Below are 57,671 nucleotides of genomic sequence, written 5' to 3' on the forward strand. Positions count from 1 at the left end.
ACCCCACCAGGAAGACCACCACCAAACCCACTCCCAGCTCCATGGCCTAACCCACCACCACCAGAAACCCACCCTCCAGACCCAGCACCCAGGCCACCGCCATCCCCCGCAACCCCTGTACCGCCATGCCGGTCCGTCAACGACGCCACCTCAAAACCCGACCCGCCGCCACTCCCCAACGACGCCGCTGGTGCCGCCGAATCCCTCGCCTCAGAAATCGCAGGCCACCCCACCCCTGAAACCCGATCCCGATACCCCTCCGATTTCTCCACCAGCTCCTTCACCTTGCCGAGCACCTTCTTCCGGTCCTCGTCGGCCTGCCGCACCTGGCTGTCATACTCCCGGTCCCAATACCACTGCGTCAGCCACGAATGCCTCGTCTTCAACCCCGCATCAGGAACTTTCACCTCCATCGACGCAATCTGATCACGCAACTCACCCATGTCTTTGCCCATCGCGCCCGCAGTATCACCCACTTTTGTCGACCTATCAGCCACATCCGCACCTAAGCGGGCCATATCCACATTCGCATCAAAAGCCGAATCTGAGGCTGTCCCCACCCAACCCCCCAAACGCAACGACCTCATGTCCCGCATAAAATCAATAAACGAATCCACCAATACTGTCTGCGAACCATGAAAGTGATCCATCGCTTTCGCGATCTCCCCGGGATTCACCGACGCCACCATCGCCTTCAGCTTCTGCCCGTCAATCCCGTCGTACTTTGCCATGTCAGCCATCAGTCCCCACGCTTCCTCTGAGCTCTCACACCAGCACACCAAGTCGAACGACCAACTCACAGCATCATGGCACGCCACCCCCGCAACGAACCGCCATTCACCCACACCACCGGCCACGGGCGGCCCCTCCGCATCGACGGCGTGGGCGCGCAGGGGTGCAGCGACCCTGATGAGGGGCCTGTCCCCCGCTGACGTGACGACCTCAGCGAGACATCATGAGGTCGTCACATGCTCAGGTGCTTAGCCCTGCGAAGCAGGCTCAAGTAATACCCTGGCTGCACCCACTAGTGTTGCTCAAATACTAGTAGGTATGCCACGCTAGTGGCGTGACCACCATCGATAAGGTCAGTCCGGTCAGCAAGGCACTCACACCCGTCGCAGCACTATTTCTGCTGATGGACGCCCCGGACTACGGCTACTCCTTAATTCAACGACTCAAACGGGAGGGCTTTAGACACGTACAAGCAGGGGTGCTATATCCCCAGCTGAGAGCGCTGGAAGCTGAGGGGTACCTCGATTCAGAATGGCATGTTGCTAGTCAAGGGCCGCCGCGTAAAATCTATCGATTGACTACTCAGGGGCACGAGTTTGCCCGCCAGCAAAAAAAGCAGATCGTTGACACCATGCAGAGTTTTTACCGCATCTCTGGAGAGGCGAACAGCTGACAGCGTTACCCGTGATCCTTTTATCCTTTAGGCATTATTAACGAGCTCTTACCCCCGGAGTGAGTTGTGCCCCGAATATGCTCATGACCTGCAGGTTTGCAGATTTCTGACAAGGTAATAAATTCCTCGTGAATAACGCCCTTTTGATGCAAATATAAAAATTCATAGGTCACAGACCCATTCGGCATGCAATTTACTGCAGATGCAATCGTTTGCGAAAAACATTCTCAGGCTTGGCACCATTGTGAAACTGTGCGCCACAGCAGTAGGGACATAAAGACATCCCCGCCATAATCACGCAGAGCAGCACCATCAACACCCCGTGGCAAACCTCATGGTGTTGCGGTGCGAAACCTCGCGATCCCTGATATCCGCTACCGACGACGTACCCGAGTGGGCGTGGGACGCTCGCCTTCGTCACGGTGCCGCCACGGAGTGGCCGGTCGGCCCTGCATGAGCAGGTCACCAAGGACGTGTGCGAGTCGACCCGGGGAGAAGACGACAGCTTCAGCAGCTGGGTCGTTGTCGTGGCGACGTTGAGCTTCGGCGATCTCGTCGAGATGCCACCAGCGCACCGCTTCGACGTACCCCTCAAGACGCAACGCGCCCACGTCGAGATCAACCAGATCAGCGTCGACGCCGGTGACTTCGAGCAGATGATAGGTGTCTCGGGTGCCGTCGTACTCCTCGTCGGGTTGCAGCGTCTCGCGCACCCAGACGGGATCACCGACGCCGTCGACGTGCAGCCCGGACGCTTTTTCGATCTCGTCAAGGAGGATCACCCCGGGGTCGTCGTCGATGGATACCTCCGCCCCGGGGCACGCCCACACTCCAGCCGGGAATTCGACATCTTCCGCGGCCCGGAAATGCATGAGCAGGACGCGTCCGTGCTCGTCAGCGATGACAGCTCGTACGGCGTCCCGCAGTCGCGGCAAGTCCACGCCTGCGGCGCGACGGACCCGCTCCACCTCAGGATCGCGGCTACGGACCACCCGGGCGGGGGCTCCCACGATCACCGCGTGTGGTGGGAAGTCTCCCCGAACGACGGAGGCGGCGCCGACGACGCTGCCAGAGCCGATACGGGTGCCGCGGGTGACGGCGACTTTGGTGCCTAGCCAGACGTCGTCACCGATCCGCACTGGGGTTTTGACGATGCCCTGGTCTTTGATGGGGATATCCAGTCGCGTGGTGACATGGTCGAAGTCGCACAGGTAAACATCATCACCAAACAGGCAGGCGTCGCCGATCTCCACGTCAAGCCAGGTGTTGACGGTGCAGCGTCGCCCGAAGACGGTCTTCGCACCGACCCGCAGCGTCCCTTCGTGACAGCGAAGGCTGGTCCCTGCCCCCACATGCACCCACGGTCCGATGATGATCCGTCCGTAGCCGCGTCGCACCTCAATGGTCACGTCCTCGCGGAGAAAACACGGCCCCAGGAAGGTGACATCCGGGTAGCGGGCCTTGATCGCTGCCATCCGGGCGTACGACGCGAGGTGTTCCGGGCGCACCGCACCGCGGGAGATCGCCCACCGCGCCGCGGACCATGTCCGGTGTCGTCCCTCACCGTTGCCTCTCGGTCCGTCGGCACTGCTCGTGCCCACTATTTGCCCTCGAAACGGGCCTTCCCCGGTCCTTCGGTGACGAAGGAGTCCATTCCGGTCCGGGCGTCTTGGGTGGCGAAGATCCCCGCAAACAGCATCGCTTCGATCGCGGCACCGGAGTCAAGGTCCACGTCGAGGCCCCGGTCGATGGCTTCCTTCGCATGTCGGATCGCGACCGCAGGTCCGCCGACATAGCGTGACATCCGTTCCCGCGCGAGCGCATAGACCTCGCCGGGGGCGGTGATGTCGTCGACGAGGCCGATGCGCAGGGCTTCGTCGGCGGTGACATGTCGGCCGGTGAAGATCATGTCTTTGGCGCGGGCTGGGCCGATCAGCCGCGGTAGGCGTTGTGATCCGCCAGCACCGGGGATCAGCCCGAGCATCACTTCGGGTTGGCCGAGCCGTGCGTTGCTGGCGGCGTAACGAAAATCACAGGCTAAGGCGAGTTCGCATCCGGCGCCGAGGGCGTATCCCTCGATGGCTGCCACTGTGGGTTTGCCGATGCGTGCCACTGCGGTGGTGCAACCACCAACATGTTTGGCCCGGGCCACCATGTCGACATATGACATGTGTTGCATCTCTTTGACATCGGCGCCAGCGGCGAAGACTCGCTCCCCGCCGTACACGATCACCGCGGCGATGTCCTCGCGCTCGTCCGCCTGGGCGGCGCAGGCCGCGATCGCATCCTGGACCGCGGCATCCAGAGGATTCATCGTCGGTCTGTCGATGCGGATGGTGCCGATCCCGTCGGCGACCTCCAGGCGGACGAACGCGGTCATGTCAGGCCTGGCCTTCGCCGAACGGGTCGCGGCCGAGCATCAGCTCGTGCCACACCTGCACGGCCTGCAGCACCAGCTGGGTGAGCAGGGTGGAGATCATCTTCGGGTCGCTGTCGGGCATGCAGATCTGCTCAGCGGTGACGAAGAGGGTTTCATTGTTCAGACCGACTTTGACGACGTTCAGTCGCAACGTCAGTTCGTTGCATCGCTGCAGGCGAACCAGTTCGTCCTTGGGCAGCGCTTCGTCGATCTGCCACTGGCCGAAGACGCGCAGCAGGGGCACGTCGCCTTCGAAGCAGTGCACGAACAATTGTTGCCCGTTGACCTTGAAGGCGATGTCGCCGTCGGAGTCGATATCGGGGCGGAAACCTTCATCCTGAAGGGCGTCTAGGACACGGCCGCGGAGGGGGTGCTCGTCGGCGGGCGGAGGGAAATTCGGAAGACTCGTCGGATCACTCATGGGCCCAAGGTAGTCGTGCCGCGGTGGCCGACACCAGCGTGACACTCGTCCATCACCGGTCGTCTCTGGCTGTCTCGCTGTGAACAGGTGATCTCCGAGGTGTGGGATGTCTCGGCGTGTGGAGTGCCATCGAGCGCTGGGAGTGGCGTGCTCTCGCACCGAGTTCGCTGTCGTGCAGATAGGCTGCCCTGGTGCGCCCACACCCGGATCTTCCACCGCTCCTGGGGTCACGCCCCACGACCGACGGCACCGGATTCGCAGTTTTCGCCTCCCAGGCGGAGGCTGTGGAGCTGTGCCTCTTTGATGCCGACGACGTCCATGGGGACTCTGAGCGTCGGATTGAGCTGGCTGATCGGATCCACGGGGTGTGGTTTGGTCATGTGCCTGGGGTGGGCGCTGGGCAACGTTATGGGTATCGCGTGCACGGTGGCTGGCGCCCCGAGCATGGCCAGCGGCACAACCCGCACAAACTCCTTGTCGACCCTTATGCGCGCGCCGTCGCCGGTGATGTTGAAGTCGGTCCGCAAATTTTTGGGCATGTGGTGGGGCCTGATCTGATCGGTGCTGGCGATCTGATGGATGATCGGGATTCCGCGCCGTATGTCCCGCGGAGCGTCGTCGTCGATGACAGTTTCGATTGGGCTGGTGATCCGTCTGCGGCGGAGCGTCGGATCCGGTGGAACGACAGCGTCATTTATGAGGCGCATGTGCGCGGCGCGACGATGACTCATCCGGGGATCCCGGCGGAGTTGCGGGGCACGTACGCCGGGATCGCGCATCCAGCGTTTGTGGAGCATCTGCAGCGGATCGGTGCCACCACGCTTGAGTTGTTGCCGGTGCACGCGTTCACGTCTGAGCCGCGCTTGAGTCAGGTGGGTTCTGGTTTAAGCAATTACTGGGGGTATAACACGCTCGGGTTCTTTGCTCCGCACCTGCCGTACGCCGCGAACCGTGACCCGTTGGGGGCGGTCACGGAGTTCAAGACGATGGTGCGCACCCTCCACGCCCACGGCATCGAGGTGATCCTCGACGTGGTCTACAACCACACCTGTGAGCAGAGTCAACTCGGCCCGACCTTGTCCTGGCGGGGGCTGGACAACGAGACGTATTACCGCATTGATGAACGCGGCCATGACATTGACGTCACAGGGTGCGGCAACACCCTTGACACCCGGCACCCAATGGTGACTCGGATGATCTTGGATTCGTTGCGCTATTGGGCGACGGAGTGTCACGTCGATGGTTTCCGTTTTGATTTAGCTGTCGCATTGGGTCGGGGTCACAGCCACGACTTCACCATCCACCACCCGTTCTTCGTGGCGGCGAAAACCGATCCGGTGCTGTCCCGCAGCAAACTCATCGCCGAACCATGGGATTGCGGTGTCCACGGGTGGCGCACGGGTCAGTTCCATCCGCCCTTTATCGAATGGAATGATCGTTTCCGCGACACCACCCGCACCTTCTGGCTGACGGACATGGCAGCCTCGGAATATCGCGGGCACGGCGTACGAGAACTCGCGACGCGAATGGCCGGCAGCCAAGATTTGTTTTGCCATGACGACCGTGGTCCGCTGGCCAGCGTCAACTATGTCGCTTCCCACGACGGGTTCACCGCTGCGGACATGGTGTCGTACAACTACAAGCACAACGAAGCCAACGGGGAAAACAACCGAGACGGCCACGACGACAACAGGTCCTTCAACCACGGCGTCGAAGGCCCCAGCAGCGATGCGAAAACGCTCAGCGACCGACGTCGCAGCATCCGCAACCTGTTGGCGACGACATTGCTGGCCACTGGGGTGCCGATGATCTGCGCCGGTGATGAGATCGGTCGCACCCAGGGCGGCAACAACAATGCCTACTGTCAGGACAATGAGACCAGTTGGATCGACTGGCAGCTGGAGCAGTGGCAGGAAGACCTCGCCGACACTGTCGGTTTCCTCACGCAGCTACGTAAAGCCCATCGAGTTTTCCGGCAGGGCAGCTTCTTCAGCACGCATCCTCGCCCCGGTGACGGTCGGGTCGACTTGCTGTGGTTTGGCCGGTACGGCGAGCCGATGACCAGTCAGTCCTGGGAGGATCCCCGCTGCCGCGTATTGCAGATGCTCTTGCTGGGCGATGACGACGTCTCTGCGTCGTTCCTGCTGGTCTTCCAGGGCAAACATGACCCGGAGGATGTGACCTTGCCACCGCTCTCGCAGGGGCGTGTCTATGACCTGTTGTGGGATTCGAGTTGGTCTCGTCCCGCTCGGGATGGCGGCTTGATCGACCCCGGACACACTGCACGGGTCGAAGCAGCGACCATGCAGGTCTATCAGGTGGTGTGATCCCCGTGCGGTGGGCTCACCCTGGTGCGGGGCCGTGCGGCGGCCGGGTGGCCTGAGCGGCAGCGAGTAGGTCATTCAGGACGGCGGCCACGACGTCCAGGTCGTGGGGCTGGTAGCGCTGCAACTGTTGCTGCATCGCCTCCGACAGCGGACGGAACTGCGCCCGACTGGTGGCGCGCGCCTGCTCGGTCAGTTGCAGGACAGTTTTACGTCGATCTCCAGGGTGCGGTCGCCGACTGACATGTCCTGCTGATTCGAGTCGGTCGATGAGAGCGGTGGTGGCGGCCAGGGACAGTCCCAACGACTGTGCCAGGTCGGTGGGGGTGACCTGTTTGCTATCGCGTGCTGCTCCCACCAGGACACCCAGCGCGATGACGTCGCTGCGATGATGACCGATGCTGCGCCCGACATCTTCGACGTACCGCTGCGTTTCTTCGGACAGCTCTCGCACCAGTTCGGTCACCGATCGTGGAGTGATGTGGTCAGGATCGGGGACTGAGACGTCGCGGTGAGGGGCCGCTGGGCATTGAGCTGATGCGGTGCACGCAGGGCGTTCTTCCCCGACCGGCGACCCGCCGGTCGATTGGTCTTGCCGTTTCATGAATCCTTCGATGATCGAATCATATGGTGGTGTCACAGCTGACGTCACCCCTCGTCCCGGATGGAGAGGCCCGCAACGATGCTACGAATCTCCCCCACACACGTCTTCGGATCACTGACTTTGGCCTACGGTCTTTACACCCTCGCCCGCCCGTCGTCCCTGATCGATGCCACCCAATTGGATGGTGTCCTGCACCGACGTGGAGCTCAACTCATCGGAGTTCGTGACACCATCTCCGGGCTGGCCCTCATGTTCACCCCCGCAGGGCCACCTCGACGTATCGCTCTCGCGACCCGTATCGGCTGCGATATCACCGATATCATCGGCTTTGGCGTCGTCTGTCCCCCAGCGACCAAGGCCAAAGCCCTCATCGCCGCCGGGGGCTGGGCCGTGGCGGGCCTCACCATTCTGGGCATCGACATGTCCGCCCCAGTCAGGTTCCACAGATGAGCGGGATCGCCTCCACGCCAGAGCAGCCGCATCCCCATGATCGGGCAGGGGGATCTCCCCGACGAGCCGCAGTGATCGGGGCGGGCGTCTCCGGACTGACCGCGGCGTATCTCCTCCACCGCAGCTATGCGGTCACGCTCTACGAAGCCCAACCCCGTCTGGGCGGTCACGCCCACACCCACGACATCACCGACTCAGCGGGGACCCTTCACCACGTCGACACCGGTTTCATCGTTCACAATGACCGCACCTATCCCCACCTGCTGCGCCTCTTCAACGAACTGGACATCGCGACCCGCCCCACCGAGATGAGCATGAGCATCGCCTGCGGCGGGTGCGGACTGGAATACGCCGGGGGCCGAGGCGCGGGCGGCATCCTCGCTCGCCCCACCACTCTCGTGCGGGACCGCCGATTCATGCGCATGCTCACCCAGGTGTTGCGTTTCCACCGCGCCGCGCAGGCCGAGCTCGCCGCAGGCCGCGCCGAAGGAGCAGGACAGGGGGTGCGCGTCGCTGTCGGCGAACCCTTCGGAGTCTGGCTAGAACGTCACCGCTTCACGAGGTACTTCGTCCATCACTATGCGATCCCCCTCGTCGCGTGCGTGTGGAGCACCGGTCATGCCTTGGCCCTGGACTATCCGGCGCGCTACCTGTTCACCTTCCTCGAGCATCACGGGATGTTATCGGTCGGCGGCAGCCCGCAGTGGCGCACCGTCGTCGGCGGGTCTCGCACCTACGTCGACGCCATCGCTGCTCGCCTCCCCGCAGCGCGGCTCAGCGAACCGGTGCGCGGCGTGCGCCAGGGAGACGACGGCGTGCACGTCCGCACCGCGAACGGCATCACGACGTACGACGTGGCGGTCATCGCCACCCACGCTGACGAAGCGTTAGCGCTGCTTGAACACCCCACCGACGTCCAGAACGACGTGCTGGGAGCATTCAGCTACAGCCTCAATGACACCGTGCTGCACACCGACGACACCTGGCTACCGCGAGCGCCGCGGGCTCAGGCGTCGTGGAACTATCGGATGCGTTCGTGTACCGACCTTGACGAGGCGCCGGTGGTGACGTATTGGATGAATCGGTTGATGGGTCACCGCTCGGCCGAGCCGCATCTGGTGACTCTTAACGGTGGGGTCGCTCTGGATGAACGCCGCGTGTTGGCTCGGATGGCGTATACCCATCCGGTGTATACGCCCGTGTCGGTGGCTGCGCAGGCTCGCCTGGGCGAGGTGGGTAATGAGCGGTTGGTGTTTGCGGGGGCCTATCACGGGTGGGGTTTCCACGAGGATGGCGCCGCGTCTGGGGTCGCTGCAGCCGCGCGCCTCGGGGTGAGCTGGTGAACCTTCCTGCGCTGCCGGCCATCGTGCACGGAGATGTGGTGCACTCTCGACGCGAACCGCTTCGGCATCGTTTCCGGCATCGGATGTATCTGTGGCTCATCGATGTTGATGATCCGCCGGATCCGCGGCGGCCGTGGCGGTGGCTGGGTCATGTCAGTGCCGCCGACCATCTGGGTGATCCGGCGTCCTCGATCGGCGCGAATATCCGCGGTTTTTTGGCTGCGCAGGGGTCGCCGGTGCCGCCGGGTGCGCGGGTGGTGTTGCTTGCCCAGGCGCGCGCCTTCGGTCACTGTTTTGACCCGATCAGCGTGTTTTGGGTGATCGACGGCGGCCAGGTCGTCACTGTGGTGGCTGAGGTGCATAACACCTACGGCGATCGGCATGCCTACGTGCTGCACCCTGACGAGCAGGGTCAAGCCCGCACGGACAAGGTGTTGTATGTGTCACCGTTTTATGACACCAGCGGGCATTACGAGTTGAGTTTTACGCTGTGCCCGCAGCGAGTGGCGGTGAGTGTCCGCTTACGCCGCGAGGGCGCTCACCACGATTTCGTGGCTGCTTTCGTGGGTGTCCCTGAGGCGGCAACTCGACGAACTGTCCTACGGGCTGTCGCGCGCCAGCCCGCGGTGACCTGGCAGATCAGCACCTTGATCCGGGTGCACGGCATCGCACTGTGGCTCCGGCGGCTGCCTGTCGTGCCTCGTCCGGCGGCGCGTCCCCAGCCCGGCATCACTGGACCGGACGTCGCCAGAGCCGATGGGACTCGCCAGGCTCCTCGCGTGGTGGCGCGTCGGGCCGCTCAGATCATGGTCGAGTACGCATTGCGGCAAGTCTCTGTCCGGGCGATTTACCCGGATGGTCGCGTCGTCGGTGCTGGTGGCGCCGATGCTCCGACGTTGCTCATCCATCAACCAGAGGCGATCTTTGATCGGCTCGCGCGACATCCCAAACTGGGTCTCGGCGAGGGATATACCGCCGATGAATGGGGCGCTGCCCCTGGCACGGACCTGGCCGACGCGCTCACTCCTTTCGCTGCTCGTCTCGCGGAGGTCATCCCGGCACCCCTGTGGCGATTACGTCGGCTGGTGGACACTGCGCTGCCCGACGCTCACCGCAACACCCGGCATGGCGCCCGGGCCAACATCGCCCACCACTACGACCTGTCCAATGAGCTATTCGCGACGTTCCTCGACGAGACCATGACGTATTCGGCGGCGCTCTTTGGCCCAGAACCGGACACGCAGAGCCTGGCCTCGGCGCAGCGCGCCAAAATGGACGCGATCCTGGACCTCGCCCACGTTGGTCCGGGAACTGACCTGCTGGAGATTGGCAGTGGCTGGGGTGCGCTCGCTATCGCGGCTGGACAGCGTGGTGCTCGGGTGCGGTCGATCACGTTGTCAGCTGAGCAGCACGCCGAGGCGCGACGCCGGGTCGAGGCTGCTGGCCTCGCTGATCGGGTGTCGATCGAGGTGTGTGACTACCGTGATGTCACGGGTCGTTATGACGCCATTGTCAGCGTCGAAATGCTCGAAGCGGTGGGTGAGGAATTCTGGCCGACGTACCTGCGTCTTTTGCGGCACCGGTTGCGTCCCGGGGGTGTCGCTGCGGTGCAGACGATCACGATGAGTCATGAACGTTTTCTCGCTACCCGGCGCAGTCACGGCTGGATCCAAGAACATATTTTTCCCGGCGGGTTGATTCCGTCGGTAGCGGTGATCCGGGATATCGGCGCGCACTATGCCGGTCTGCGGGTCGAGGTGGTGCGCTCCCTCGGGGCCAGTTATGCCGAGACCTTGCGACGATGGCGTCAACATTTTATGGAGCATGAGGACGAGGTGCGACGGGCTGGGTTCGGTGACAGTGACTTTCGTCGTATGTGGGAGTTTTACTTGGCGTATAGCGAAGCCGGTTTCCGGTCGGGATACCTCGACGATGTCCACGTACGGATCACTGCGGAGGAACCATGCAACTGAACGGCACTCGCGTGTGGATTGTCGGGGCGTCCAGCGGGATCGGCGCGGCACTCGCCGACGAACTGCATTCCCGCGGCGCCCAGGTCGCTATTTCTGCTCGCCGGATGGCGCAGCTCACGGAGGTGTCTCGGGGTCGGATGGTCGAGGTGACGGCTGATGTGACGGATCAGGGCGCGGTTGCTAATGCGGCTGCGGCGGTGCGCGCGCAGCTCGGCGAGATTGATGCGGTGGTCGTGGCGTCGGGGTATTGGCAGCGCGCCGATGGCCGCTCGTGGGATTGTGCCGAGTTTGACCGGCATGTTGCTGTGAACGTGACCGGCCTGTCCCATGTCATTGGGGCGGTCATGCCGGACATGGTGCGTCGTGGCCGGGGAACCTTCGCAGCGGTTGCGTCAGTGGCGGGTTATCGCGGAGTGCCTGGGGCGGAATACTACGGCGCCACTAAAGCGGCGCAGATCTGCTTGCTGGAATCGCTGCGGGCATCGGTGGCTGGCTGCGGTGTCCATGTCACCACTATCTGCCCAGGCTTCGTCCGGACCGACATGACCAGTAGCAATACCTTCCCAATGCCTTTCATCATTCCCCCCGAAGCTGCCGCACGAAGCATCGCCGACGGGCTGGCACACGACCGCCACGAAATCGTTTTCCCGGCACCGATGGCCATCCTCATGAAAGCCGCCCGATGGGCACCCGTGGGGATATGGGCACGCGCCGTACGTCGATGAACGCGTGACCGGTCTGGACCAATGATGCTGGACAACAAATCACCCACCGCAACCAGCAGCTCCGATCAGCCGTGATCGCCAGAGCGCAGGTCACCAATTCCCCTGTGTGCCATACTGACCGATGCTCCGGACTGTTGAATGTGATACCGGAGCCCCTCCGTGACAGTGCCCGTAGTCAGACGGACTCGCCTTGCGCCACCTCCGACACGGCAACACTGGCATCACCTGCTCAACGAGGAGTAGCCATGACGGCACGCGGCGTCCGATTCACCCACCCACACCCTGCCACCGGCAGCAACCGCAGCAGAGCTTTCACCGGTCTCGCTGCGGCTGTCGCTCTCCTCCTCGGATGTGGGGTCACCGCACCCACGTCAGCCCACGCTGCCCCAGAGCGCAAAGCGACCAGCTTGGTCTACGTCGAGGTCAACTCCCACGAGATGGCCAATGTCAACAAATACCGACTGGCTGACGGATCCAAAGCATTCGACGTGGCGATCATCTTCGCCGCCAACATCAACTCCGACGACAGTGGCGCTGCCACCCTCCACCTCAACGAACGGGTCAAGTGGACCCTCGACAACGCCGACACCCAAATCAGGCCGTTGCAGCAGCGAGGCACCAAAGTGACCCTCTCCCTGCTCGGCAACCACCAGAAAGCTGGCTTCGCGAATTTCCCGACCAAAGAAGCCGCCCAGAAATACGCCGGGGAAGTCGCTCAGGTCGTCAATCAGTACCAACTCGACGGCGTAGACCTCGACGACGAATGGGTCACCTACGGCACCAATGGCGTCCCCGCAGCCACCAGCCAATCCGCGGTGTGGCTCGTCGAATCACTCCGGGAGAAACTCCCCAGCAACAGCATCCTGTCCCTCTACAACATCGGCGCAACAGCCGATCAGCTGCGCCAAGCCCCGGCCTCCGTGATCTCGAAGCTCAGCTACATTTCCAACCCGCACTACGGCTCCTACCGTGCGCCATCCTTCCCCGTCGATAAGTCCCGGTTGGGCGCAGCAGCGGTCAACTTCACTCAGGAATCCAGCTCCACCATCGCTGACTTCGCCCAGCGCACCGTTCGAGACGGGTACGGCGTCTTCGTGACCTACAACCTCACTGGCGCCGACCATCAGGCATCAGTGTCCGCATTCACCGAGAAGCTCTACGGCCAGAAAGCCACCTCCGGGAGCTGATCCTCTAGCACCCTCATCACGACGGCTCGGCCGGGAACCCTCAGAAGGATTCCCGGCCGAGCCGCGTCGTACCAGCAGGTCAGGCGTTGACCGCCAACCCGAACTCGGCAGGGGTGGTCAGGTGCCGGTGCGTCGGGACGACCCGCACCGTATACCCGAACGATCCAGTCTCAGTGACCTTCATTTCCCCTTCGAACCGGTGCCGTCCACCCTCATAGGACTCCGCGACATGCAGCGAGTACGTCGACGTGTTGGACAGCTGGTCATTGGCGTCAACGTGACCGTAGACCACCTGCACATCGACGTCCTCCGGTCGCAACACCCCCAAAGAGATGAACGCCTTGATGTGGAAGGTGTCGCCGACCTGCGGAGAATCCGCTACCCCAGAGGATTCGACGTGGTCCACGTGCAGCGTTGACCACGCCGAGGTGATCTTGCTGCGATACGCAGCCAGTTCCTTGGCAGCGTCGAAGCCCCGATCCGCCATCGTGTGGTTGGCCCGGGCCGCAGGGACATACAGGTCACGGGTGTAGTCCTGCACCTGTCGGGTCGCCAACACCTTCGGCCCCAGCGTGGCCAGGGTGTGCCGCATCATCGCGACCCACCGGCGAGGCACCCCGTGCTCGTCAACGTCGTAGAACCGTGGCGCAACCCGGTTTTCGATGAGGTCGTACAGCGCTGCCGCTTCGATGTCGTCTCGACGGTCCGGGTCGGCGATGCCGTCAGCAGTGGGGATATCCCAGCCGTTCTCGCCGTCGTACCACTCGTCCCACCAGCCGTCGAGGATCGACAGGTTGAGTCCGCCGTTCAGGGCAGCTTTCATCCCGGACGTGCCACACGCTTCCAGCGGACGCAGCGGGTTGTTCAACCACACATCGCAGCCCGGGTAGAGGTGGCGGGCCATCCCGATGTCGTAGTTCGGCAAGAACACGATGCGGTGGCGGATCTCCGGGTCGTCCGCAAACTGCACCATCTTCTGGATGAGCCGTTTGCCGTTGTCATCCGCCGGGTGCGACTTCCCCGCGATGACCAACTGCATCGGACGCTCCGGGTGCAGCAGCAAGCGCTTAAGCCGTTCCGGGTCGCGCAGCATCAACGTCAACCGCTTGTACGTCGGAACTCGCCGGGCGAACCCGATGGTCAGCACGTCCGGGTCGAGGATGGAATCGGTCCAGCCCAGCTCAGGGCGAGCTGCACCCCGCTTGGCCCAGGAATCCCGCATCCGAGTGCGAGCCATCTCCACCAGGGTCTGCCGCAGTTCGCGTTTCAACCCCCAGATCTGCTCATCCGTGGCGCGCTCGGCAAACTGGGCGATCTTGGCGCTCGAAGACTCCAACGGTCCGTAACTATCCGAGAGGTCGAAGATCCGCTGATCGACCCAGGTCGGGGCGTGCACACCGTTCGTGATCGAGGTGATCGGCACCTCGGAGTCATCGAATCCGGGCCACAACCCGTGGAACATGTCTCGGCTGACGATGCCATGCAGTTTGCTGACGCCATTGGAATGTTTCGCCATCCGCAAACCCATGACCGCCATGTTGAAGACCCCGGCTTCGCCGCCTTCGTAGGTCTCCGCACCCAAGGCGAGTAGCCGGTCCACCGGTACCCCATCCAGGGCGTTGTCGCCGCCGAAATAGTGGCGGATCTGGTCCACGCCAAAACGGTCAATCCCCGCCGGCACCGGGGTGTGCGTGGTGAATACCGTTGCTGCTCGTGTCGCCTCGACAGCTTCATCGAAGGTGAGGTTGTGTTGGGTGACCAGCTCATGGATGCGTTCGACACCGAGGAACCCAGCGTGGCCCTCGTTGCAGTGGTAGACGTCGGGGTCAGGAGCGCCAGTCAATGCGCTCCACGCACGCAACGCCCGCACTCCACCGATACCCAGCAGCATCTCTTGCAGCAAGCGCTGCTCACCGCCACCGCCGTACAACCGGTTGGTCACGGTCCGCAGATCCGGGTCGTTCTCGTGGACATCAGAATCGAGCAGCAGCAGCGGCACCCGGCCGACCTGCGCCTTCCACACGAACGCCCGCAACGTGCGATGACCCGGAATCGACAATTCCACCAAAACCGGCTTGTCGTCGGCGTCCCGGAGCAAAGACAGCGGCAGCCCGTCAGGGTCCAGGACCGGGTAGGTCTCCTGCTGCCACCCGTCCCGGTTCAACGACTGGGCAAAATAACCAGTCTGGTAGAACAGGCCCACACCAACTACGGGCACACCAAGGTCGGAGGCTGATTTCAAGTGGTCACCGGCGAGGATTCCCAACCCGCCGGAGTACTGCGGCAGGACCTCGGTGATCCCAAATTCAGCAGAGAAGTACGCGATAGAACTCGGCACCGTGCCGTCAACCTCGTCAGCCCACTGCTGATACCAGCGAGGCTGAGTCAGATACGACTGCATGTCGGTGTAGGCCGCCTTAACCCTGGCGACGTAATCGGGGTCGGCTGCGAGACGGGACAGCTCGTCTGCCGACAGGCTGGACAACAGGGCGACTGGGTCATGCCCGACCTGTTCCCACCGAATCGGAGCGGTCTCCTCGAATAGCGTGCGGGTCGCGGTATGCCACGACCAGCGCAAGTTAATCGCGAGCTCCCCCAACTCACTGATCGACTCCGGTAGGACTGAGCGGACGTTGAAGCGTCGAATTGCCTTCACCTGCACGATAGTACGTGACAAAGGTGACACTATGACAGCGGGTGGTGTCGACAAAGCCCCAGGTCAGTCGTCTGGTCCAGGTCAACAGCGTCACCGGAAGCCCCAGGAAAAGGCGACAACACCTCGGCGACACCACCCGACCCTCCACCGCCGTGCCCGGACCCGCGGGTGCACTGCGACCAGCACAACAGATAGCGTCAGCAACGTGACTGTGACACCGCCACCGCCCGCCGTGCCCCGTCCCACTCAGCTTCCTGCTGCGGCGCCACGCCTGCCGCAGCGGCAGATCGGACGTATTCCTGTCGTCGATGTCCAACCCACCCTTGAAGCCGGCGCCTGGCCGGTGATCTCCGTTGTCGCCGAGGAATTTCCCGTCACTGCGACTGTTTTCCGGGAAGGCCACGACGCCGTCAACGCCGACGTCGTCCTGACTGACCCGCATGGCACCGAATATGTCCTCCCCATGACATGCACCAACCCTGGCCTCATGACCTGGGAAGCCACCATTTATGCCGACCGAGTCGGAGCCTGGTCTTTCCGTGTCGAAGGCTGGAGTGACCCCTACGCCACCTGGGTGCACGACGCGACTATCAAGGTCCGCGCCGACGTTGACGTCGAGGTGATGTTTGAAGAAGGCGCCCGTCTGATGGAACGCGCCCGCGACGAGGTGACCCGCTCCGACTACGCCCGCGACCTACTGACCTCAGCTGCGCGGACGCTGCGCGACACCACCGCCGGGATCGAAGAACGACTCGCCGGAGGCACGGCCGACGCTGTTCGCGCTGAACTCACCACCACCCCGCTACGAGACATGGTCTCCCCCTCCCCCGACTACCCCTGGAAGGTCGAACGCGAACGGGCGCTGTACGGCGCCTGGTATGAGTTCTTCCCCCGCAGCGAAGGATGCCGGTACGACGAGGCCACCGGGACCTGGACGACCGGCACATTGCGCACCGCCGCAGAACGCCTCCCGGCCGTCGCTGCCATGGGATTCGACGTCATCTACCTGACGCCAATCCACCCGATCGGTGAAGTCAACCGCAAAGGCCCCAACAACACCCTGAACGCCGGCCCGCACGACCCCGGATCGCCGTACGCGATCGGATCCGTGCACGGCGGACATGACGCCATCGAACCCTCCCTGGGCACTTTCGACGACTTCGACCACTTCGTCGCCCAAGCCCGGAGCAACGGCCTAGAAGTAGCCCTGGACCTCGCCCTGCAATGCGCACCCGACCACCCGTGGGTCAGCGAACACCCCGAATGGTTCACCACTCGCGCCGACGGCACCATCGCCTACGCAGAAAACCCACCCAAGAAATACCAAGACATCTACCCGCTGAACTTCGACAACGACCCCGCTGGCATCTACGCCGAAGTACGCCGGGTCGTCCAGGTGTGGATCGACCACGGCGTCAAAATCTTCCGGGTGGACAACCCCCACACCAAACCGGTGGAATTCTGGCAGTGGATCATCGCCGACGTCGCCGCATCCCACCCCGACGTCATCTGGCTCGCCGAGGCCTTCACCAAACCCCCCATGATGAAAACCCTCGCCAAAGTCGGATTCCAGCAGAGCTACACCTACTACGCCTGGCGCAACGAACGGTGGGAGATCGAGGAATACTGCCGCGAACTCGCCGAAGAATCCGCGGCCTTCATGCGGCCCAGTTTCTGGCCAACCACTCACGATATCCTCACCCCATACCTTCAGTACGGCGGACCGACCGCATGGAAAGTGCGGGCAGCGCTCGCTGCGACGCTGGTCCCGACGTACGGCATCTACGCCGGATATGAACTCCTCGAATCGGTGCCACGTCCTGGCGTGGAAGAGCAGATCGATAACGAGAAATACCAGTTCAAGGACCGGGCTTGGCGTGACTTCGCACCAGGTGGCTCCCGCGAAGGTGAGCTGTGGATGGCCGATTACCTGCGCGAACTCAACCAGATACGCCGCGACCACTCAGCATTGCATTGGCTTCGCAACCTGCATTTCCACGCTGCTGAAGACGACAATGTCATCGCCTACAGCAAGCGACGGGTGAAAGTCGGTGGCGAAGACACCATCCTGGTTGTCGCCAACCTGGATCCCCACACCACCCGGGAGACCGTGGTGCACCTCGACCTGGACGCGTTAGGCCTCCCTGAGGGAACGACTTTCGTCGCGAAAGACCTGATTACTGGGCAGTCCTGGCAGTGGGATGACACCCCCTTCGTGCGCCTCGGCAAGGACACCGAACCGGTCCACATCATCAGCGTCCGGAGGTTCTGACATGCAGGGCCTCAACCTGTCCCAACCAGGCCTGCGGCACGACCCTGACTGGTTCAAAACCGCCGTGTTTTACGAGGTACTAGTCCGGGCCTTCGCCGACTCCAAAGGCAGCGGTTCCGGAGATTTCACCGGACTCATCGGCAAGCTCGACTATCTGGCCTGGCTCGGCGTGGACTGCCTGTGGTTGCCGCCGTTCTATGCCAGCCCGCTGCGAGACGGTGGCTACGACATCAGCGACTACACCGCGGTGCTCCCGGAGTTTGGCACGCTGCCAGAGTTCACCGAGTTAGTCAGCCAGGCCCATGCCCGCGGTATTCGGATCGTCACTGACTTTGTGATGAATCACACCTCCGATCAGCATCCGTGGTTCCAGGCCAGCCGTTCCGACCCTGACGGGCCGTACGGCGATTTTTACGTCTGGTCCGATGACGACACGAAATACGCCGATGCCCGCATCATCTTCGTCGATACCGAAGTATCGAACTGGACCTTCGACCCGGTCCGACGGCAGTTCTTCTGGCACCGGTTTTTCTCTCATCAGCCAGACCTGAACTTCGAGAACCTCGCCGTACAGGAAGCGATGTTCGATGTAGTCAGGTTCTGGATGGACTTGGGCATTGATGGCTTTCGCCTGGACGCGGTGCCCTACCTCTTTGAAGAAGACGGACACAACGGGGAGAACCATCCCCGCACGCACGAATTCCTAGCCCGGCTGCGGGCGATGGTGGACCGGGAATACCCCGGCCGGGTGCTCCTTGCCGAAGCCAATCAGATGCCCCACGAGGTCGTCGACTACTTCGGCACCGAACAAGCACCGGAATGCCAGATGTGTTTTCACTTCCCGGTGATGCCTCGGATGTATTACGCGCTCCGCGCGGAAAAAGCTGCACCCATCATTGACGTCCTCAACGACACCCCACCGGTGCCCGCTGGCGGGCAGTGGGGCACCTTCCTGCGCAACCACGACGAGTTGACCTTAGAGATGGTCAGCCCGGAAGAACGCACCGCCATGTACGGCTGGTATGCCCCGGATCCGCGGATGCGGGCAAATGTGGGTATCCGTCGACGGCTGTCCCCGTTGTTAGACAACTCCCGTGCCGAAGTTGAACTGATTCACGCATTGCTGTTGAGCCTGCCAGGCAGCCCGTGTCTCTACTACGGCGACGAGATCGGCATGGGCGACAACATCTGGTTGCACGACCGTGACGCGGTGCGGACCCCGATGCAGTGGACCCCGGACCGCAACGCCGGTTTTTCCAGCGCCGACCCGGGCAAGCTCTACCTCCCGGTGATTCAGTCCCTGGTCTACCACCACAACAATGTCAACGTGGAAGCCCAAATGGCCTCCAGCTCCTCACTGCTGCATTGGGTTCGAGCGATGCTGCAAGTCCGGGCCGCTCACCCAGTGTTTGGGCTAGGGGATTTTGAGCTTCGCGACGTCGACAACGAGTCACTCTTGGCCTTCACCCGCACCCTGGAAGCCGACCCCAGCAAAGGTCGGGAAGAACCGGAACATGTGCTTTGCCTGCACAACCTTTCCAGCCGCCCGCAAGCTGGGACGGTGCACCTCCCAGAACGGTTTGCCGGAGCAAAAGTGCGAGACCTCTTCGGTGGGACCGGGTTCCCACGGGTCACCGACGACGCCACCTATGTCGCCACCGTGGGGTCTCGAGATTTCTTCTGGTTGGGGATGACGGAGCGTGGCCACGATGGCTGAGATCCATGAGGGCGCGAGCGTCACACCCGGCAAGCTGGAACTGCTGGCGGCGTGGATGCCCCAGCAACGGTGGTACACCCGCAAGGGTCACGTACCCAGCCTGCGACGGATCGGCGGATTCCGCTGTGAGGACCCCGCAGGTCGGGTGGGCGCCGAAACGCTGATCGTCGTGGACGAGGCGGCAGCCCCACCGGTGATCTACCAGGTGCCGGTGACATATCGCGACGAACCGCTGCCCGACGGACAGGAAGCTCTGATCGGCACGTGCGAGCACTCCGTCCTCGGCACCCGCTATGTGTACGATGCCTGCCGCGATCCGCGGTACGTCGAGGCCTTGGTGGAGCTGGCCACGGCGGGGGGTACGTCGGATCCGGGCTTCTCGACGAGCGATTGGGTGGATGCGCCGGCGGTGGGGACACCCGCGCTCGGTGTGCCCCGGCTACGGGTGACATCGTCGAGCGTGTTGCGCGGCGAGCAGTCCAACACCTCGATCATCGTCGATGCCCTCGATGAGACGGCCGGTCGCGCCCGCCCGCTGATCGTGAAGGTCTTTCGCGTGCTGCACGAGGGTGACAACCCCGATGTGGTCTTGCAGTCGGCGCTGGCCGCCGCCGGGTCTCACCTGGTTCCGGCCCCGCTGGGCTCGGTCGCGGGCCAGTGGGCCTCCCTCGAAGCCTCCGGGGGCGTCGCGAAGGGCCATCTGGCGTTCGCGCAGGAGTTCCTGCCGGGCACGCAGGACGCGTGGCGAGTCGCTGCTCAAGCCGTCGCGAATGGCACCGACTTCACCGCCCGGGCCCGGGACCTGGGCGCCGCGACCGCGCAGGTGCACCGCGATCTGGCCGTAGCGATGCCAACCGTGCCCGCTGACGCAGCGGCCCGCGGGCGGCAAGTGAGCTCGTGGAGGCAGCGCGCCGAAGCAGCCTTGGACGCCGTACCGGAGCTGTCGCACCTCACGGGTGCGATCGATGCGGTGTTCGCTGCAGCGGCCGCCGCCGCGTGGCCGCCACTGCAGCGGATCCACGGCGACTACCACCTCGGCCAGGTGCTCGACGTGCCCGGACGTGGGTGGGTGCTGCTCGACTTCGAGGGCGAGCCGATGCGACCCCTCGCCGAGCGGAGCCAGCCCGACCTACCGCTGCGCGACGTGGCGGGCATGCTGCGCAGCTTCGACTACGCGGCCGGCTCCCGGGCACAGGCGGAACCGGCCGATGCCGATGCGGCGCGCACCTGGGCGAGAGCCTGCCGTCACGCATTCCTCGACGGCTATGCCCACGCCGCCGACGACCCCCGCACGGACGCCGACGCTGCCGCCCTGCTGCGAGCCCTCGAGCTGGACAAGGCCCTGTACGAGGTCGTCTACGAGGCCCGCAACCGACCCGCCTGGGTGCCCATCCCTGCCTCAGCAATTGAGGCGCTGTGCACCCCCACCACCGACAGAAGCGAGACCTTCATGACCACGCCCACGCCCAGCCCCGCAGCGACACCAGAACCGGTGCCGATGCTGCGGCCGGCTAGCTGGGATGAGCTAGGACTGCTCGTCCACGGCGGGCACGGAAACCCGCATGGCGTCCTCGGGGCCCATCCGTGGAACGGCGGTGTGACGGTGCGGGTACTTCGCCCGCATGCCACGTCGGTGCAGATTGAGCTGCCCGACGGCAGCGTCCACCCAATGGCTCATGACTTCGAGGGGATCTGGCAGGTTCGCTTGGAGATCAGCGAGGTCAGCGACTATCGCGTCCTCGTGGATTATGGCGACGGGTTCATCCACCGCCAGGACGACCCGTACCGGTTTTTGCCGACGCTCGGTGAGATCGATCTGCACCTGATCGGTGAGGGCCGTCATGAGGAGTTGTGGAAGGTCCTCGGCAGTCATCTACGCAGGTACGACGGGCCGATGGGCTCGGTGGCGGGCACCTCGTTTGCGGTGTGGGCACCACATGCCCGCGCGGTACGGGTTGTCGGGGATTTCAACACCTGGGATGGCAGCTGTCATCCGATGCGTGCGCTAGGCAGTTCTGGGGTGTGGGAGCTGTTTGTGCCGGGTATCGGCGAGAACACTCTCTACAAGTACGAGATCCTCGGGGCAGATGGCTACCGTCGGACCAAAGCTGACCCATTGGCCCGCGCCACTGAATGTCCACCAGCGACGGCGTCGGTGGTGACCGCGTCGACATACCAATGGCAAGACGAATCATGGATGGAAGCGCGCGCCTCGCGCTCCGATCCGCAGAAACAGCCGATGAGCATCTACGAGGTGCATCTCGGGTCGTGGCGGCAGGGGCTGACCTATCTGGAGTTGGCCGATCAGCTCGTCGACTATGTGACCGAGATGGGCTTCACCCATGTGGAGTTGCTCCCGGTCATGGAGCATCCCTACGGTCCCAGTTGGGGCTATCAAGTGACGGGATATTTCGCGCCGTCCAGCAGGTTTGGTTCTCCTGATGAATTCCGTCATCTGGTGGACACGCTGCATCAGGCGGGGATCGGCGTGATCCTGGACTGGGTGCCAGCACATTTCCCGAAGGACGGCTTTGCTCTCGGGCGTTTCGATGGTCAGGCGCTCTATGAGCATCCGGACCCACGGCGCGGGGAGCACACCGAGTGGGGCACCTACATTTTCGACTTTGGGCGCCCCCAGGTGCGCAATTTCCTCGTCGCCAACGCGTCGTATTGGTTGGAGGAATTCCACTGCGATGGGCTGCGGGTCGACGCCGTAGCCTCGATGCTCTACTTGGACTACTCCCGCAACGACGGGGAGTGGCTGCCCAATCAGTACGGCGGTCGGGAAAACCTGGAAGCCGTGCAATTCCTTCAGGAAATGAACGCCACTGTCTACCGGCGTTCTCCTGGGGTGGTCACCATCGCTGAGGAGTCGACCAGTTGGAGCGGAGTCACCGCCCCGACGTATACCGGCGGTTTGGGTTTTGGCCTGAAATGGAACATGGGGTGGATGCATGACACCCTCGAATACATCGGTCAGGCCCCGATCTATCGCCAATATCACCATCACGAGATGACATTCGCGATGGTGTATGCCTATAGCGAGAATTTTGTCCTGCCGATCAGCCACGACGAGGTCGTCCACGGCAAAGGCTCCATGATCGGCAAAATGTCAGGCGACGACTGGGAAAAACGAGCTAACCTGCGTGCCTATTTTGCGTGGCAGTGGAGTTTCCCCGGCAAGCAGTTGCTTTTCATGGGCAGCGAGTTCGCGCAGTACGCCGAGTGGGCCGACGGCTCCAGCTTGGATTGGTGGCTGCTGGAGCAAGACCCGCACCGGCAAATCCAGCAGTATGTGCGAGATTTGAATGCGCTATACCGAGACCGCCCGGCGTTATGGTCGTTGGATAGCAGCGCAGACGGCTTCGCGTGGATCGACGCCAACGATAGCGCCGGCAACACGTTCAGTTTCTTGCGGTACGGCGAGGTGGACACTAATGGTGCCCGCCCGATCATCGCCTGCGTGACCAACTTCTCGGGCAGCGAACACCAGTCCTACCGAATCGGTTTGCCGGCGGCTGGCACCTGGCGGGAAATCCTGAATTCCGACGCCACTGAATACGGCGGCGCTGGCACCGGCAATATGGGCCGCATTGAAGCCGAAGCCGTCCCGTGGCATGGTCAGCCATTCTCGGCGGTCGTGACCGTGCAGAAGCTGTCCAGCGTGTGGTTTGAGCCGGAGGCCGGAGGTACGGCGGTCGTCGTGGCTGCCGCTCCAGCTGATGTAGACCATCACGGGGTGGGCATTAGCCGACCTGAGCTGTCCAGTAGTCCGGTCCAGGTCGATGACGAGGTCGACTCCGGTCTAGGTCAGCTTCCCTCGGTGACCGGTCAGGACGAGAACAGCACCCGCTGACCGGATCAGACCATCGCGTCTCCAGCGAGCCCGGTCCTGCGAATTATTCGTAGGGCTGGGCTGGCTGGGAGGTCGGCGTGACCGACAGCACCTTGAGACGGGGCATCGTCGATCCTGCCTCCGCGGAATCCGGAGCAGGCGCTTTGGGGTCAGGCTCCCAGATCCCTTCGACGGTCAGCCACGATCCATCCTTCGGCCGTTCGGGGACACCCAACGGCATGATCTTCACCGGGAACGCATCAGCGGCACAACACATGATGGACATCCGCGTCAAGGCCCATCCGGGGCCGCCCTCGGTTTTGTCTGCCGAAGCAAAACCGACAAGTTTGACCCGCCGACCCTCGAGGCTGCGTTTCGTGTCAAAACTGGCTCGCTCCCAGAACTGACGCACCGTAATCGATACGGGGCCGTCCCCCGCAGCGAATGGGGCATAAGCCCCGTCAGTGCCCAACGCCGCGGAGGCATCTTTGTTGGTGGTACTCCGGGCAGCGGTATAACTGCCGACCGGGGTTGGCGGGACCGATGCCAACACCAGAAACGGAACGATCAATAACCAGCCAATCACCGGAGCGGCCCGTCCAGGCTTGTGGTGATGTCCGTGACCGTCGTCGACATATTCCAGGGTCGGGGCGCCCAATCCTCGAAAAGCTTGCCACCACTCGTAGGCCCCGACCAACAGCATCAATACCGCGGCCACCAGCAGCGGGATCGTGAGTCCCGACTTGACGTAGGCCAAGTGATCGTTACGCAGCACTGATCGACCCACCACGGCCGCACACAGCATCGTCGCCATCGCAGCGACCAAACGGCTCACAACAGCACCTCCCCAACGATCAGAGCTGAGGCCACCGCGACCACGAACGTCATCGGGGCGAACCGCACCGCGAAGGCCCGGCCAAAAGTCCCAGCTTGCATCGCGAACAGCTTCACATCCAACGCTGGACCGACCACCATGAATGCCAGGCGGGCAGGAAGCGGGAAGGCAACCATGCTCGCCGCGATGAACGCATCAGCTTCAGAGCACACCGCCACGATCACTGCGAACACCGCCAGGGTCAACACCGCCACGAAGATATTGCCAGCCAGCGTGTCCAACACGGTGCGCGGCACCAACACGTTGATCGTGGCCGCGATCGCCCCGCCAAGGATCAGATATCCCCCGGCATGCAACAAGTCATGCGTGACTGCGCTGGTGAACTGCTGGAGTTTCGGCCCCTCGGCGCTGTGTCGATGTGGCAGCTTAATCAGGTCATCTCGGCCCCGGGCCAACCACCAATAACCCATCACCACCGATGTGATCAGCGACGCAGTGAACCTCGCCGCCACCACTTTGACATCCCCGCCGAAGGCCACCGCAGTCGACACCAACACCACTGGATTGATCGCCGGGGCCGCCAACAAAAAAGTCAACGCGGCAGAGGCCGGGACACCACGAGCCACCAACGACCCGGCGATGGGCACCGACGCGCACTCACATCCGGGCAACAACGCCCCGGCTAAACCGGCAACTGGCACCGCAGCGACACCCCGCTGAGGCAGGATCCGACGTAACGCCGACGCGGGAATGAGCACCGCCACCACCGCGGACACAGCCACCCCCAAGACCAGGAAGGGGAAAGCTTGCAAGGCAATGGCAACAAACACCGCCACCCAGGTGGCGGCGATCGCATGTTCGGCGAGTAAGGACCCCCAGGTGCTGCGGCCGAGCGTCCCAACCAGAAGCAGGACCGCCATCGCGACCGCGGCGACACCCACCCCCAAGACCGAAGGTCCCTCAGGGGACTCCTGAGCTGCATCTGCCGCAGGGACATGCTGTGTGTCGGGCATCACCTCAGGATAGGCGACGGTGCTGCGACTCGGTCGGTTGTCCACTGCGAAAAACCGGGTCGTCCAACCTGGCTCGTCTGCAGTCAGACCAGCACGGCCACCGACCCAACACGTCGGGGACGGTGACCGTGACAGCCTGTGATCAGTGGTGAGCGAGCACCTTCTCGGTGATCAACGCCGCGATGGGCATCGCCGAGGTCGCCGCCGGTGACGGAGCATTGCAGACATGCAACATCCTGGCGGTGTCATAGAAGAGGAAGTCCTCGATCATCGAGCCATCCTTCTTCACTGCCTGCGCCCGAATGCCGCACTTCTCTGGCAACAGATCAGCTGCCGTCAACGACGGACAATACTTGCGCACCATCTCTAAGTAGCCCCGTTTATAAATCGAGTTCTTTTGCTCGATCAGTCCGGTTTTCAGCTGCTTACGTGCCACTTTCCAGAAACCTGGGAAACGAGCGAAGTCAGCAACATCCCGCACGTTCAACGAGAACTTCGGGTATCCCTCACGAGAGAATCCCATTACGGCGTTTGGGCCGACAGTGACACCACCATCCATCATCACCGTCAGGTGCACCCCAAGGAACGGCAGGTCCGGGTCAGGCACCGGGTAAACCAGCGTGTTGATGATCTGGTTGTGTTTGGGGTCGAGGCGGTAATACTCGCCTCGGAATGGCACCATGTGGAAGTCGACGTCCAACCCGGCCATCCTTGCCAACCGATCGGCCTGGATGCCGCCACAGACCACCAATTGGCGGGTATAAATCCGGTCCCGCTCACCGCGAGCCGCCAATTCACGAGTGTTCAGGTCGATCGACACCTCAGAAAGGGACTCGTGGATCCCGGTGACCTCACACCCCAACCGGATGCTGCCGCCATGCTCCTGAATGACTTCGGCCATTTTTCGGCAGATCTGCGCATAGTCGACGATCCCGGTGCCACGCAGGTAGATCGCACCCAGTCCGGCGATATTGGGCTCGCGGCGCCACAGCTCTGCTGGCCCCAGCAGTTCGACATCCAACTCGTTGGCCAACGCCCGGTCATACAGGGCGTTCATTCGGACCAGCTCCGCGTCATCCGTGGCAACGATCAACTTGCCGGTATCGCGGTAAGGAATCCCGTGAGAATCACAGAAGTATCGGGTCCACTGGGCACCAGCTTTGCAGAGCTTCGCTTTCAAACTGCCCGGGCGGTAGTAGATCCCTGCGTGGATGACACCGCTGTTGTGCCCGGTCTGGTGCATCGCCACGTCGGGTTCCTTCTCCAGAACCACCACATCGGCTCCCGGCTGCTCCATGAGCAGTTTCATCGCCGTAGCCAGCCCGATGATCCCGCCGCCGATGACGACGAAGTCGTGGACGTGCATCCCTGCGTCCATGGGCGGGTAATCCTCGTCGACGTCGACGTAATACGGCTCGTCTGAGCGCGGCACCTGGTCGTCCATCATCGTCATGACACACCTCCAAACCTGGCCACCTGCCTGGCGTGTGCTTCGCACACTGATACCCGCTGGGGACCCCGGCATCCTCCTGAATGATGGCCATAGTCTTCAAGCGATGCCCCTGGCGAGAATACAGCCAGCAGCAAGCCCACCGGACACCTCCCTGATCCACCGCGGCGAGGTCGACCGGCAGCGAGAACCGGTGACACCCCGCACAAGTGCGAGGATGGGGGCATGACGACGTCGCGTGCAGGCACCCCGGCCCAGCCCCAGGATCTCGTCGATGTGCCCCATCTGGTTACGGCGTATTACACCGCGCACCCCGACCCCGCGGACGCCGACCAGCAGGTGGCCTTCGGCACGTCGGGGCATCGCGGATCCAGCATGCGCACCTCATTCACTGAGGACCACATCTTGGCCACGTCGCAAGCGATCGTGGACTACCGCCGTAGGCAGGGCTACGACGGCCCGCTCTTCCTCGGCAGAGACACGCACGCACTCTCAGAACCGGCCTGGGTCAGCGCCATCGAAGTGCTTGCCGCCAACGATGTGACCGTCATGGTCGACGACCATGACGGCTACACCCCCACTCCCGCCGTCAGCCACGCCATCCTGCGGGCCAACAAAGGCCGCATCAGCGGCGTCGACGCTCTTCCGGCCCACGCCGGACTCGCCGATGGCATCGTGGTCACCCCCTCACACAATCCACCCACCGATGGTGGATTCAAATACAACCCTCCGCACGGTGGCCCCGCTGACAGCGACGCCACCGCATGGATTGCCGCCCGCGCCAACGACCTCCTGCGAGCCGGACTCGACGGGGTACGACGTATCCCCTTCGCCCGAGCCCGGGCCGCTACGACGCCGTACGACTTCGTCGGCAGCTATGTCGACGACCTGCCGACCGTCGTCGATATCGACGCGATCCGACACGCCGGGCTACGTATCGGCGCCGACCCCTTGGGCGGCGCCAGCGTGGAGTATTGGGCAGCGATCGCCGAACGTCACCGAATCGACCTGACCGTCATCAACCCGCTGGTCGACCCGACCTGGCGATTCATGACCCTCGACTGGGACGGCAAGATCCGCATGGACTGCTCCTCACCCCACGCGATGGCCTCCCTCATCACCAACAAAGCCGACTACCAGCTCAGCACCGGCAACGATGCCGACGCCGACCGGCACGGCATCGTCACCCCCGACGCTGGCCTGATGAACCCCAACCACTATCTGGCCGTCGCCATCGGCTACCTCTACGGCGGGGCCCGCCCCGAATGGCCCACCGACGGTTTCATCGGTAAGACGTTGGTGTCCTCTTCGATGATCGATCGAGTCGCCGCTGACCTCGGCCGTCGCCTGGTCGAAGTCCCAGTCGGCTTCAAATGGTTTGTCCCCGGGCTGCTCGACGGCTCTGGACCGTTCGGTGGCGAAGAGTCCGCCGGAGCAAGTTTCCTGCGCCGCGACGGCTCCGTGTGGACCACCGACAAAGACGGCATCATCCTGGCGTTGCTGGCCAGTGAAATCCTCGCCCGCACCGACAGAACCCCCAGCGAGTGGTACGCCGACCTGGTCCACCGGCACGGCGCACCGGCCTACGCTCGCGTCGACGCCCCAGCGAGCCGATCAGAAAAAGCTGCACTCGCCGCACTCACCCCACACGCCGTCACCGCAACCGAACTCGCCGGCGAACCGATCACCGCGAAACTCACCACAGCCCCCGGCAACGGCGCATCCATCGGTGGGCTCAAAGTCGTCACCGAAAATGCCTGGTTCGCCGCTCGCCCCTCCGGCACCGAAGACGTCTACAAGATCTACGCCGAGAGCTTCCACGGCCCCGAACACCTCGCACAGGTGCAAGACCAAGCCCGTGACGTCGTCGCGGCAGCGTTGACATCGTGAACGAACCGCACGACAACCCTTCGGCAGCCACCGGCCACCCAGACATCCCCCCACCTGACGGCCGACTCATCGTGATCTCCGGCCCGATGGGCGGAGGCTGTCACCGGTTGGCGTGGGCCATGGCCCGACTGTGCGAGCAGTCCGTCGTCCTCGACGGCCCCATCCTGGCTGGCATGGTCGCTTCCGAACGGGCTTCCGGCGCTGACGAATTAGGCACCATCCGCACATCCCTGCTGCGCTACTGCGGCCACATTGCGCTCGCAGAGACCTATCGCCGCGCGGGCTATGACGTGATCATCGTCGAAGATCTCCCCGAAGCCCGTCTCGATGACTTCCTGGATTTAGCGTGCCCTGACGATGTCCATCTCATCGTGCTTGACGGCAGCCATGCCACCTACCCCCAAGGCCTGCACGTGCTCTTCGAGGATGACTTGGAAAGACAGGCGGTGCGGCTGCTGGAACGTCTCGACGAGGCGCTCCTGCCCTCAGGACGCGACCCTCACCAGGACCCACCTGCCCGCTGAGCCGATCTCACCCCGTCATGCTGGCCCCGATCAATCCGATCAGGGCGATGAACGTTGTCGACAGCGCTCCCAGCAACACCGGACGCCCTCCCACCGCACGCAGTCGTGACACCTTGACGCCCGCCCCTAGAGAAAACATCGCCGCAGACAGCAGCACCGTCTGGGCCCATCTCGATGACATCAGCAACCACTCCGGCAAGGGCAGCATCGATCTCACCAACACGGCCATCAAGAAACCAGCCACAAATAACGGCATGATTGGCGGGCGTTTCCCGCTAGCGGTGGCGCCGCCGCGCCGTAACGACCAGGAGATCCCCATGATCACCGGCGCTAACAGCAGCACCCGAGTCAATTTGACGACCACGGCGACTTTCAACGCAGCTGGCCCGATCACCCCGGCTGCAGCGACCACCTGGGCCACCTCATGGATACTCGCTCCCGCCCACACTCCATTGGCTTGAGCGGTCAATCCCGCAGTGGCCCCGACCAGCGGGACCACTCCAATCATCATCGTGCCGAAGACCACCACGAGAGCGATAGCGGTAGCGACGTCTTCTTCCTGTTCGTCCGGGAGCACCCCGGCGACCGCTGCCACCGCTGCCGCGCCACAGATGGAAAACCCACAGGCGATCAACAACCGCTGCATGGACGGCACCCCGAGCATGCTCCCCACCACAACTGTCCCGATGATCCCCACCACGACCACGGTGACTGCGACTGCGACGACGCCATAGCCCAGCGCTGCGATATCACGCACCGACAACCCCAGACCGAGCAGGACCACTCCGATCCGCAGCAATCGGCGACCGCTGAACGCCAGCCCCGGCTCCAGAGCTGCTGGCACCGGGAAGGTGTTAGCCATCAACGCGCCCAGCAGGATCGCCACCAACAAGGCCGACACCGCGGGAAACACCAGATTCACCCCGGTGGACACCGCCGCTGCGGCCAGCGCCAGGGCAATCCCAGGCAGCAGTGCACGTCGCGTGGTTGGCGGTTTGGCCGTGGCGGCAGGCGTGGGGGATTCGACAGTCACTGCTCCACTCTGGTGGTGGCGGTGACTGATCGCCAGTGCTAATACTGCATGAGGTCATACGCTAATGACATGAGCAAGGATGCGCCGCAGCCGCCACTATCGACGCCACCCTTGCCTCCGTTGCCCGAGCTGCGCGCGCTAGATCTGCTGTGCCGGATCGTGCGATGCGGCAGCGTCGGTGCCGCTGCCCGGGATCTCGGAATGAGCCAACCGCAAGCCAGTCGACTCCTCCACCGGTTGGAGCGGGACCTTGGCGTGGAATTGGTGCGGCGCTCCCCCACTGGGTCGACTCCGACCACGTCCGGTCAGTTGGTGGTGGATTGGGCCAGTCCCATCATGGCGGGCACGGAACGGCTCCTCACCGGTGTCGCCTCGTTGCGGGCCGATGCCGAAAGCGGCCATTCGATTGCGGCGAGTCTGACGATCGGTGAGCATCTGGCGCCGTTGTGGCTGGCGGTCTACACCAGGCGACATCCGGACCGGCAGGTGCGGCTGCGCGTGACAAACTCCGCCACGGTGATCGCTGATCTGCATCGTGGCGCTGTGGATCTGGGATTCATTGAGACCGTACGTCGCCCAGCAGGTTTGCGGACAACAGTGGTGGCCACGGACGATCTGGTCGTGGTCACTGCGCCGACCCACCCGTGGGCGCGTCGGCGGCATCCGCTGACGTTGGCGGAGCTCGCGGACACGGCTTTGGTGGTTCGGGAGCTGGGGTCGGGCACCAGGGACACCTTGGATAGGGCGTTGTCGCCGTACCCTCGTCGTCCGCCTGCGATGGAGTTGTCTAGCAGCGAGGCGATCCGGACCGCTGTGGCTGCGGGGTCGGCGCCAGCGGTATTGAGTCGGGTTGCGGTCGCGGATGCGGTCCGTGCGGGCACGCTCGTGGTCATCTCCGTCGCTGGGCCAGCGTTACGGCGGCAATTGCGGGCAGTATGGCGTCCTCCGGGGCGTCCGGTGGGGTGGGTTGGTGAGTTCGTCCGTATCGCCCGGCAGTCCAGCGCTGCCGACCCAGGGGGCACCACTCCGCTCAAGTCACACGCCGGCCTGCGGGCGGCGCCATGAGCCATCGAGTGAAGGTGGATGATCACCCCTGCAGCAGATGGCGCACCAAAATCGATGCCCCACAAAGGAATTCACATACTGAAGAAGCGGCAAGCATGGCCCCTGAATTCACTCTATGAGTTGACAATCAACTTTTAGCAATGCTAGGTTCCAGGCCATATTATTAGCGCTTATTGATTCAAAAAGGCATCGATGAATAAGGTCATCAATGCGAATTTGATGTGTCACTAACAGGGGGAAGCTTGACGATTCGACTGACATCCATCAGCAAGTCGTTTGAATCGGGACCAGCAAGGCGACAAGTCATTAACAACGTCGATCTCGGCATAAATAATGGCGAACTTATCGCCCTCATGGGACCATCCGGTTCCGGAAAAAGCACCCTGTTGAAGATCTGCGCAGGACTCGAACTTCCCGATCAAGGTGAAGTAGTCGTCAACAGCCAGCGCATGCATGTGCTCTCGTCCCGCCGACGCGCACTAGCCCGACTCCACCACATCGGGGTGATCTTCCAACACGGCAACCTCCTCGAAGAACTCACTGCAGCAGAAAACGTGGCCCTCCCACTACGTGCGCAGGGACGCTCCCGCGCACAGTCCATGGCCCTTGCCTCTGACAGCCTCAACGAGCTCGGACTCGGCGATTTCCTCGATCGCAAACCACAATCCATGTCCGGCGGTGAGCAACAACGCATCGGTATCGCCCGCGCCCTTGCCGGTCACAAACAGATCCTCCTCGCTGACGAGCCAACAGGCGCCCTGGACAAAACCGCGACCGTCGACGTCATCACCACCCTGAGGGACATAGCTGACCGCGGCGCAGCCGTCGTGATCGCTACCCACGATCTCCTCGTTCAAGACTGGGCTGATCGAATCCTGATCATCGATGATGGCAGCCTGTATGAAACGGCGTCCATGAGTCGTCACACATGACCCCCACTCGCCACATCGTCTCCTGGGATCCAAGGGCTGATGATGCCACGTAGCACGGATAGGCTAAAGATCGCTGGCTTAGCAGGGATGGAGTTACGCCGCACCCTTGCTCGGCCGTCCTGGTGGGGCGGGACAATAGTGCTATGGATTGCCGTAGCCGCGCTCGCTTTTCTTCATCACTGGGGAGCTGCCAGCCAATTGACTGCAGCGCAAATGAACGAGAAGATCCTCGGCGATCGACAGCACTCATTCAGTATGTCAACGGGGACATGCCACCCGCTGCGGGACTGCCCTTTCCGCCAGAAAATTCCCGAGATAGTGACCGCCTCAGGAGGGTCGCGTCCCGATATTGTTCTGCTGACCGAGGCCCTGAATGTCAAAGACAGAAAAGACCTTCGCCCCACGATACATGAAGGTCGATGGGGCGACGACGCACATCCTGAGCGGTATCGGCTCAGCCATGGCGCTTGGCCACATCAATCTCAAGATGTGGCTCTCTCCTCTGCGCTGCATCGCGCCCTCGGCGAGCCGCAGCGTCTGGAACTCTACGGCGGGACAACCACCTTTCACATCGTCGGTACCGTCCGTGACGAATTTGACCGATCCGCTCAGGACATTTATGCCGCGCCTGGCGCTATCGCCCGGATCATGGATGCAGTGAGCCGCCATGGTGATCGCTACTCCAAACCGCAGGTGAGTGCACAGGTGAGATTTGACGGGGGCGATCGCGCCACTGTGACTGCGGCAACCGCCAATATCGCCCATCAGCTCACCCGTATCGACGCGGCGAACTACCGCGACGATATAGCGCACTCTTGGACCACCCGCAGGGCCACCGATCGGTCGTGGAGCGACTACTACCAGCGCGCCCCCTACATCGCGGGTTGGATTCCGTTATGGCTTCTTCCTGCAGTCAGCAGCACGGCTCTGATCATCACGGGACAGGCCTATCGACGTCAGGTCCGTGATCAGCTCTGGGCCCTAGGGATCCCGTATAGCACCAGCACTCTCATCCAAGCTGGAACGCTCATCATCGGAGCCTTGATCACCATCAGCACTGCAGTGCTCACCGGTGACGCTGTTGGGCGATTTCTTCGCCCCGCCCTGAATTCTTATGCTAATCAACCCCTCAGCCCTGAGATCTTGCCCATCACCGTGCTGATCGTCAGTGCAATCAGCGCTCTCATCCCGATCTTGATTGCCACAGTGATCGCTCTCAGCCAGCAGCTCCTTGCCTCAGCTTTGAAGCGCATTGCCAACTCCACCATGACTAAAACCATGCGCACATTGATGAGGAGCATCCGACGGGTAGCGTTGATTATCGGCGCTACATGGCTGGCCTACACAGGTTTTGTCAGCAGACCTCACAATGCCTCGGGACTCTCTCTTTGGGTGATGATATGGTGCACAGTGGGCGCTGTCGCCGGTGCGTTCCTGCTCATCTCTTATCAGGACCATCACGGACGGCTTCCCGTCCCGATCCTCTTGGGGATCCGCCGTACCACCCGGTATGCCACCAGCACTCTCTTAACCATGATTGCTGTCATGATCTGCCTGTCGCTGCCACTGGCATCGGCGATCACCACCGCCACCAACGATTTTCACGCCAATGCGCTCCGCGTCGCACATATCGGTCAGAATCAGGTCGCTCTGGGCAGGGAGCAAATTTATTCCGGAGGCGTCAATCAGCGACTGCGGCGTGACTTCGAAGCGGCGACACAGCTCAGCAACCCTATCGCCATGCGATATGTTTTGATCGATCCCACAGATATCATGCAAGGGCTACCATTCGCAATGGACACCGCCCATGACATTGAACGATTGATCGGCCACCCCCTGACGCCTGCGCAAATTCAACATTTTTCCGCCGGAGGAATCCTCGTCTTTGCAGAGAAGGACGGGCTCACTCTCGCAGAAGGATCCGTGGTGGAGTTTAAGGAAGCTCAGAATTCCAATACCCCCGCGAAAGTTCCTGTTTCCATCATTCGCAACACACCGAAAGAGTACGTCGTCCAAGGGATGGGATTTATCTCTGCCGAGCGAGCCCGTCAAGCCGGTTGGCCGATGGATGTCCCTTATTGGGTCTATGACCAGGCCAGCCCTGCTCAGATCACCGCAGCCCTCCGCGCTCCGAAGGAACAGAACTTTGACGATTCCTACATCACCGTCCACAAGGCCCCGGAAAAAATCACCGTCCCACCGACTCTGACCTGGGCTGCCGTCGGCAGTGGCCTTGTCTTTCTCGTTCTGACGTGTGCTGTTGCCATCTTTCACACTCGTAGCCTCCGGGATTACCGCACCAGCCTGGATGCGATCGGCATCAGCCCGGCAGTCCTGGTCGGCACAGTGATCACCGTCATCACCATGACGATTGTTATTCCCGCAGTGATGGGGCTGGGGATCGCCATCCTCGGCAATGAGTTGGCGTGGGGCCTTCTCTTGGACTCAAGTCGCGGCGCGCATATCCCCTACGACTGGGTCCGATCCGCGATGGCGGCTACTGGCGTTGTGATCCTTGTGGGCACCACGAGTGGGCTAGTCCAGTGGCGACGGCGTTAAGCGGCTCCCGCGCAGGACGACGGGGCACACCAGACAGGTGGTCTCAGCCGGTTGTCGCAGCTGAGACCACCTGATCAGCTCAGAACAACGCACTCATCAACGATCGACGAGCTTTAGTGACACAGTTATTGGCTGCAGCCTGGGCAAAACATGAGGTGGATGAACGAGCTGCGAGAGTCAGGCCAGCCTCCGGCCAGCGCGAGTACCCAGGACGCCACCAGCGGTAGTGATGACCAGCAGGGCCAGGAAAGCGAGATGTAGCAGGACTGGGGGGCTGGTGGGAGTGACAGCGTGGTGGGTGGCGACCCGAGCCACTCCGTGGGCCATGCCCCACCAGGTGATCAGGGTGAGCAGATACACCGTCAGGGTGCGAGCCAATGCATCCCAAAACACAGTGAGTAGGTCTCCCGCCGTGGTCGCCCCGAGAGCTGTGGTGACGCGGGTGGTGCGATAGAAGCTGGCGTTGAGCAGGTAAACTGCGGCCGCACTGAACAGCAACGACAAAGTGATCAGGGGTGCGAGCATGGGGGCGATGTCGGCGGCCCCGGATCCCCTGAGCACAGCTTGGGAAGGTCCCTCAGCGGCCCAGGAGCGAGCGCGAATCACCTGCACAGTGGGGTCGGTGATGGTTGCGGGTGTGGTCAGGACGGGCAGAGCACGCCAAGTGCCAGAGATCTCGGGCGCAGCTCCGTCACGCAGCCGTTGCCAGGGGGAACCGGTGAATCCGTTCTCGGGAGAGGTCCATATGACCTGGCCGGAGTGAGTGGCCTCAGCGTCAGCTGTATCAGTGAGCAGCGCTTGGCGGGTGCGACTGTCAGAGTAGGCAGTGCCATGCTGATCGCTGGTATCGGGAGCGATATGGACCAGGCCGATGCAGCTGGGTGCAGTCCGGCAAATCCTGGTAGCGAATTCTCGGGGTAGCAAAGCTCCGTCGTGGCTGGTGACGACCGCGGCAGTGGGGGTGAACAGGTCTGCTAGAGCGGCTCGCTGAACTCGTTCCACGGTGCCGACCATCGATACCAGTGCGGTGAACAGGATCAAGGCCAGGGTGGCGACCGTCACGCTTGAGGAAAGCCCAAAGAGCCGATCACGAGTCAGGGCGACGCGCGCGGACCATCCGACGGGCCAGGCGTGAGCTAGCCCAGGTGCCAGGCACAGCAAGGTGAATAACGCCGGAGCGAGGAGCACAGCGGCCAGCACCCACACCAGAGCGCTTCCGAAGAGTGCTCCAAGGCCGCTGGTACCGGCGTTCATCAGCAGAGCGACAGCGCCGACGACGGCAGCCGCGCCAGCTGCGATACGCGGGGCGTGGGCCATGACGCGACGACTGCCGGTTCGTCGGTCGGTGCGCAGGGGTCGCGCGCGCCATCCTCCGATCAGAGCGAGCACTGCGGTCACTGCGATGCCGATCAGGAACGAGGACACCCAGTCGGGAGAATCGTGGGGCAAGCCATGGAACTTGCCGGTGCGCAGCAACCACAGCAGCACCCCGTAGACAGGGGCAGCGGCAGCCGTGCCTAAGGGCAGAGACAGGCCGAAGGCGCTCAGTGACTGGGTAGCTGTGAACATACGGATACTCACCGGGGAGCAACCCAGCGCGGCCAGAGCGGCCAAGTCGGCCTCGAAACCTGCTCGCACCACATCGATGACACTGCAGGCGATGGCCAGCAGGCCAACCGCGGTGGTGACGAGGAAGATGGTTAAAGCTCCGGTGTTGCCACCGCCAGCGATCGAGGCGGAGACCAGTGCAGTCAGTGCGATCATTCCGGCGGTGGCTAGGGCATACACCAGAATGGGAGCAATGAAGGCGCTGAAGGCCCGGGTCACGCTGGTAGCTGCCGGACGCCACATGGCTCTCATCTCAGCACTCCCTCGTGAGTAGGGGGAGCCTGAGTGGTCATAGAAGGGTCTGTACGTCGGAGGTCCTCGACAACTGATCCGTCGCGGATGACGAGGAGACGATCGGCAAAGGCCTCGGCGCGGACGGTGTCATGGGTGACACACATGACGGCGGCTCCTGCCTGGTGTGCCAGGTCGCGCAAACCGGCGAGGACCAGATCGGAGTTAGCGGCATCCAATGCCGAGGTGGGCTCATCGGCCCATACCAGTGGGGACCGGCGGTACACGGCACTGGCCATGGCCACTCGCTGACGCTGTCCTCCGGACATGTTCGACACACGAGACGCGGCTTGGTCGAGCAGTCCGACTGTCTCTAGCGCGGCTCGAGCCGCAGGTATGTCTCGCCGAATGCCCGCGATCTCTCCAGCGACCACAATGTTTTCCAGCGCGGTGAGATACTCCACTACCGATCCTCGCTGGACCAGGTAGGTGCCCCTGCGTCGCACTACGCGGCGTGCACGTCTCTTTCTCAGGTCGAGGTCGAGGACCTCGACCTTCCCAGACGTCGCCGCGATCATGCCGGCGCACACGTCCAAAAGGGTGGATTTGCCCGTTCCCGACGGGCCGCCCACGGCGACGAACTCCCCGGCATCGATCTGCACCGAGGGGATGGCCATTTGGAAGGACGAACGTGGGTGGCGAACTACGACATCCTGCAGGTCCACGATCATGATCCGCTCCCGTCTGCCTGGCCAAGGGCGCGCCTATGAAAGCCCAGGTCTGAAGTGTTGTCAGCGATACAGGCGGTAACCTGCGTCAGGTGCTGCCCGTATGTGGTGCCCTGGGGTGCATCCTTGCCGGTGTGGTGGATTGCTGCCGGGGTATTGAAGCGGATGTTGATGACTGAGTTACTGCTACCCCCACGAGTGGGCTAGTCCAGTGGCGACGGCGTTAAGCGGCTCCCGCGCAGGATGCCGGGGCACACCAGACAGGTGGTCTCAGCCGGTTGTCGCAGCTGAGACCACCTGATCAGCTCAGAACAACGCACTCATCAGCGCTCGACGAGCTTTAGTCACGCGGTCATCGCTGGCCCCGACCAGCTCGAACAGCTCTAGCAGACGAGCCCGGACTGCGTCCCGGTCGTCCTCGCTCGTACGACGTACCAGATCGATCAGGCGCGCGAAGGCGTCCTCCACGTGCCCCCCAACGAGGTCGAGGTCAGCGACCAGAAGCGCCGCTTCAATCGAGTCCGGGTCGGCGGCAGCGGCCTGCCGGGCCGCCACTAAGTCAGCGCCGTCCACTCGCTGCAGCAGCCGCACCTGCGCCACACCCACCTTGGCGTCAGCATCCGCTGGATTTTCTTTTAATGCTTGCTCGTACGCCGCGACAGCACCGGCGAGATCACCAGCATCGATGGCCTCGACAGCGCGCGCATGCAACGGTGGGATCTGCGGCTGGTCATCACCAATCGGGTCGACCTGAGCGGTCGGCTCGACCCGGCCGGTCACTCCGTTCTGTGCTGCCAGCTGCAACACCTGCTCGCATACCGGTCGTAGCTGCGCTGCTGGCTGCACCCCAGCAAACAGCGGCACCGGTTGCCCAGCAATCACGGCCATCGTCACCGGGACTTGCTGCACTCCCAAGCCCTGCGCCAACCGGGGGGCGAGTCGGACGTCAACGGCACACACCCGCAATCGGCCATCGCAACCGGCGGCAGCCTCGACGGCTGCATCTACTGCACCGCGGGTCTGCGGCGACTCGCCGTCATAGATGACAAAGAGCGCAGCCACGTCCCGCGTGGCCAGGAACGCCTCTTCAAAACTGGCATCAGTGACTTCAGTGACCGCGCCACGTGCCCCTGAGGCACCGGCAGGGGCGCCCGGTGTCACCGGAGGGCGCGGAGTACGGCCGAGCGAGGACAGGTCGACGGCGCCGCGCAGGGCGCCGGAAGGGGATCCGGGCAAGCTCATGGCGCCCATTCTGTCCGACAACGATGCACTGCGGCGAACCAGCGCCCCATCGGTACGTCGCATCGTGTTTCACGACGTACCGACGGGAAGTCTGAGGTCAGAACCCGGAGGCGCCAACGACCTGTTCAGTGGCTGCGACCAGCTTGGCTTTGCCGTCCTTGGGCAGGATAAACACCAGGAACTGCATCACCTGGACCTGGGCTTTCTGGACCAGAATGGCGCGTCCAGGGAGGAACGGGGCGACCAGCCCTGGAGTTTTCATCTGCTTGCCTGGTTTGATCGTGTAGATCTCGGTGCGTTCGATCGCACCCATCACCATGGTGTCGCCGTTGAGTTGCCGCATCGCAACCATCGGGTCAGCCATGACCTGGTTACTACGAGCGACTGTGGTGATGGCCTCGTAGTCCTGATCGAACTCTTTTGCCTTCTTGTGGATTTGCTCGGAGAACGTGTCCGGGTCGTAGGGCGGATTTTCCGGGGCCTTGTCGGACAGCCCATCGGCGTACGCCTTGAGGAGATCGACGGGCTTGACATTCATGTCGCTGCCGTCGGTGACCACCGGGCTGCCTTCATTGGCGGCGTAGAAGGCGTTGATGTGCGCGGTGGGCAGCATCTGGGCGCTCATGGCAATGCGATACGGCGTACGAACGTCGGTGCCCACGATCATGTGCAGCAGCGGCTGCTTGTTGCCTGGTGGAAGCGATGCCCCCAACAAATATCTCGGGTAGTCGGTGCCGCGGGAGGTGGCCAGGACCTTCACATCGCTGGGGGCGCCCTTCGGCAGGGATTTGGCTTTCGATGCGGTGAGAGTCTGGTTGGCTTTGACAGCACGAGCGCCCTCACCGGCGTAGATGGCGTTGAGGTGGGAGATGGCCTCTGGTTTGCCTTCGCGAACGTCGGTGTCAGCGGCCATCACCCGTTCCATGATGCGACTCGACTGGTCTTGGGTGACCGCTGCTCCGGGGCTGTCGAGCAGGCTAGGCGCCCCCGGAAGACCGGGGGCGCCGCATCCGGCTAACGTCACGGTCGCCGCCAGGACCGATGCTGCGGCCATCGTGGCCATGGTGCTCTGACGCCTCACTGGTCGCGCTCCCCTGTTTTCGGGTCGGTGTTGGATGTCTTCGATGGGCCCTGATCCGAGCGTTGGGATTTGCCTGACCGGAACATCTTCTTGAAACGGTCAGCGGCCGCCGACTCCTTGCTCGCAGACCGTCGTCCGGGGGCCGCAGGCGATCCATCAGGCTCGCCGGATCGGTTCCGGGATGCACGAGTCTGGCCCGTCTCGGTGGTAGGACCAGCGGGGTTCACCGACGGCTCCGGGATCTGCGTGAACGGCGCGGTCGCCGCTCCGGTGTCTGACGCGGGCGGAATAGCCGCGATGCCCACGGTCGCTGCCGGAGGCGTCGATGGTGGGGTGGGGACTCCCTGGGGCGAAGGCGACGTGGGTGGCAACGCCAACCAGGACGGAGTCTGGGGGTCGGTCAGGTCCGGAATAGAGGTTGCTGCAGAGCGCGACGGCATGCTCCGTGGGGGCAGACCTGAGCTGATCGGTGCTGATCCCGGTCCGGAGATGGACGCCGCCGACGGGGTGGTCGGCGCCGCGGGCATGGGCGGCGCAGCCGGGCTGCTCGGCAACGGCCCCGTGCTCGTGATCTCGGAGGCCGAGATGGGCGCGGTGCGGGCGTCGTCGTCGCCAGTGCTCGCTGGCTGAGGCCCGGTCGGGGTGTCACTGTTTTTCCGCCGAGCAGCGGCTCGGCCACGACGCCCACCCTCAGCGGTGTCAGACCGATCAGCATCGGCTGCTGCGGCACTGCCTGCCGCAGATCCACCAGTGAGCCGATCAACCATGGGTAGACCCTTGACCCGGTGACGCCACGAGCCAGCAACACCGGCTGCAGCTGCCCCAGCAGCGGCAATGCCAGCTCGACGGGAGGTGGTCTGCTCTGACGTGGGGTCTGCGACCGCAGCAGCCTCGGGGATCTTGGCGGCAGGACCGGTCATCGCTCGACCGCTGCGTCCGCTCCGCGAGCGCAGGTCGCGCCGGCCGCCGGTGATGGAGCCCGTGTCAGCTGCTGGCTCCGAGCCACGGTCGGCGCGGCTGCCTCCCTGGGCCGCTTCTGCTGGGACCTTGCGGAATCGATCCAACAGTCCGAGGCCAGCTGCCCCGAGTCCGAGTAGGGCCACACCGATGAGTGCCACCAGGACTGCTTCGAAGAACCACAGCATGTTTTGCCAGGTCACTTCGACCTCGAGTGCTTCTTCGCGGGGCGAGCCCTCTCCTCCGGGGTACACGATCAGTGCTTGCGGGATCTCGCTGGGCGGCAGCTCGATTGATACGCCATCGCCGCTTTGGGGTTGCGCGAGGAAGGTGTCGACGTTGAACTTTTGCGGTAGGGAGCCCTCGCCGCTCTCCTCGACCGATAGCGAACCTGACAGGAAGGAGACCCCGTTCAACGTGGTGTGACGGGTGGTTTTCAGCGTTTCGAGCGCGTCGACGTCGAGCATCCGGACTGCCGTCACTGATCCGCCTGAGCTGCCGGTCACCCGGATCTTCGCCGGGGACGATGAGGCATGGAGGACATCTTCGCGGATCAGTACGACGCCGGGTGAGGCGACCTTGGCCTGCGCTTGGACTTGGCCGGAGGGACCCAGCATGACGGCCAGAATGAGACCGCCGACCAGTAACAGGGCACCGAGCGCGAACGCGGCAACCGACAGGGGGGTCAGCCTCTGTCGTAGTAATCCTGAGGGTGAAGGCACAAGAGGTCCTTTACTGGCGGCAGTTGGGTCAGCACAATCACACTAGCCAGTGCGAGCGCAAGGTCACAAAACGGCAACGGTTCCGGTGGGTGTGGAACCATGCCGGTCACCGCTGGCAGTCCCCCGACTCCGTGTCTCGCCTATGTTTCAGAGTACGACTGAGTGCCAAGCGGTCTCGACGTGACCGGCCTCTGTGCGGCAGCGTCAGAAACGCGCCGGTTCCCGGTGCCGTCCCCACTCGGCGATCAGTGCCCCACAGATCTCCCCCAAGGTTGCTTCCACCCGCACCGCAGCCACCATCGCCGGGATGATGTTCTCTGCCGTTCGGGCTACTTCCACCATGCGCTGCACTGCCGCGTCAACGGCCACCTGATCTCGATGTGCTCGGCGTTGGGTCAGCACCCGCACCTGCTCCTTCTCGACCTCGTGACCGACTCTGAGGATCTCCAACCGGTGGCTGATGGAATCCGTGTGGCAGTTGACCCCCACCACTTTCTTCGCCCCTTGCTCGACCGCCAGTTGGTGTCGGAAGGCAGCGTCACCGATCTCCGCGGTGAACCATCCGTCCTCGATCCCACGCAGCAGTCCGGAGGTCATCGGTCCTATTGCGTGGTCAATCTGGCCGCCCACACCGGGATATTGATCACGTTCCCCTAGTTCCAGAATTGCTGCGAAAGTGCGCTCGGCCTCGGCTTCGATCGTGTCGGTGAGCGCTTCGACGTACCAGCTGCCGCCGAGCGGGTCGGCGACGTTGACGATCCCGGTCTCCTCCATGAGGACCTGCTGGGTGCGCAGGGCGACTTCGGCAGACTGCTCGGTCGGCAGGGCGAGCGTCTCGTCGAGGGCGTTGGTGTGCAGGGAGTTGGTGCCGCCGAGGACCGCGGAGAGCGCCTCGACCGCCGTACGCACCACGTTGTTGAGGGGTTGCTGCGCGGTCAGACTGACCCCGGCCGTCTGGGTGTGGAATCGCAGTTGCTGCGCCTTCTCGGTCTTCGCGCCGTAGACATCGCGCAGCCAGCGCGCCCAGATGCGCCGCGCCGCACGGAACTTTGCGATCTCCTCGAAGAAGTCGACGTGCGCGTCGAAGAAGAAGCTCAGCCCCGGCGCGAAGCTGTCGATGTCGAGGCCGCGGGAGAGGCCGAGCTCGACGTACCCGAAGCCGTCCGCGAGAGTAAAGGCCAGCTCCTGCGCGGCCGTCGCCCCGGCCTCGCGGATGTGGTACCCGGAGACCGAAAGCGGCTTGTACGCGCGGATATTGCTGTCGCAGTACTCCATCAGGTCGCCGATCAGGCGTAGGTGCGGCTCGGGGGCGAAGAGCCACTCCTTCTGAGCGATGTACTCCTTGAAGATGTCCGTCTGCAGGGTGCCGTTGAGCTTGCTGATGTCACATCCTTGACGCTCTGCTGCGACCAGATACATGCAGAACATCGGGACGGCCGGGCCACTGATGGTCATTGACGTGGTGACCTCGTCGAGTCGGATCCCCCGGAACAACACGTCCATGTCGGCGGCACTGTCGATAGCGACACCGCAGTGACCGACCTCACCGAGGCTCATCGGGTCATCGGAATCGCGGCCCATCAGGGTGGGCATGTCGAAGGCGACCGAGAGTCCACCACCGCCGCGGCCGAGGATCATGTGGTAGCGCTCGTTGGTCTGCTCGGCGTTGCCGAACCCAGCGAATTGTCGGATGGTCCACGTCCGCCCGCGATAACCCGTCGTATGCAGGCCACGCGTGAACGGCCACTCCCCCGGCCAGCCAATCCGAGCGAAATGTCCATCAGCCTCCGCCTGGGCGTCGCTCGGCCCGTAGACCGGTTCAACCTCCACCCCAGACAAGGTGGTGAAGTCCGCGTCACGCACCGCCCCGGCTGCCACTGCACTGCGATACCGCTGCTGCCACCGTTGACGACCGTTGGCCCGAGCTGAGTCGGGCAGGGTGTAGACCGGCAGTGGTCCCGCCGCCGCCGAAGCACCATTCGGGACGGAAAAGCCTACTGATGAGGGCCGCGTCGTCGTCATGTCAGAACGCTACCCAGCTAGGCAGGCTGCTGACCTGAGCGAGGTGGTGCGTACTCCCTGAACTGTGGTGTCTCCGCGACGAAGGGTCCCGCCGCCAGGACGATTGGCGGCCGCAGACCTCGACTACGACCGTTCGTCGAGGGCCTTTTCCAGACGATCCAATTTGCCCTGAAGTTCACCAGTGCGTCCAGGACGAATATCAGCTTTCAGCACCAAGGACACCCGGGCACTGTGCTGCCCCACCGCCTCACAACACCGATGCACCACATCCATACATTCATCCCAGTCACCTTCGATGGTGGTGAACATCGCATCAGTGTGATGAGGCAGGCCACTGGCCCGCACGATGGCAATGGCATCCGCAACGGCAGCGTGGACGGAGCCGGTGTCATCGGCAGCAGTGGCAGGAGCGACAGCGAACGCGACAAGCATGCCGCCCAGGCTAGTCGGCGTCGTCAGCGCACTCAGCAGACGGGGAAGGTGCGCCCCCGCCGCCAGCGACACCAGCAGTGGTGATCGCCGCCACAATACGGTCAGCGACCGTAAAAGCATCCGCACTGCCCGCAGCGACCTGGCTGGCGGCCCAAGGCAAACTGCCCGCGCCGTCCCATCCGGCCATCAGCTGACGCACCTTGTCCATCACCAAGGCGTCGATTTCCTGAGCAGCCCGACGGCGACGCCGACGATCGAGTTCACCGTGAGTCTGGGACCAATCCAGGTGCGCGTTCACCGCCTCGACGACCGCATCAATCCCGGTGGCTTGCACCGCGACCGTGGTCAACACCGGCGGCCGCCACCTCGGGCCGTCTCCGACCAACCCCAAGTCGATCATGTGCCGCAGATCTCGCACTGTCGCCTCAGCGCCCTGACGATCCGCCTTATTCACCACAAACACATCCCCGATTTCCAGGATGCCAGCTTTAGCCGCCTGGATTCCGTCACCCATTCCCGGAGCCAGGAGCACCACTGTGGTGTCAGCCAACCCGGCAATTTCCACCTCTGACTGCCCCACCCCCACCGTCTCAATGAGAATGACCTCGCACCCTGCTGCCTCCAACACCCGCACCGCCTGCGGGGTGGCACACGACACCCCGCCCAAGTGCCCCCGACTGGCCATTGACCGGATAAAGACGTCAGGGTCAGCCGCGTGATCCTGCATCCGGATCCGATCCCCGAGCAGCGCTCCACCAGAAAACGGCGAACTCGGATCGACCGCCAATACTCCCACCCGGCGGCCCTGCTCCCGGAAAGCCCGCACCACAGCGTCAGTGGTGGTGGATTTCCCCACTCCAGGGCTGCCGGTCAGACCCACCACATGGGCCCGTCCAGACGTGGCAGCGACCGCGGCCATCACCTCCGGCAACGCCGACGATCCGTCTTCCACCAGCGAAATCAGTCGGGCCACAGCCCGAGGAACCCCTCGCCTGGCCTGGTCGACCAGGGCAGGGACATCGTCGGTACGTCGTGACATGAAGGCGCCCTTTCCTCGACGGTGATCCTGCTCCTGCGGTCCCCCCTCAGCCAGCCAGATACGTCGCTACCAGCGGGGAACCCGGACGACCATGGCGTCCCCTTGCCCGCCGCCACCACACAGCCCCGCCGCGCCCACTCCTCCACCGCGCGCGGTGAGCGCCCGGGCCAGGGTGAACACGATCCTCGCGCCAGACATCCCTAAGGGATGCCCCAGGGCGATAGCCCCGCCGTGCAGGTTGACTTGCTCCTCGGCCACGTCCAGCTGTCGGATGCTGGCGAGGGCGACGGCGGCGAACGCTTCGTTGATCTCGACCAGGTCCAGATCGCTGGGAGGCAGGCCTTCGCGGCGGCAGGCTTCGGCGATGGCATTCGCCGGTTGGGCCTGCAAGGTGGAGTCCGGCCCGGCGACGGTGGCATAGGGACCGATTTCGGCCAGCCAGGGCAGGCCGCGTCGATCCGCTTCGGAGCGGGCCATCAGCACGACCGCGCAGGCGCCGTCGCTGATTTGGCTGGCCGATCCGGCAGTGATGGTGCCTTCGGCTCGGAAAGCGGGACGCAACCGGGCCAGGGCCTCTGAGGTGGTGTCTGGGCGCACCCCTTCGTCGCGGTCCACGACGCGAGTTTCCCCACGGCGAGTGGGCACCGGCACGGGCACGACTTCGTCAGCGAAGAAACCTTCAGTCCAGGCGTCAGCGGCGCGGTGATGACTGCGTACGGCGAACGCATCTTGGTCGGCGCGGCTGACCTCGCCATGGTTGTGCGACTCGGTGAGATCGCCCATGCCTTGATCGGTGAAGACATCCCACAGCCCGTCGTACTCCATGCTGTCGCGCAGGGTGACCTCGCCGTACCGGTGGCCCTCTCGGGAACCGGTCAGCAGGTGCGGGGCGCGGCTCATCGATTCCATGCCGCCTGCGACGACCACGGTGGCCTCGCCGAGTCGAATCAGGTGATCGGCCTGGGCGATTGCCGCGAGACCGGAGAGACATACTTTGTTGATGGTGGTTGCCGGGACGTTCATGGGGATTCCCCCAGCGACTGCGGCCTGACGGGCCGTGATTTGGCCGCAGCCAGCTTGCAGCACGTGCCCCATCACCACCTGGTTGACCTGCTCGGCGGGGATCCCTGCGCGGGCCAAGGCTCCGGCGATGGCATATCCACCCAGAGCGGTGGCCGGAACGTCTTTGAGCGCTCCCATCAGGCGTCCGATCGGCGTCCGTGCCCCGGCGACCAGGACTGTCGGATCGGTGCTGGGCGAGATGGGCATGGGGCCTCCCACGGCGACGGGGGTCACGGACGCCGTCACTGTATCTAGCGTGCCGGGGGTTCACGCCCGATACGACACGAGGCCGCGGTCACAGTCGCGGGGGCTTTCGTCCCTGAAACGCCGTGGAGCACGGCCCTAGGCTGAGGGCATGACCGACACCATGGCAGGACTGTTCACCCACATCGACCACGTGGGCATCGCCGTGCGCGACCTCGACGAGGCCATCCGCTTCTATGAGGAGAAGTACGGCATGACGATGGCCCACCGCGAGGTCAACGAGGAGCAGGGCGTGGCCGAGGCGATGATGGCCGTCGGCGATTCCACGTCGTGCATCCAGTTGCTCGCCCCGTTGAATGAGAACTCCACGATCGCCAAATTCATCGACAAGAGCGGCGTGGGGATCCAACAGATGGCTTACCGGGTCGAAGATGTCGACGCGGTGTGCGCGACCTTGCGGGAGCGCGGGCTGCGGTTGCTGTACGAAACCCCGAAGCGGGGCACTGCGGGCAGCCGGATCAACTTCATCCACCCGAAGGACGCCGGTGGTGTCCTGGTGGAACTGGTGGAGCCGGGCACCGGTCACTGACCGTTCCTTGATGCTCCACGGGCCCGGTGTCGTCTACGGCACCGGGCCTGTCGTTATCGTGACGATGATGATCCGTGCCATCGACTGAGTGCCCTCTTGGCATTCTCCAGTCGTTTCCGGTCAATCACCCACCGTTCTTTGACGAAATCAGGCCGAACCCTTGGTCACGAGAAGCATTCTCGCGTGAAAACGTGCCTTCACGGCATCGACGTGATCGCCCGGTCCTGCACCGCTGATCAGTGCCAGACCAGCACGAAGTGCGCCGACGCCACCCCCGATCCCCAAGCCGAAGGCACGCGTCATGCGAACTCTGCTCACTGTGGCGACCGCTGTCATCCTGGCCCCACTAGCCACCACAGCTCAGGCAGCGCCGATGTCCACGACATCTCCTGCTGCAGCTCCCGCTGCGATCCACGCTGCCGATCCCACCGGCGGCGCCCCCACTCCCGCGTTGGACTGGCAGCCGTGCAGCGGCAACAGCGGGTACGAGTGCACGAAAGCGTTGGTGCCGCTGGACTACGCCGCACCTCAGGGCCCGTTCATTGAGCTGTCCCTGCAGCGGTTGCCGGCGCGCAACGCTGATGAGCGTCAAGGGTCAATTTTCATCAACCCGGGTGGTCCTGGCGGCTCGGCGCTGGAGTCGCTGTCCTACTTCGTCGACGTCCTCGGCAACCAGGTCACTCAGAACTACGACGTCGTAGCGATGGATCCGCGAGGCATCGGCGAGAGTTCGAAGATGGTGTGTTGGAGTCGCCAACCCGGCCCCGGAGTAGAACTTGCCAGCTACCCCACCACCAAGCAGCAGTACAACGCGACCGTCAAAGTAGAGAACTTCATTCGCACCATGTGCGGGGAGTCGGCCCGCCCGATTCTGGACCACATGTCCACGGGGGATGTGGCACGTGATCTGGAGTTGCTGCGCAAAGCCATCGGTGACGACGTGCTGAATTTCTACGGCATGTCTTACGGGACCCACCTGGGCGCCACCTATGCCGCGATGTTCCCGCAGAGCACTGGCCGCATGATTTTGGACGGCGTACTCGACCCCGTCGAGTGGACCACCGGGCGCGGCAACGCAGCGAAGACCGTCCCGGTCGCGGCCCGAGTCGGGTCGGCGGCCTCCGCCGAAGAGACCCTGCGGGCGGCTTTCGCGGCGTGTCGGGACGCGGGATCGGCGTGCCGTGCCGGAGCCAGGATTGAGGAGGAGTGGGACAGCATCATCGGACGACTGCGCCAAGGACCGGCCGTAGGGGCCAGTACCGCTCAGTACACCTTGGAGACTGAGCTGTCCACGGCAGCGTTCTCGTTGGCTCAACCTGAGGGGATCCGCAGCGTCATCCAGGAAATCCACTGGCACTACAACGACCTCGCCAACGGTGAGGGGCTCGGAGCGACCCGTCGTCGCGAGATCACTCCCACCAAGAAAGCCAAGTTCACCCCAGCTCCACCACGGGTAGCTCCCATTCCCCCGATCTCACCGATGCCCGATGACGCTGTGGCGCAGGGGGAATTCCCCAAGTACGGCGTCATGTGCACCGACGCGGTGAACCCCAAGGACCCCAAGGCGTGGTGGAACTATGCGCAGCGCCCAGAAGTCCAGCAGTCGCTGTTTGGACCGGCCTGGTCCTGGACATCCAGTCTGTGCGCGGGCTGGCCGGGCTCGACCAAGGGTGCCTTCCGAGGCCCGTTCTATCCCCAGGTGCAGACACCGCCACTGGTCGTCGGCAACAAGCACGACCCGGCCACGCCCCTCGTTAACGCGCAGAAAGTTGCCGCTGCCACTCCCGGTGCCCGCCTGATCACCACGAACCTCTTTGGCCATGTCGCTGGCGACCGCAGCACCTGCGCACTCACCCGCATGCGGGACTACATGTCCACCGGGCGTCTCCCGGAGAAGGACGTGAACTGCACGGACGCGCCGAAACTCTACGGTCGCTAACAGGCAGATTCACGAGCCATCGTGACGACAGTCGCCGTCACCCCCTCGGTGGGGTGGCGGCGACTAGCTGCTCCGACGAAAAACCACGATCGTTTCGATCGCCTCAAATCCCGCAGTCTCGTTGATCGCCACCATCGGGGCGTTGTCCTCGGCGTTGCAGGTGATGATGTGGTCCCGCCCCGGCTGGGTCGCCCACCAGCGCAACCCGGTGACTGACAACAAATCCGCACGTGGCTGCACAACGACCCGGGTAGTCCAGCAGCGCCTGCTCGATGCTGACCGCCCCGTCCAACTCGGCACCGACTAAGTGACCCTGATCTATCAGGCCCAGGATTCGCCGCTCCCACCGTTCGGAAGAGGTGCGCAGGATCGTGGCAAGTTGGTCCTCTGACATGGGAACGAAGTGAGGACGTCCGTACCCTAAAGCACGTTGATGCAACCGGTGATAGTCACCCAGAAAAGCATCATCGTGGAATGTCAGTTCCCGCACTTCAGCAGTCATAACCGTGACGTTATCGACGAGAGTTGTGCCGGCACCACTGAATATTCCTCGGACAGATCAGGACTGACTAGCGGATTCCTCCTCTGGTGGAATTTCCTTGACGATACGGCGGGACACCCGCAGCATCGTCTCGATCGGCCGGTAACCCAAAGCCCGGCTGAGCGACGCCATCTTGCGATCGATCTCCACAGTCGTGTTGTGCAGATGCTTCCGCTGCGGCGCATGCGTATCAATCCACGTGCTGAGAGCCAACAGCAGCATCGGCGCGAGCCGCCGACGCCGATGAGCCTCATCGACGTACGTCGCCCCCTGCAGGATCGCCGCAGACTCCGGTTTTGGAGGGATCCGCACCGTGCACAAACCGACCAGATCGTCCTGCGGGCCCACCGCGATCGCCGTCAGGATGGCATGGCCCTGCCCGAGCCACATCGTGGCGGTCGTTTCTGGATCGCTGCTGGTGCGGTCGGGTTGCACGGCCAACTCCCGCGCCATGTCGTGGTCGTCAGAGACAGCGTGCAACGCCCACAACATGTCGCGCCACTGCGGTGGTGGCAGCCCCTCGAAGATCGCCAACCGGTATCCCTCAAGCCGAGGGTAGGCCGCCTGGTCGAAAGAGGCGCGGATGCTGGGGTCCACCGGCAAAGTCAGCTCCCAGCGAATCAGTCGTCGACCAATCTCGAACCCGTGGCTACGTGCGAAATGGACATACGGGTGGCGGCTGGCTTCGGCGAGATTGTCCCCAGCGAACTCGACTGCGGAGAGCATGCGGGTTCGTTCCGCGTCCTGAGCGTGGCGGATCAGCTCCTCGATGAGCATCCTGCCGATGCCTTCGCCGCGGTAATGCGGGGGCACGAAGGGAAACACCCACACGTCCTGAGACTGAACGTCGGTGGGGGTCAACTCGACAGCAGCACCCATCATCGAATGTTGCGCGGAAACCGCAATGACCCGTCGCCGGTAGGTCTCGTCAGGGAGCGCGAGGAGCTCCAAGAAATCCTCCAGACGGGTGGGCTGATACCGAGGCCGCCCCGCACTCAACGCGGTCTCCCGGACACGCCAATAATGTTCGGCCTGCTCATGGTCAGCCAGATCCAGCTCGACGAGCTCCATCCATGAAGCCTACGGAAGAACCTCAGCGACGTCGGGGACGTGACGCAACTCACCGGTGTCTCTTCCCCCGTCAGCGGCGGCGACCGGCCAGGGTGGCGGCAGCAGCTGTCGCGATGAGGACCCGGACCCAGGAGTACCGTCATGACGAGCGTTGAGCAGATCAGAGAAGCTGTCCTCTCCGGAGATCGCAGCCAGGACAGCTACGCAGCGATGACCCCAGAAGTGTTCCGGGCAGTGACAGTGCACCGCGACGAGATGGACATGTTTGCGGGTATCCCCAGCCGGGACAAAGATCCCCGACGCAGCCTGCACGTGGATGAGGTGCCGGTGCCGACACTTGCCCCCGGGGAGGCGCTGGTCGCTGTGATGGCCAGTTCAGTGAACTACAACACCGTCTGGTCGAGCATTTTTGAGCCAGTGCCGACATTTACATTCTTGGAGCGTTACGGCCGACTCTCCCCCACCGCCCACCGCCATGACCTGCCCTATCACATCGTCGGATCAGACCTGTCCGGAGTGGTGCTCCACACCGGCCCGGGAGTGCATCTGTGGCGTCCTGGCCAAGAATGCGTCGCGCACTGTCTGTCCGTGGAGTTGGAGCACCACGACGGCCACAACGACACCATGCTGGACCCGGAACAACGCATCTGGGGATTTGAAACCAACTTCGGCGGCCTCGCCGAACTAGCCATCGTCAAAGCCAATCAGCTGATGCCCAAAGCGGCCCACCTGACCTGGGAAGAAGCAGCCTGCCCCGGACTAGTCAACTCCACCGCCTACCGGCAACTGATCTCCCGCAATGGCGCCGGAATGAAACTCGGCGACCGGGTCCTCATCTGGGGGGCCAGCGGTGGTTTAGGGTCGTACGCCACCCAGCTGGCGCTCGCCGGTGGAGCCACCCCAATATGCGTGGTGTCGTCCCCAGAGAAGGCTGACTTATGCCGGTCAATGGGAGCTGAGTTAGTGCTGGACCGGCGCGAACGGGACTACCGGTTCTGGGACGACTCCGGCACAGTCCAAAACCCCAAGGAATGGCGACGCCTGGGCGCCGACATCCGGGACCTGACCGGCGGACATGACGTCGACATTGTCTTTGAGCATCCTGGTCGGGAGACATTCGGTGCGTCGGTATTCGTCGCTCGTAAAGGCGGCACCATCGTCACCTGCGCGTCCACCTCCGGATATCTCCACGAGTACGACAACCGGTATTTGTGGATGAACCTGAAACGGATCGTGTCCAGCCATTTCGCCAACTATCGGGAGGCCTGGCAGGCGAATGCGTTGATCCAACGAGGCCTCATTCATCCGACGCTGAGCCAGACCTACCCGATGGATCAGGTCGGGCAAGCCGCATGGGATGTGCACCGCAACACGCACCAGGGGAAGGTCGGAGTGCTCTGCCTAGCCCCGCAGGAGGGGCTGGGGGTGACCGACCCGGAGACCAGGGACCGACACCTCGCAGCGCTCACCCGGTTTCGCAGCGCCTGACCTTGACCGCAGTCTGACTTTGGCCGCAGCCACCGTCATTCAGCGTCGGTGACGTCCGCACTCTCCATCGGCCCCAACCAGGTGGTCGGCAACTCGCCGCCGCCGGGGCGCACCACGTCGACGATTTCTTGGAGCGCTCGCCGGACATAGCTTTCGCCGACCCACAGGTGCTTGCACCCATCGATGGGGATGACTTTGGCCTGCGGGATCACGCTGAACCGTTCCACGGCTTCGCCGGGTTGGAGGAAGTCGTCATGTTCCGGCACTAACGCGATCACCGGACGTCCAGATTCGGCCCACGATTCCAGGTCGCTGTCATGGCTGTAGCGCAACGGTGGGGAGAGCAGAATGGCGCCTTCTATCGAGGGGTCGTTGCCGTGCATCAGGGCGAGGTCGGTGCCGAAGCTCCACCCGACCAGCCAGCGGTGCGGCAAATCGTGGAACTCGGCGTACTCGATCGCGGCGGCGACGTCGTACCGCTCGCTTTGCGCGTAGTCGAATTCGCCTTCGCTGGTACCGCGCGCTGAAGAGGTGCCACGCGTGTTGAACCGCAAGACAGCGACATCGGCGAGCGCTGGCAGCCGGTACGACGCCTTGCGGTAGACGTGGCTGTCCATGAATCCGCCGTGTGTGGGCAAGGGGTGCAGGGTGATGAGGGTCGCGACGGGGGGTTTGCCGATGGGAGTGGCGAGTTCACCGACGAGACGCAGTCCGTCGGCGGTGTGCAGTTCGATGTCTTCGCGGTGGGCGGGCAGGATGCTGTTGGCGCGGATGTCCCGGGGTGCGACTACTCGCAGTGATCCGGTGGTGGGGTCGGTGGCACGGGGGACGGATGTCATCTCCAAGCTCCTCTCGGCGGGCGGCGGCTGCGGTGGCGCCAGCAGGTGGTGTGCCAGTGTCGGCGGTCGCCCAGCCCGCCGACCCCGTCCGCGGGCCAGGCCACCACGTGGGGTACGGCGGCAGCCAGCGACTGTTGGCATCCTGGGCACACGTAATGACGTGCGTCATTTCGGCCTGCGACGTGACGCACAAACCAGGTGCCGTCGGGATGTTCTTCGCGTCGTTCGACGCCGCCGACGGCACGGGAAAGGTCGAGTTCGCGTTCGTCGCGTCGTCGACGGTTGGCCCGAGGCATGAGGACATGATGGCAGGCCGGGGGTGAGGTCGGTGGGTGCTCTGAGGTGGATGGGATGGGCAGCGGGTCGATGACCTGCGTCAACAGGGCGTAGACCGGAAGCCGTGACCGGTTTTGCGTCCGAGGTATCCCCCTTTGACCATGTGTTCGAGTAGGGGGGCGGGGCGGAGCCCGGGGTCGCGGTATTCGCGGTGCAGTTCCCGTTGGATGGCGAGGGATACGTCGAGGCCGACGACGTCCATGAGCGCGAATGGCCCCATGGGCAGGTGGCATCCGCTGGTCATGGCTTGGTCAATGTCGTCGATGGAGGCGTAATGCGCGGCGAGCATTTTGACGGCGTCGTTGAGATAGGGGAAGAGCAGGGCGTTGACGATAAAGCCGGCTCGGTCGGCGCAGTGCACGGGGTGTTTGCCGAGGCGGCGGGCGAGATCGGTGACGGTGTCTTGGACTTCGGGTGCGGTGGTGACAGCGCTGACCACCTCGACTAGGCGCATCACGGTGGCGGGGTTGAAGAAGTGCATTCCGATCACGTCGCCGGGGCGGCTGGTCGCGGCGGCGAGTGTGACCACGGGGAGGGAGGAGGTGGTGGTCGCGAGGATCGCTCCGGGGCGACAGATGGCGTCGAGCCGCCGGAAAATGTCGGTTTTGACGTGGAGGTCTTCGGCGACGGCTTCGACCACGAGATCCACCTGGTGAAGCTCGGTCAGGTCGATGGTGGTGGTGCAGTGGGACAGGGTGTCCGCATGGTGTGCCGGGGTGATTTTGCCTTTGGCCAGGGCTCGGTCGAGGCTGGCTGTGAGGCGGCTCAGGGCGCGGTCGGCTGTGTCAGGGGTGCGGGCGACCAGGGTGGTGGCGTGACCGGCGCGGGCGAAGATCTCAGCGATACCGACGGCCATGATGCCGCTGCCGATGACGGCGACCCGGTGGATGGGGCGGGTGTGGCCGGTGGTGTCGAGGGAGGGGGAAGGCGCGATGTCTTCGGGTACGACGACGCCAAAGCCTGGCCGGTCGTAGCGGTAGAACCCGTGACCGGATTTACGTCCGAGCCGTCCGGCGGAAATCATCTGGGCCCACAGTGGCGCCGGAGCGTGTCTACGGTCTCCGCCTTGGGCATACATCTCCTCTAAGACCGCACGGCAGGTGTCCAGACCGACGAGGTCGGCTAGGGCGAGCGGCCCCAGAGGGTAGCCGCAGCCGAGTTGCATCGCCGCATCAATGTCTTCCCTGGTGGCGTACTTGTTTTCGTACATTGTCACGGCGTGGTTGAGGTAGCCCATCAGTAGGGCATTGGCGATGAATCCGGCTGTGTCACCGACCACGATGGGATGTTTGCCGAGCCGGCAGGCCAGGGTGGTGATGTCAGAGATGAGAGCGGGTGGGGTGACGACGGTGCCGACGACTTCGACGAGTTCTTGCACCGGGACCGGGTTGAAGAAGTGCATCCCCATGACGCGGTGAGGGGCGGCGGTGGACATGGCCAGGTCGGTGACAGAGAGCGCTGAGGAACTGGTCGCCAAGATGGCCTCAGGGCGGACGATCCCGTCGAGTTCGGCAAACAGGGCCCGTTTGAGGTCGATGTTTTCGGGGACGGCTTCGATGACCAGGTCGGCGGCTGCGACGCGAGACAAGTCGAGGGTGCCCGTGATCCGGGACAGCAGAGCGTCGCGGGCCGGTTCGGTGAGTTTGCCTTTGGTCACCGCGTTGCGGGTGGATTCCTCCAGGAAGGCGTGGGCCCGGGCCAGGCTGGGCTGGTCGACCTCGACGGCGATGACGTTGAGGCCACTGCGAGCGAGGACTTCGGCCAATCCGGCGCCCATGGTTCCGACGCCGATGACCCCGACTGTGCCGATGTGCCGACCGTTGTCAGTCATGGGGTGAGTCTGGCAGCGAGGGTGCCTCGACGGTGGGGTGGTGGTGGGCGACTCCGGTCACATCTGTGGGCCTTGAGGATGCCGGGCAGTGGCCATGGGTATGAGACAGTGACCGCGTGCGTGTGGTGATCGCGAAATGCAGTGTCGACTATTCCGGCCGGTTGTCGGCCCATCTGCCGTTGGCGACCAGGTTGTTGCTGGTCAAAGCGGACGGGTCGGTGTTGATCCACAGTGATGGGGGGTCGTATAAACCGTTGAACTGGATGTCTCCGCCGTGCGCGATGGCTGAGGTGGCTCCGGAAGAGCACGAACGGGCCGCCGGGGTGGAGACGGTGTGGGCGGTGCGGCACGCGAAGACCGGAGACGCCTTGCGCATCTGTTTGTACGACGTACACCACGATTCCCGACACGACTTGGGCGTGGACCCCGGGTTGGTCAAGGACGGGGTGGAAGCCCATCTGCAGGCTTTGCTGGCCGAGCACATCACCACCCTCGGTGCGGGATATCAGCTGGTACGACGGGAATACATGACTGCGATCGGACCGGTGGACATCCTCGCCCGGGATGCGTCTGGACGTAGTGTCGCGGTGGAGATCAAACGCCGTGGGGAGATCGACGGCGTGGAGCAGTTGACTCGCTATCTGGAGTTGATGAATCGGGATCCTCACTTGATTGCGGCTGGCCCGGTGCAGGGGGTTTTCGCAGCCCAAGAGATTAAGCCGCAGGCCAGGACGTTGGCGACTGACCGTGGGATTCGCTGTCTCACGTTGGACTATGACGCGTTGAAGGGGATCGACGACCGGGAGTCTCGACTGTTCTGAGCTGACGGGGCGCACTTCCCCCGTGCGGGGTTCCCCTCCCCCTATGGTGGTGGGCATGGCTTTCCCTGCCCTGGCCGGTCGGTTCGGCGTCGAGGGGCGGACGAGGGTTGCGGCTCGTCGGTCCGCTCAGGCTGCTGCTGATCTGGCTTGCCCGATGTTGTATCCGCGCGCCCCGGTCATTCCGACGTACTGGTGGGAGGGACACACCAACTTCGGCGACCAACTCACTCCGGTGTTGTTGCGGGGTTTGGGGGTGATTGCCACGCATCGCCCGGTGGAGCAGGCCAGCGTCATCGGGGTTGGTTCGTTGATTCAGCAGCTCCCCTCAGACTTCGAGGGCCTGTTATGGGGGACGGGCTTGATTGTGGATATCCCGGTAGATCTCCCTGGGGTGCGTGGGGTGGGAGTGCGCGGGGAGTTGACTCGCAGCCGGATCAGTTGCCCGGGGATGCCAGTCAGTGGCGATCCTGGCTTGTTGACCCGGCTGTTGTTTCGTCCTGTACGGCGCCGGTACGACGTGGGAGTGGTGGTGCATTACACCCATGCCGAAGACGCACGCCTCGCGGAGATGCTGCAGCACACCCCGGGCAGCCTGCGGATCGATGTGACTCGTCGCCCATGGTCGGTGGCGCGGGACATCGCATCTTGTCGGCGGATTGTGACGACCTCGTTGCACGGGTTGATCTTGGCTGACGCTTTTGGGATCCCCGCGGTGTGGATTCGGATGCCGCAAGGTTTGTACGGCGGTGACTTCAAGTTCCGCGATCACGAAACGGTGGCCCGACCTTCTCAGGAGCGCGGTCACGACCTGGATCAGGTCGAGTCCTTAGCGCACGCACAAGCACTGGCGGTAACAGCGGATGAGAAGGCTGTGGATGAAGCATGCGAACGGATCCGTCGTTCGGTGGAAACACTGGTAGATGCGGCTGCGACGCCGCCCAGCAGTCCGTGGCGGTTCCCCGCCTGGCGGACCTGACGGGGCCCTGGAATGTCAGTGACCACAGTCGCAGTGGCGGCTCCAGGAAGTGATGCGGTGGCTGCGGCAGCAGCAGTGGTCGACCTCGGCGGCAACGCGGTCGACGCGGCAGTGGCCGCGATGGTGGTGGCGACCTGCACCGAACCGGGCATCGTCTCCCCGATGGGCGGAGCTTTTGTCAATGTGTGGCCGCCGGGCGGCGACGCTGTCGTCATCGACGGCAACTGTGAGATGCCAGGGCGCGGCCGATCACGGTGGCAGCGCGGCGACGGCACGCGCGCCGTGTCCATGGATTACAGCGGCGGCATCACCGTGTGGGGTGGGGCTGGTTCGGTCGCCACTCCTGGAATGTTCCTGGCGTTGTCTCAGGCCGCCCAGCAGTGGGGAGTCGTACCGTGGGCTGAGTTGATGGCACCGGCGGCCCATGTGGTACGGCGGGGATACCGATTAGGCGCGACATCGGCGTACTACTTGGGGTTTGCCGTGCAGGAGCTCTTCGCTGAGGATCCAGACTTGGTGTCATTCCTGGCGCAGGCCGGTGATCCACCCACGGCAGGTTGCCTCCTGCGTGACCCTGATCTGGCGGAGGCTTTAGATCGCGTGGGCCGGGAGGGCGCACAAGACCTCTATACCGGCGAATTGGGTACGGCGCTGGCCCAGGTCGTCCAGGACGGTGGCGGTCTGCTGGGGCGAGAGGATCTGGCGGCGTACCGGACGGTGACGCGACCTGCATTGTCGTCCCAGTTGGGCCGCTGGGACCTGGCAGTCAATCCAGCACCATCGGTGGGGGGTCCGGTATTGACGGCAATGGTGCGGCTCTTACAGCGGCGTCATCAAGAGCATGGTGTCGTCGATGCCGCAGATCTCGTGGACATTCAACGTCAGGTATTGGCATATCGACGCCGCCGGGTCGACGTCGCGGAGGACTTGGAACGAGCTGGTCGAGAACTCCTCGACATGATTGACGCTGCTGGGGGTAGCGGGAATCTGGTGCTCTCCAGTTCGCCAGACACGGTGCACGTCTCCACGGTCGATGCGACGGGTTTGGCCTGTGCGATCACCGCATCCGCTGGCTATGGCGCCGGAGTGACAGTGCCAGGCACCGGTCTGGCGCTGAACAACGCACTCGGTGAGCCAGAGTTGAATCGTCGAGGGATGCATGCGCTGCCGGCGGGGACTCGGCTGGCCTCCAATATGGCTCCGACAACGGCTCGACGCGATGATGGCACCGTCCTGGCGATCGGATCGCCAGGGGCCGACCGGATCACGACGGCGCTGTT

General features: G+C 63.6%; 45 protein-coding genes and 1 pseudogene (1 of these 46 cut by a window edge). 23 read left to right on the forward strand and 23 right to left on the reverse strand.

Annotation, left to right across the window (positions count from 1 at the left end; genetic code table 11):
- Positions 1–740 (reverse strand): annotated as a pseudogene (locus tag KEM60_RS03375) (hypothetical protein); the annotation flags it as partial.
- A gap of 66 nt (positions 741–806) precedes the next feature.
- Between KEM60_RS03375 and KEM60_RS16395 the strand changes: the two are divergent.
- Positions 807–932, forward strand: coding sequence for a hypothetical protein (locus KEM60_RS16395; protein WP_255574193.1), 126 nt, complete (start codon positions 807–809; stop codon positions 930–932).
- Between the two features lie 134 nt (positions 933–1,066).
- Positions 1,067–1,405: a PadR family transcriptional regulator gene (locus tag KEM60_RS03380; protein ID WP_219106097.1), complete on the forward strand. Its 339-nt coding sequence runs from the start codon at positions 1,067–1,069 to the stop codon at positions 1,403–1,405.
- Positions 1,406–1,779: 374 nt separating this feature from the next.
- Here the strand turns inward: KEM60_RS03380 and KEM60_RS03385 are convergent, their stop codons facing one another.
- Genes KEM60_RS03385 through KEM60_RS03395 form a run of 3 tightly spaced genes read right to left on the reverse strand, consistent with a single transcriptional unit; the run spans position 1,780 to position 4,245 of the window.
- On the reverse strand, positions 1,780–3,006 hold the full coding sequence (locus KEM60_RS03385) for a DapH/DapD/GlmU-related protein (RefSeq protein WP_255574194.1): 1,227 nt from the start codon (positions 3,004–3,006) through the stop codon (positions 1,780–1,782).
- Positions 3,006–3,785, reverse strand: coding sequence for an enoyl-CoA hydratase/isomerase family protein (locus KEM60_RS03390; RefSeq protein WP_219106098.1), 780 nt, complete (start codon positions 3,783–3,785; stop codon positions 3,006–3,008). Before KEM60_RS03390 ends, KEM60_RS03385 begins: the two co-directional genes overlap by 1 nt.
- A 1-nt stretch (position 3,786) precedes the next feature.
- Positions 3,787–4,245 carry a hypothetical protein gene (locus KEM60_RS03395; protein WP_219106099.1) on the reverse strand — a complete coding sequence of 153 codons (459 nt, stop codon included), beginning with the start codon at positions 4,243–4,245 and terminating at the stop codon, positions 3,787–3,789.
- A 191-nt stretch (positions 4,246–4,436) separates the two neighbouring features.
- Between KEM60_RS03395 and glgX the strand changes: the two genes are divergently transcribed.
- Positions 4,437–6,572, forward strand: coding sequence for a glycogen debranching protein GlgX (gene glgX / locus KEM60_RS03400; RefSeq protein WP_219106100.1), 2,136 nt, complete (start codon positions 4,437–4,439; stop codon positions 6,570–6,572).
- A gap of 16 nt (positions 6,573–6,588) precedes the next feature.
- Here glgX and KEM60_RS03405 read toward each other — a convergent pair whose 3' ends face one another.
- Positions 6,589–7,173, reverse strand: a complete 585-nt coding sequence (locus tag KEM60_RS03405; protein WP_219106101.1) for a MarR family winged helix-turn-helix transcriptional regulator — start codon at positions 7,171–7,173, stop codon at positions 6,589–6,591.
- A 78-nt stretch (positions 7,174–7,251) separates the two neighbouring features.
- Here KEM60_RS03405 and KEM60_RS03410 point away from each other — a divergent pair, with 78 nt between their 5' ends.
- From KEM60_RS03410 to KEM60_RS03435, 5 genes are all read left to right on the forward strand, one after another.
- On the forward strand, positions 7,252–7,623 hold the full coding sequence (locus tag KEM60_RS03410) for a hypothetical protein (protein ID WP_219106102.1): 372 nt from the start codon (positions 7,252–7,254) through the stop codon (positions 7,621–7,623).
- Complete coding sequence (locus KEM60_RS03415; RefSeq protein WP_219106103.1) at positions 7,620–8,966, forward strand: NAD(P)/FAD-dependent oxidoreductase; 1,347 nt, start codon at positions 7,620–7,622, stop codon at positions 8,964–8,966. The genes KEM60_RS03410 and KEM60_RS03415 overlap by 4 nt, the downstream gene beginning before the upstream one ends.
- On the forward strand, positions 8,963–10,939 hold the full coding sequence (locus tag KEM60_RS16400) for a DUF1365 family protein (protein WP_255574197.1): 1,977 nt from the start codon (positions 8,963–8,965) through the stop codon (positions 10,937–10,939). The genes KEM60_RS03415 and KEM60_RS16400 overlap by 4 nt, the downstream gene beginning before the upstream one ends.
- A complete protein-coding gene (locus KEM60_RS03430) occupies positions 10,930–11,664 on the forward strand; it encodes an SDR family oxidoreductase (RefSeq protein WP_219106104.1) in 735 nt (244 codons plus the stop codon). Before KEM60_RS16400 ends, KEM60_RS03430 begins: the two co-directional genes overlap by 10 nt.
- A gap of 245 nt (positions 11,665–11,909) precedes the next feature.
- The gene (locus KEM60_RS03435; protein WP_219106105.1) at positions 11,910–12,851 is read left to right on the forward strand and encodes an endo-beta-N-acetylglucosaminidase H; all 942 of its coding nucleotides are present in this window, start codon (positions 11,910–11,912) and stop codon (positions 12,849–12,851) included.
- Between the two features lie 79 nt (positions 12,852–12,930).
- On the opposite strand, the gene glgP is transcribed toward KEM60_RS03435, so the two are convergent.
- On the reverse strand, positions 12,931–15,507 hold the full coding sequence (glgP, locus tag KEM60_RS03440) for an alpha-glucan family phosphorylase (RefSeq protein ID WP_219106106.1): 2,577 nt from the start codon (positions 15,505–15,507) through the stop codon (positions 12,931–12,933).
- Between the two features lie 205 nt (positions 15,508–15,712).
- On the opposite strand from glgP, the gene KEM60_RS03445 reads away from it, so the two are divergent.
- Genes KEM60_RS03445 through glgB form a run of 3 tightly spaced genes read left to right on the forward strand, consistent with a single transcriptional unit; the run spans position 15,713 to position 23,352 of the window.
- Positions 15,713–17,779, forward strand: a complete 2,067-nt coding sequence (locus KEM60_RS03445; protein ID WP_370626273.1) for a maltotransferase domain-containing protein — start codon at positions 15,713–15,715, stop codon at positions 17,777–17,779.
- A gap of 1 nt (position 17,780) precedes the next feature.
- Positions 17,781–19,496 (forward strand): maltose alpha-D-glucosyltransferase, encoded by a 1,716-nt coding sequence (treS, locus tag KEM60_RS03450; protein WP_219106108.1) that lies wholly within the window; start codon positions 17,781–17,783, stop codon positions 19,494–19,496.
- Positions 19,489–23,352, forward strand: coding sequence for a 1,4-alpha-glucan branching protein GlgB (gene glgB / locus KEM60_RS03455; RefSeq protein WP_219106109.1), 3,864 nt, complete (start codon positions 19,489–19,491; stop codon positions 23,350–23,352). The genes treS and glgB overlap by 8 nt, the downstream gene beginning before the upstream one ends.
- A gap of 43 nt (positions 23,353–23,395) precedes the next feature.
- Here the strand turns inward: glgB and KEM60_RS03460 are convergent, their stop codons facing one another.
- The 3 genes from KEM60_RS03460 to lhgO form a co-directional block, all read right to left on the reverse strand.
- Entirely contained in the window at positions 23,396–24,166 is a 771-nt protein-coding gene (locus tag KEM60_RS03460; protein ID WP_219106110.1) for a TIGR03943 family protein, read from the reverse strand.
- Positions 24,163–25,179, reverse strand: a complete 1,017-nt coding sequence (locus tag KEM60_RS03465) for a permease (RefSeq protein WP_219106111.1) — start codon at positions 25,177–25,179, stop codon at positions 24,163–24,165. Before KEM60_RS03465 ends, KEM60_RS03460 begins: the two co-directional genes overlap by 4 nt.
- Before the next feature lie 142 nt (positions 25,180–25,321).
- Positions 25,322–26,632, reverse strand: coding sequence for an L-2-hydroxyglutarate oxidase (lhgO, locus tag KEM60_RS03470; RefSeq protein WP_370626274.1), 1,311 nt, complete (start codon positions 26,630–26,632; stop codon positions 25,322–25,324).
- A gap of 222 nt (positions 26,633–26,854) precedes the next feature.
- Between lhgO and pgm the strand changes: the two genes are divergently transcribed.
- Together pgm and KEM60_RS03480 are read left to right on the forward strand one after the other, a co-directional pair.
- On the forward strand, positions 26,855–28,519 hold the full coding sequence (gene pgm / locus KEM60_RS03475) for a phosphoglucomutase (alpha-D-glucose-1,6-bisphosphate-dependent) (protein ID WP_219106112.1): 1,665 nt from the start codon (positions 26,855–26,857) through the stop codon (positions 28,517–28,519).
- Complete coding sequence (locus tag KEM60_RS03480; protein ID WP_219106113.1) at positions 28,516–29,043, forward strand: hypothetical protein; 528 nt, start codon at positions 28,516–28,518, stop codon at positions 29,041–29,043. The genes pgm and KEM60_RS03480 overlap by 4 nt, the downstream gene beginning before the upstream one ends.
- 7 nt (positions 29,044–29,050) lie before the next feature.
- Here the strand turns inward: KEM60_RS03480 and KEM60_RS03485 are convergent, their stop codons facing one another.
- Positions 29,051–30,076 (reverse strand): YeiH family protein, encoded by a 1,026-nt coding sequence (locus KEM60_RS03485; RefSeq protein WP_255574198.1) that lies wholly within the window; start codon positions 30,074–30,076, stop codon positions 29,051–29,053.
- Between the two features lie 69 nt (positions 30,077–30,145).
- Here KEM60_RS03485 and KEM60_RS03490 point away from each other — a divergent pair, with 69 nt between their 5' ends.
- From KEM60_RS03490 to KEM60_RS03500, 3 genes are all read left to right on the forward strand, one after another.
- Positions 30,146–31,141 carry a LysR family transcriptional regulator gene (locus tag KEM60_RS03490; protein WP_219106114.1) on the forward strand — a complete coding sequence of 332 codons (996 nt, stop codon included), beginning with the start codon at positions 30,146–30,148 and terminating at the stop codon, positions 31,139–31,141.
- Between the two features lie 242 nt (positions 31,142–31,383).
- Complete coding sequence (locus tag KEM60_RS03495) at positions 31,384–32,073, forward strand: ABC transporter ATP-binding protein (RefSeq protein ID WP_255574199.1); 690 nt, start codon at positions 31,384–31,386, stop codon at positions 32,071–32,073.
- 489 nt (positions 32,074–32,562) lie between these two features.
- On the forward strand, positions 32,563–34,632 hold the full coding sequence (locus tag KEM60_RS03500) for a hypothetical protein (protein ID WP_219106115.1): 2,070 nt from the start codon (positions 32,563–32,565) through the stop codon (positions 34,630–34,632).
- Between the two features lie 177 nt (positions 34,633–34,809).
- Here the strand turns inward: KEM60_RS03500 and KEM60_RS03505 are convergent, their stop codons facing one another.
- From KEM60_RS03505 to KEM60_RS03545, 9 genes are all read right to left on the reverse strand, one after another.
- Positions 34,810–36,492 (reverse strand): hypothetical protein, encoded by a 1,683-nt coding sequence (locus KEM60_RS03505; RefSeq protein WP_219106116.1) that lies wholly within the window; start codon positions 36,490–36,492, stop codon positions 34,810–34,812.
- Positions 36,489–37,202, reverse strand: a complete 714-nt coding sequence (locus tag KEM60_RS03510; protein WP_219106117.1) for an ABC transporter ATP-binding protein — start codon at positions 37,200–37,202, stop codon at positions 36,489–36,491. The genes KEM60_RS03505 and KEM60_RS03510 overlap by 4 nt, the downstream gene beginning before the upstream one ends.
- A 303-nt stretch (positions 37,203–37,505) precedes the next feature.
- Complete coding sequence (locus KEM60_RS03515) at positions 37,506–38,441, reverse strand: tetratricopeptide repeat protein (RefSeq protein ID WP_219106118.1); 936 nt, start codon at positions 38,439–38,441, stop codon at positions 37,506–37,508.
- A 97-nt stretch (positions 38,442–38,538) separates the two neighbouring features.
- On the reverse strand, positions 38,539–39,495 hold the full coding sequence (locus KEM60_RS03520) for a hypothetical protein (RefSeq protein ID WP_219106119.1): 957 nt from the start codon (positions 39,493–39,495) through the stop codon (positions 38,539–38,541).
- Positions 39,496–39,518: 23 nt separating this feature from the next.
- Complete coding sequence (locus KEM60_RS03525; protein ID WP_219106120.1) at positions 39,519–41,096, reverse strand: hypothetical protein; 1,578 nt, start codon at positions 41,094–41,096, stop codon at positions 39,519–39,521.
- A 309-nt stretch (positions 41,097–41,405) separates the two neighbouring features.
- On the reverse strand, positions 41,406–43,223 hold the full coding sequence (locus KEM60_RS03530; protein ID WP_219106121.1) for a methylmalonyl-CoA mutase: 1,818 nt from the start codon (positions 43,221–43,223) through the stop codon (positions 41,406–41,408).
- Positions 43,224–43,346: 123 nt separating this feature from the next.
- On the reverse strand, positions 43,347–43,655 hold the full coding sequence (locus tag KEM60_RS03535) for a thiamine-binding protein (RefSeq protein ID WP_219106122.1): 309 nt from the start codon (positions 43,653–43,655) through the stop codon (positions 43,347–43,349).
- Between the two features lie 10 nt (positions 43,656–43,665).
- Positions 43,666–44,694: a methylmalonyl Co-A mutase-associated GTPase MeaB gene (meaB, locus tag KEM60_RS03540; protein ID WP_219106123.1), complete on the reverse strand. Its 1,029-nt coding sequence runs from the start codon at positions 44,692–44,694 to the stop codon at positions 43,666–43,668.
- A 66-nt stretch (positions 44,695–44,760) separates the two neighbouring features.
- Positions 44,761–45,963: an acetyl-CoA C-acetyltransferase gene (locus tag KEM60_RS03545; protein ID WP_219106124.1), complete on the reverse strand. Its 1,203-nt coding sequence runs from the start codon at positions 45,961–45,963 to the stop codon at positions 44,761–44,763.
- Positions 45,964–46,111: 148 nt separating this feature from the next.
- Between KEM60_RS03545 and mce the strand changes: the two genes are divergently transcribed.
- Together mce and KEM60_RS03555 are read left to right on the forward strand one after the other, a co-directional pair.
- A complete protein-coding gene (mce, locus tag KEM60_RS03550; protein ID WP_219106125.1) occupies positions 46,112–46,549 on the forward strand; it encodes a methylmalonyl-CoA epimerase in 438 nt (145 codons plus the stop codon).
- Positions 46,550–46,850: 301 nt separating this feature from the next.
- Positions 46,851–48,488, forward strand: coding sequence for an alpha/beta hydrolase (locus KEM60_RS03555; RefSeq protein ID WP_219106126.1), 1,638 nt, complete (start codon positions 46,851–46,853; stop codon positions 48,486–48,488).
- Between the two features lie 103 nt (positions 48,489–48,591).
- Here the strand turns inward: KEM60_RS03555 and KEM60_RS03560 are convergent, their stop codons facing one another.
- Entirely contained in the window at positions 48,592–48,990 is a 399-nt protein-coding gene (locus KEM60_RS03560) for a hypothetical protein (RefSeq protein ID WP_219106127.1), read from the reverse strand.
- 57 nt (positions 48,991–49,047) lie between these two features.
- A complete protein-coding gene (locus KEM60_RS03565; RefSeq protein WP_219106128.1) occupies positions 49,048–50,100 on the reverse strand; it encodes a GNAT family N-acetyltransferase in 1,053 nt (350 codons plus the stop codon).
- Between the two features lie 141 nt (positions 50,101–50,241).
- On the opposite strand from KEM60_RS03565, the gene ccrA reads away from it, so the two are divergent.
- Complete coding sequence (ccrA, locus tag KEM60_RS03570; RefSeq protein ID WP_219106129.1) at positions 50,242–51,588, forward strand: crotonyl-CoA carboxylase/reductase; 1,347 nt, start codon at positions 50,242–50,244, stop codon at positions 51,586–51,588.
- A gap of 35 nt (positions 51,589–51,623) precedes the next feature.
- Here the strand turns inward: ccrA and KEM60_RS03575 are convergent, their stop codons facing one another.
- On the reverse strand, positions 51,624–52,427 hold the full coding sequence (locus KEM60_RS03575) for an alpha/beta hydrolase (RefSeq protein WP_219106130.1): 804 nt from the start codon (positions 52,425–52,427) through the stop codon (positions 51,624–51,626).
- Between KEM60_RS03575 and KEM60_RS16810 the strand changes: the two genes are divergently transcribed.
- Positions 52,421–52,750 carry a hypothetical protein gene (locus tag KEM60_RS16810; RefSeq protein ID WP_219106131.1) on the forward strand — a complete coding sequence of 110 codons (330 nt, stop codon included), beginning with the start codon at positions 52,421–52,423 and terminating at the stop codon, positions 52,748–52,750. The two genes, KEM60_RS03575 and KEM60_RS16810, sit on opposite strands and share 7 nt — an antisense overlap.
- Before the next feature lie 53 nt (positions 52,751–52,803).
- Here KEM60_RS16810 and KEM60_RS03585 read toward each other — a convergent pair whose 3' ends face one another.
- Positions 52,804–54,594, reverse strand: a complete 1,791-nt coding sequence (locus tag KEM60_RS03585; RefSeq protein ID WP_219106132.1) for a 3-hydroxyacyl-CoA dehydrogenase family protein — start codon at positions 54,592–54,594, stop codon at positions 52,804–52,806.
- Positions 54,595–54,710: 116 nt separating this feature from the next.
- Here KEM60_RS03585 and nucS point away from each other — a divergent pair, with 116 nt between their 5' ends.
- The 3 genes in view from nucS to KEM60_RS03600 are tightly spaced (at most 55 nt apart) and all read left to right on the forward strand, a layout consistent with a single transcriptional unit that may run on beyond the window.
- Positions 54,711–55,415, forward strand: a complete 705-nt coding sequence (gene nucS / locus KEM60_RS03590) for an endonuclease NucS (protein WP_219106133.1) — start codon at positions 54,711–54,713, stop codon at positions 55,413–55,415.
- Between the two features lie 55 nt (positions 55,416–55,470).
- Positions 55,471–56,391 carry a polysaccharide pyruvyl transferase family protein gene (locus KEM60_RS03595; protein WP_219106134.1) on the forward strand — a complete coding sequence of 307 codons (921 nt, stop codon included), beginning with the start codon at positions 55,471–55,473 and terminating at the stop codon, positions 56,389–56,391.
- Positions 56,392–56,409: 18 nt separating this feature from the next.
- Positions 56,410–57,671: the 5' portion of a gamma-glutamyltransferase gene (locus KEM60_RS03600; RefSeq protein WP_370626277.1), read on the forward strand. Its footprint extends 289 nt past the window's final position; the window shows 1,262 of its 1,551 coding nt (coding positions 1–1,262); it begins with the start codon at positions 56,410–56,412; its stop codon lies beyond the right edge, outside the window.

The organism is Austwickia sp. TVS 96-490-7B, from assembly GCF_019331795.1.
GTDB lineage: Bacteria > Actinomycetota > Actinomycetes > Actinomycetales > Dermatophilaceae > Austwickia.

Excerpts from the sequence above, each read along its gene's own strand:
- KEM60_RS03490 (WP_219106114.1), top strand. The coding sequence starts at position 30,146 with ATGAGCAAGGATGCGCCGCAGCCGCCACTATCGACGCCACCCTTGCCT.
- KEM60_RS03535 (WP_219106122.1), bottom strand. The coding sequence starts at position 43,655 with ATGCTTGTCGCGTTCGCTGTCGCTCCTGCCACTGCTGCCGATGACACC.
- KEM60_RS03560 (WP_219106127.1), bottom strand. The coding sequence starts at position 48,990 with ATGACTGCTGAAGTGCGGGAACTGACATTCCACGATGATGCTTTTCTG.
- KEM60_RS16395 (WP_255574193.1), top strand. The coding sequence starts at position 807 with ATGGCACGCCACCCCCGCAACGAACCGCCATTCACCCACACCACCGGC.
- glgB (WP_219106109.1), top strand. The coding sequence starts at position 19,489 with ATGGCTGAGATCCATGAGGGCGCGAGCGTCACACCCGGCAAGCTGGAA.
- KEM60_RS03415 (WP_219106103.1), top strand. The coding sequence starts at position 7,620 with ATGAGCGGGATCGCCTCCACGCCAGAGCAGCCGCATCCCCATGATCGG.
- KEM60_RS03510 (WP_219106117.1), bottom strand. The coding sequence starts at position 37,202 with ATGATCGTGGACCTGCAGGATGTCGTAGTTCGCCACCCACGTTCGTCC.
- KEM60_RS03430 (WP_219106104.1), top strand. The coding sequence starts at position 10,930 with ATGCAACTGAACGGCACTCGCGTGTGGATTGTCGGGGCGTCCAGCGGG.
- KEM60_RS03545 (WP_219106124.1), bottom strand. The coding sequence starts at position 45,963 with ATGCCCATCTCGCCCAGCACCGATCCGACAGTCCTGGTCGCCGGGGCA.
- lhgO (WP_370626274.1), bottom strand. The coding sequence starts at position 26,632 with ATGACGATGATGGACGACCAGGTGCCGCGCTCAGACGAGCCGTATTAC.
- KEM60_RS03505 (WP_219106116.1), bottom strand. The coding sequence starts at position 36,492 with ATGAGAGCCATGTGGCGTCCGGCAGCTACCAGCGTGACCCGGGCCTTC.
- meaB (WP_219106123.1), bottom strand. The coding sequence starts at position 44,694 with ATGTCACGACGTACCGACGATGTCCCTGCCCTGGTCGACCAGGCCAGG.
- KEM60_RS03435 (WP_219106105.1), top strand. The coding sequence starts at position 11,910 with ATGACGGCACGCGGCGTCCGATTCACCCACCCACACCCTGCCACCGGC.
- KEM60_RS03525 (WP_219106120.1), bottom strand. The coding sequence starts at position 41,096 with ATGCTGGGTCCCTCCGGCCAAGTCCAAGCGCAGGCCAAGGTCGCCTCA.
- KEM60_RS03555 (WP_219106126.1), top strand. The coding sequence starts at position 46,851 with ATGCGAACTCTGCTCACTGTGGCGACCGCTGTCATCCTGGCCCCACTA.
- ccrA (WP_219106129.1), top strand. The coding sequence starts at position 50,242 with ATGACGAGCGTTGAGCAGATCAGAGAAGCTGTCCTCTCCGGAGATCGC.
- KEM60_RS03575 (WP_219106130.1), bottom strand. The coding sequence starts at position 52,427 with ATGACATCCGTCCCCCGTGCCACCGACCCCACCACCGGATCACTGCGA.
- KEM60_RS03390 (WP_219106098.1), bottom strand. The coding sequence starts at position 3,785 with ATGACCGCGTTCGTCCGCCTGGAGGTCGCCGACGGGATCGGCACCATC.
- mce (WP_219106125.1), top strand. The coding sequence starts at position 46,112 with ATGACCGACACCATGGCAGGACTGTTCACCCACATCGACCACGTGGGC.
- KEM60_RS03530 (WP_219106121.1), bottom strand. The coding sequence starts at position 43,223 with ATGACGACGACGCGGCCCTCATCAGTAGGCTTTTCCGTCCCGAATGGT.
- KEM60_RS03565 (WP_219106128.1), bottom strand. The coding sequence starts at position 50,100 with ATGGAGCTCGTCGAGCTGGATCTGGCTGACCATGAGCAGGCCGAACAT.
- KEM60_RS03465 (WP_219106111.1), bottom strand. The coding sequence starts at position 25,179 with ATGCCCGACACACAGCATGTCCCTGCGGCAGATGCAGCTCAGGAGTCC.
- KEM60_RS03520 (WP_219106119.1), bottom strand. The coding sequence starts at position 39,495 with ATGGCCGCAGCATCGGTCCTGGCGGCGACCGTGACGTTAGCCGGATGC.
- KEM60_RS16810 (WP_219106131.1), top strand. The coding sequence starts at position 52,421 with ATGTCATCTCCAAGCTCCTCTCGGCGGGCGGCGGCTGCGGTGGCGCCA.
- KEM60_RS03410 (WP_219106102.1), top strand. The coding sequence starts at position 7,252 with ATGCTACGAATCTCCCCCACACACGTCTTCGGATCACTGACTTTGGCC.
- KEM60_RS03395 (WP_219106099.1), bottom strand. The coding sequence starts at position 4,245 with ATGAGTGATCCGACGAGTCTTCCGAATTTCCCTCCGCCCGCCGACGAG.
- KEM60_RS03515 (WP_219106118.1), bottom strand. The coding sequence starts at position 38,441 with ATGAGCTTGCCCGGATCCCCTTCCGGCGCCCTGCGCGGCGCCGTCGAC.
- KEM60_RS03585 (WP_219106132.1), bottom strand. The coding sequence starts at position 54,594 with ATGACTGACAACGGTCGGCACATCGGCACAGTCGGGGTCATCGGCGTC.
- treS (WP_219106108.1), top strand. The coding sequence starts at position 17,781 with ATGCAGGGCCTCAACCTGTCCCAACCAGGCCTGCGGCACGACCCTGAC.
- KEM60_RS03405 (WP_219106101.1), bottom strand. The coding sequence starts at position 7,173 with ATGAAACGGCAAGACCAATCGACCGGCGGGTCGCCGGTCGGGGAAGAA.
- pgm (WP_219106112.1), top strand. The coding sequence starts at position 26,855 with ATGACGACGTCGCGTGCAGGCACCCCGGCCCAGCCCCAGGATCTCGTC.
- KEM60_RS03595 (WP_219106134.1), top strand. The coding sequence starts at position 55,471 with ATGGCTTTCCCTGCCCTGGCCGGTCGGTTCGGCGTCGAGGGGCGGACG.